Here is a 57,671-nt window from a genome sequence, read left to right as displayed (position 1 = left end):
GCTGACCAGCGAGGCGGCCGACCTGGTCTTTCACCTGCTCGTGCTGCTCGCGGAGGCGGGATTGAGCCTCGACGACATCCGGGCCGAACTCGCGCGGCGGGAGGGGGTTTCCGGGCTGGTCGAAAAGGCGGGTCGCGGCGCTTGACCTCCCTTGCCGGTTGCGGGAGGGATCGAACGAGGGCTCGTGTCATCCCGACGGGAGGAAGGGTTTCGCCCTCGCCTGTTCCTCCCGCGAGCGGGAGGGGAATATGCCGATCGATGCCACCCGGCCCTATGACGACGACAATATCTTCGCGAAGATCCTTCGCGGCGAGATCCCGTCAAAGGCTGTGTACGAGGACGAATACGCCTTCGCCTTTCACGACATCAATCCGCAGGCACCAACCCATATTCTTGTGATTCCGAAGGGCCGTTACGTTTCGTGGGACGACTTTTCGGCCAATGCCGATGATGCCGAGATCGGCGGCTTTGTCCGGGCGGTCGGCACCGTGGCGCGCGACGCCGGGCTGGTGGAGCCGGGCTATCGTCTGCTCGCCAATACCGGCCCCGATTCGCATCAGGAAGTCGCGCATCTGCACGTCCACATCTTTGCCGGCCGGCAACTGGGGCCGATGCTGGCACAATAGGGATTGCGTGGTCCCGATTTGCCACTAGGCTCCGCCCTTTCGTAACCGAAGCGGCTCGTTGTCTGCCGCAAGAGGGGGATTTTCCTGTATGGATTGGCGCATCAAGCCACTCGATGCCATTCTCGCGACCGCCGAAAAGAAAGCACTGACACGTACGCTGGGGCCGATCCAGCTAACGATGTTGGGCGTTGGCGCGATCATCGGCACCGGTATTTTCGTTTTGACGTCCGAAGCCGCGCAAAAGGCCGGTCCGGGCATGATGTGGGCGTTCGTCATCGCCGCCTTCGTCTGCGCGGTGGCCGCCCTTTGCTATTCCGAAATCGCATCGATGGTGCCGGTTTCCGGGTCCGCCTATACCTATACCTATGCCGTGATGGGCGAACTGCTCGCCTGGATGGTCGGCTGGGCGCTGATCCTCGAATATGCCGTCGCCGCCTCCGCCGTCTCGGTCGGCTGGTCCGGCTATTTCATCGGCCTGCTCAACAGTTGGGGGATCGGGTTCCCGCATGTCCTGTCGGTCGGCCCCTATGCCGACGGTATCGTCAACCTGCCGGCCCTCATCATCGCCCTGCTCGTCACCCTCCTGCTGATGATCGGCACAACCGAAAGCGCACGGGTGAACGCGGTCCTTGTGGCCATCAAGGTGACCGCGCTGACCGTCTTCATCGTGCTGACCCTGCCGGTGATGAAGGGCGCGGAGTTCGAGCCCTTCCTGCCCAATGGCTGGATCGGGACCGGCTTCGGCTCTGGCCTCGGCGCGATCGGTGCGGCGGCGTCGATCTTCTTCGCCTATGTCGGCTTCGACGCCGTTTCGACCGCTGCCGAGGAAACCAAGAATCCACAGGTGAACGTGCCGATTGGCCTGATCGGCAGTCTGGTGATCTGTACCGTCTTCTATCTGCTGGTCGCCGCCGGCGCGATCGGGTCGATCGGTGCCCAGCCGGTCACCGCGATCGGTGGCGGCGTGCTCGCCCCGGGCACGCCTGGCCTGGCCGATCGCTGCCAGGCGCTGGCAGCCGCGGGAACCGAGCCTCTGGTCTGCTCGCGCGAGGCGCTGGCGCATGTGCTCCGCCAGATCGGCTACGAACGGCTGGGCGACCTTATCGGCGTGGCCGCGTTCCTCGCCTTGCCTTCGGTCATCCTCATCATGCTGTTCGGCCAGACGCGCATCTTCTTCGTGATGGCGCGTGACGGCCTGCTGCCGGAATTCTTGTCGGCCATCCATCCGAAGTGGAAGACGCCGCACGTGGTGACGATCATCACCGGCGTGGCGGTCGCCTTCTTCGCGGCGTTCCTGCCGGTGGGTCAGCTCGCCGACATCTCCAATTCCGGCACGCTGTTCGCCTTCTTCATGGTCGCACTCGCGGTATTGATCCTGCGCCGGACCCAGCCGAACCGCCGCCGTCCGTTCCGGACACCGCTATTGTGGCTGGTCGGCCCGCTCGCGATCCTCGGCACGCTGGGCCTGTATGTCAGCCTGCCCGTAGAGGCGATGCTGGTGCTGCCGGTCTGGGGCGGCATCGGTCTGGTGGTCTATTTCGCCTATGGCTTCCGCAAGAGCCATGTCGGCCGTGGCATCGTCGAAACACACGAAGCGGACGACGACGCGCCGCCCCAGGCAGTGCCGCCGATCGGCGAAGCGCATACGCCGGGCTATCGCGACGCCTGAACGAAGCAACTGCCGAAAAGGAAGAGGCCGGGGCGCGATCCCCGGCCTTTTTCTTGTCGAACGTCGAAGGTGAACCGGGCACGAAAAAGGGGCCGGACGGATGTCCGACCCCTCGTCCGGTCCGCCACGAACCGGATTTTCGCGGCGGCGATCAGCCGACCTTTTCGGCCATCAGCTTCTTCAGGTCGACCTCGGGCCGCGCGCCGTAATGCGAGATCACCTCGGCCGCGCAGATCGCGCCCATGCGCAGCGAATCCTTCACCGAACGGCCCTGCGCCTGGCCGTGGAGAAAGCCGGCCGCGAACAAATCGCCGGCGCCGGTGGTATCGACCACCTTGTCGACCGGTTCGGCGGCGACGGTCACCCGCTCGCCGTCCTTCACCGCCAATGCGCCCTTCTCGCTGCGAGTCACGACGAGGAGCGGCACCTCCTTCGCCGCCCGGTCGATCGCGGCGTCGAGGTCATCGGTCTGGCACAGCGCGAGAATCTCGTTCTCGTTGGCGAACAGGATGTCGATCAGTCCGTCGGAGAGCAGCTTGCGGAAATCGTCGCCGTGCCGTTCGATGCAGAATACGTCCGACAGGGTGAAGGCGACGCGGCGGCCCGCCTTGCGCGAAACCTCGATCGCGGTGCGCATGGCACGACGCGGTTCCTCCGGATCCCACAGATACCCTTCGAGATAGAGGATCGCGCCGCCGGCGATCAGATCACGGTCGAGCGCCGTTTCCGGCAGATATTGGGAGGCACCCAGAAAGGTGTTCATGGTGCGCTGCCCGTCGGGCGTCACGAAGATCATGCACCGCGCCGTCGTCGGATCGCCGGGCCGCGCCTCAGTCGTATAGTCGATCCCCACGGCGCGGATGTCATGAGCGAAGATCTGGCCCAGTTCGTCGTCCGCGACCTGGCCGATGAACCCGCATTTGCCGCCGAGCGCGGCGATGCCGGCGACGGTATTGGCCGCCGATCCGCCGCTGATTTCATGGCCCGGGCCCATTTTCGCATAAAGGGCATCGGCGTCCTCTGCCGAGAAGATGAGCTGCATCGAGCCCTTGTTCATGCCTTCATCGGCGATGAACGTGTCTTCTGCCTGGGCGAGCACGTCGACGATCGCGTTGCCGATCGCCACGACGTCATGGCTTGCGTCGGTCACATAAATCTCCTGCTTTTTCGGTGGCCCGGACCTAGGGCCTGCACCCGCAAACAGCAACCGCTGGACAGCGGCCGATCCGGCGGTAGAGCGGGTCCGACCATGGTTCGCGCCTTTCTTCTTTCCGTCGGCCAGCTTGCAGACCGTGCGATACTGGCCGTGCTCGCCAAGTCGCTCGCGCTGACGATCGTCCTGTTCGCGGCGATCGCGGCAGCTTTGTGGTTCCTCGCCCACTGGCTGACGACGGGATGGCTTGAGACCGGCGAAGCCGTGGCCGGCGCGCTCGCCTTCACCGCGGCGATGTCGGCCCTGCTCGGCGCATGGCTGCTGTTTCGCGCAGTCGCGATCGCCGTCATCGGCCTTTTCGCCGACGATGTGGTACGCGCGGTCGAGGCACGTCACTATCCCGCCCGGCTGGCGGACGCGCACGACCTGTCGCTTGCACGGTCGGCGCGGATGGGGCTGGGTTCGGCCCTGCGCGCGCTCGCGATCAATCTCGGCCTGTTGCCGCTCTATCTGGTGCTGATCGTCACCGGCGTGGGCACGGCCTTCGTCTTCCTGGTGGTGAACGCCTGGCTGCTCGGTCGCGACCTTGGCGACATGGTGGCCGTGCGCCATGTCGAACCAGCGACGATAGGTGACTGGCGCAGGGCGACCCGCATCAGCCGCTTCGTACTCGGCCTTGCCATTGCCGGGCTGTTCATGATTCCCTTCGCCAATCTGATCGCGCCGATCCTGGGCGCGGCAATGGCGACCCACCTGTTTCACGACGAGGATCAGATATGAAGGCGCTATGGGCGATCGCAGCGGCCGGGACGGCGGTGTCGGCATGCACGGCCATCCCCTCGGCGGAGACCGCGCGGATCGAACCGCCGAGCGTCAATTACAGCACGGTCGGCCTGGAACGGGTGGTCGGCCAGCATGCCGAGGCATTGGAGCGGCTGTTCGGACGCCCCGATGCCGATACGACCGAGGGCGTCGCCCGCAAGCTCCAGTTCATGAGCGACATCTGCGTGCTCGACGCCTATCTCTATCCACCGAAGGGCGGCGGCCGGCCCGTCGTCACCTATGTCGACGCGCGCGAGCGCGACGGCAGTCCGATCGACCGCGCAAGCTGCGTCGCGGCACTGACCCGGCGAGACGGCGGAAAATAGGCCGGAAGCGAGGCGACTTCGGTCGTGCCGGTGCGCGCCTAGATCGCCTCCCCGGCCGCTCGGCCGCTGGCCCACGCCCACTGGAAATTATAACCGCCCAGCCAGCCGGTGACGTCCACCGCCTCGCCCACGGCATACAGGCCCGGCACCGTCCGCGCCGCCATCGTTCTCGACGACAGGCCCGCCGTGGCGATGCCGCCCACGGTGACCTCCGCCTTGGCGAAGCCTTCGGTGCCGTTCGGATGAAACGGCCAGTCGGACAATCGCTGCTCCGCGGCCGCGAGCGCGCGATCCCGCTGGTCGGCGACCTTGCCGGGCAGGTTCAGTCGTTCGGCCAGCGCCGCCGCGAGCCGGTCGGGCATCGTGGCGGCAAGTATCTGTTGCACGTTCGCCCGCGGCCGATCGCGCTTGGCGGCGAGCAGCCAGCCCGGCTCCCGCTCGGGCAGAAAGTCGATGCCGATCGCCTTGCCCGGATACCAGTAAGACGAAATCTGCAGGATCGCGGGACCGGAAAGTCCGCGGTGCGTGAAGAGTGCAGCCTCCCGGAACGCCGCCTTGCCGCAGCGTGTGACCACGGCCGCCGACACCCCGGACAATGACCGGAACAGCGCCTCTTCGCCAGACAAGGTCAGCGGGACCAGCGCCGGGCGCGGCTCGATCACTCGCAATCCGAACCGGCGCGCCAGATCATAGGCGATACCGGTGGCGCCGAGCTTCGGAATGGACGGCCCGCCGGTCGCGATGACGAGGGCCGGCGCCTGTACGGTCCGGCCGCCATGCGCGACCCGGAACATGCCGTCGGCATGTCCGACATCCGTTACCGGCGCCCCCAGCGCCATTTCCACCGCGCCGGCCTCGCATTCGGTGCGCAGCATGTCGACGATCTGCTTCGCCGATCCATCGCAGAAAAGCTGGCCCAGCGTCTTTTCGTGCCAGGCGATGCCGTATCGATCTACGAGCGCGATGAAATCCTGCGCCGAATAGCGGCTGAGCGCCGATTTGGCGAAATGCGGGTTGGCCGAGAGAAAGCGCTCGGGCGCGACGCCGAGATTGGTGAAATTGCACCTCCCACCTCCGGATATCAGGATCTTTCTGCCCGGCGCGGCGGCATGATCGAGCAGCAGCACCCGGCGCCCCCGCTGCCCGGCGGTGGCTGCGCACATCAGCCCCGCTCCGCCGGCGCCGAGCACGATCGCGTCGTAGATGTGCTTCGCCATCGTCATTGCCGGTGCCAGTGGCACAGCACGGCCCCTCGGCAAAGGCCCTGCTCGTTCCGACGCGAAGATGACCCGGTTCGGCGTTTTGATCGCGCTGGAACAGGTCGGATGCGCCATGTCGCCATCCCGCAATCACTAAAAGGGCGATGCAGGGCCTGACGAAGCCGCCGACACTTTCAGCAAAAATTCGCCGAGATGCAGAGAAACATGATTTATCAAATCCTTATCAGCATCCTCCTGGCGCTTACGGGTTGCTCCGGGACCGGCAACGCCGGCGAATCACCCGGTGCGGGCGACGTAATCGTGCCGAACCCGCCCGTTCCCACGCCGACACCGGCACCCCCCAAGGACCGCCCCACTGCCGCCTTTCACATGCCGGCGATCGCCGCCCCGCAGATATCCGACAATGTCGCGTTCGAATCCCTGGGTCCCTGGACGCTGGACGCCGGGGATCATGAGCAGGGCGAGCGCCGGCTCGAGAACAACTATTTGTTCCTGAAGGGCGGCGACGCCGCCGATTTCCACCTCCACGACATCGAGGCGCGCAACCACGGTCCGTTGCTGCGCGGCTCCCACATGCCGGGCGTGGTCGTGGAACGGATCGCGGTAACCGACGGTCGGCGATCGCCGACCTACGGCATCGGCATCGCCACGCTTTCCAACGGCATCGGCCACGCCGTCTTTCGCGATCTGAGCTATATCGGCGACCTGTCCAGCCCCGCCGACAACTCCAACGACGCCTGGGCCGCCATCGCCTTGAAGGGCAAGAACGCCAACGACACCGGCACCTTCGTCATCGACCGGTTCGATTTCCGCAATCTGTTCATGGCGGAGGGCGACAATTACCGGAACGCCGACGGTATCTCGGTCGAACGCGGCTATTCGGGGACGATCACCAACGGCCGCGTCATGAACGCCAGCGATGCCTGCCTCGACATCAAGGGCGATGTCCGGATCGACAATGTGCAGATCGCCGGTTGCCGCGAAGGGTTGAAGGCGTGGTCCGACCAGCACCACGGGGTGATGGAGATCGGAACCAACGAGATAGCGGCCATCATCGGCAAAGGCACCTCCGCCGGCCCCCGGACCATGACGATCGATGTCCTGATCGTCGACGGCAATCCGAAGGTGCCGCTTTTCCGCGCCGAGGACGGAGTCTTCAATCTGCGCATCGGGACGCTGATCGCCGCCCCCAATCAGGTGATCCGGGACAAGGACAGCTATCCCCATTCACGCGTCGACATCGGCAAACGCATCCGGGTGCGATAAACGGCGGTGCCGCTTCGGCCCGGTCTAAGCGGGCATTCCGACCTCGAAATCGGCAAGGCGATGTCCAGACGGGTTCAACGCAGGCGGATCATATTGACGCGCTGCACAATCGCGCCTTCACCCTGAGCCCCGACCCAGTATCAGTTGCCGAGACATTTTCATGCCCACACCATCGACGCAGCCGGTCGAAAGCAAAGCGCAGGAGCCGGGTCTGATCGATCTCGGCCGCATCGCGCGGATCATCCGCCGGCGCTGGCTGGTCATCTGCGTCGCCTTCATCGTGGTCGGGGCGGTAACGGCCATCGCTTATCGGACGGCGGAGCCGAAATATACGGCGTCCGCCCAGGTCGCGCTCGATCGACGCAACCCCGAACTCGCCGCGCAGAACGAAGGTACGCGACAACTCACGACTGATTCGGCGTCTGTCGATACCGAGGTGCAGGCGATCAAGTCGCCCGAACTCGCGCGTCAGGTCGTGGAACAGCTCGACCTGGGCCGCGATCCCGAATTCGCCGGCAGTTGGGCCGGTACCGCGAACGGCGCGGACACCGCCATGCGTACCCTGATGTCGTCGCTCGACATCAGCCGGGCCGGCGAATCCTACGCCATCACCATCGCGATCGAATCGCCGTCGCGCGCAAAGTCCGCAAAGATCGTGAACGCCGTGGCCGAAACCTATGTAAACGGCAGCGTCCAGGCCAAGGAGGGCGAACGCAGCCGCGAGATCAAGATGCTCGGTCAACGTCTCGTCAAGCTGCGCAACGACGTCGTCAGCGCGGAAGCGGCGGTCGCAAACTATCGCGCCAGCCATGACCTGCTGATCGTGAACACGGATCAGACGGCATCGGCGCAGGAGCTTTCGGCACTGAATGCGCAACTGGCCGACGCCAAGGCGCAACAGGCCGCCGCCGAGGCCAGGCTCTCCGCGGCCCGGACGCAGGTCGGCCGTGGCGACAACGGCGAAACGCTGGGCGAAGCGCTCAATTCTAGCGTGATCCAGTCGCTGCGAAGCCAGCAGGCGGAGCTGAGTTCGCAAAAGGCGGCACTCGCCGAACGCTACGGCTACAAGCATCCGGCGATGGCGGGGGTCGACGAGAAGCTGGCCGACATCAGCGCCGCGATCGACGCCGAAGTGAAGCGGATCGTCGCCAATCTGCGTACCGAGGCGGCGGTGGCGCGCGACCGGACGCAGTCGATTCAGCAATCAATCAACAGTTCGGAAGGCGAATTGCGCAGCGAGAATGCGGCGTCCGTCCGCCTGGCCGAGCTTCAGCGCCGGGCGGAATCGGCGCGCGGGCTCTATCAGGCGTTTCTCGATCGCTATCGCGGCGCGGTGGCGCGACAGGGAACCGACCGGAGTTCGGCCTATATCATCGCCCGCGCATTGCCGCCGACGCATCCCACCACGCCCAATCCGATCGTATACGGCATCCTCGGCCTCATGGCGGCTTTCGCCACGGCGATCGGTGCGGTCGCGCTGCTGCAGTTCATCGAGCACGGGCTGCAGTCAAGCGGCGAGGTCGAACGCAAGCTCGCCCTGCCCACGCTGGCCACCGTGCCGGACATTGCCACGATGCCGGGCCACCGGCGGCAGCGCGGCGATGGAACGGTGCCGGCGGACTATCTGGTCCGCTATCCGACCTCGCTTTATGCCGAGTGCTTCCGCAACATCCGGACGGCCCTGAAACGCGGCGCACGGGGCACGGACTGCCGCGTCACCAGCGTCACCTCGGCCCTGCCGGGCGAGGGCAAGACATCCATCGCGATCTCGCTGGCCCGCTCCGCCGCGATGGCCGGCCAACGCGTCCTGCTGATCGACTGCGACCTGCGCGAGCACGCGACGTCCCGCCACCTGGCGCCGCAAAGCGCGCTGGGGTTGTCCGACGTGATCGAAGGCGCGGCGTCGCTCGACCAGGCGATGGTTCAAGATGGCCTCAGCCCCGCCTTTGTCCTGCCCCAACCGCATGACGGCGACGGGCAGCTCGACCTGCTGGAGAGCGACGCGATGGCGGCGCTGATCCGCGATGTGCGCGAGCGATTCGATCTGGTGGTGCTCGACTGCTCACCGGTGCTGGCGGTGGCCGAGGCGAAACAGGCGGCGACCCTGGCTGACAAAGTGCTGCTGGTGGTGCGGTGGAACGCCACGCCCACCCGCGCGGTGCGCTTCGCCCATGAGCAGTTGCTGCGCGTCGATGCCCAGGTCGCCGGCGTCGTGCTGTCGCGCGCCGACATGCGGGCGGTTGCGCGCACGGGCGATGACAGCCAGGCCTTCTACCACTCCTACGAGCGCTATTACCGCGGCTAGGCAGAGCCGTCAGAACGCATAGCCCGTTCCCAGGGTAATGCGGAACTCGGACAGGCTATCCCGTGCCAGCGCGTTGCTCGACCGCCGCCCCACGCCGATGCGGATGTTGTTGCGCAGGTGATGGTCGACCGACCAGTCCGCGCCCAGGGTGACGCGGTAAATGTCGTCGATCCGCGACGTCGCGCGATAATCGTCATGTTCATATTCGAGCTGCCCCAGCAGCAGCAGATTGCGCAGCAATTCGTGATCGACCTGAGCACGGAAGCGGGTCGCGATATAGCCGCCGTCCGACTGCCGGACCGATCCCTCCTGCTCGCGCACGCCGAGCAGCGTCACCGTCGTCAGTTCGGTGGGAAGCCATGTAATCTTGCTGTTCAGGCCCAGAACGGTCGTCGTGGGAAGCGCGGGATCGTCATAGTCGGAACGCAGGACGCCGATACCGATCTGGCCCCGGATGAGCGGCGTGATCTCGCCGCGAATACCGCCGATCAGTTCCTGGGTGGTGACGTCGGGACTGACGCTGGCGATGCTGTTGGTATAGCGCCGGCGGTCGCGGGTGTAGGAAAGGAATACGGCATTCGCACCGGTCAACAGATAGGCGGCCGACGCTTCCAGCCGCATACGGTCGTAATCGCGGTAGGACTGGTCCAGCCTGTCCCCGGCAACGGTGATCGCGTCGACATAGCGGCGCCTGCCCAGCATCGCCGAACCGCCCAGCTCCACCCGGCCGCCGCGAAAGGTGCCGCCCCCTTCCACCTCGTCTTCGTCGAAGCGGACCTGGGTTAGCAGGCCGGTGATGCCGCCGCTGCGAAAGGGTTCGACGATCTCGCGGGAATGGCGGGCGTCCAGCGTCAGATCGCTGCGCTGCGCGACATCCAGCCGCCCGCTGGCGTCGACGCTGTATTCGCTGCCATCCTTTGAGGCATAGGTGCCGTAGAACCGATGCGAAAAGTTCGCCGACAGGCCCAGCGAATGCCGCCCCCAGTCGGACGCGATCCCGGCGACGGCGAAGGCACGCGAATAGAAGTCGCCCTTGCTGTCGAGATCGGCGTCGCGCAACACATTGCTGTCATAGCTCACAGACGCGCCGGCCTGCGCGCTCAGCTTCCAGCTCCCGAGTTGCAGGCCGGGGGCCGCATATTCTGGATGGCGGCGGTCGCGCACCGGTGTGCCGCGCATTCCAGGCGCGCTGCCATGATCCGAGACGACCGGCAGGCCGGCTGCATAGCGGTCGAGCGCCTGATCGACGACTTCGCTGTTATAGTCGTAGCGGCTCTGCGTCTCCAGCGAGGACGGCAATGCGGGCGGGGCCGCCCTATCGTCGCTGTTCGCTCCGTCGCGCTGGCCCACGGGCTGCGTCGCTTCGGCGCCGATCCGGTCTCCGGCTTCTGTTCCGGCCGTCTGTGCCCGCAACTCGACGGGGATCGCGGCCAGGAGCATGCCGAGCGCCAGCCCAGGCGGGATAAGGCTGCGCGATCGGCGATGCTCGGCTCGCACGGTACGACCCTCAGAAATAGCGCTCGCCGATGCGCAGCACGTCGCCGGGAGCGACGGCGACATCCGCATCGGCGGAAACCTCCCGCTCGACACTGTCGCCGCGTCGCCGGATGAAGACCTTGCCCTTGTTGGCGCGATAGGTGTAGCCGCCGGCCAGCGCGATCGCCCGCTGTACGGTCATTCCTTCGGTGGTCGGATAGCGACCGGGCCGTTCGACTTCGCCCATGATGAAGAACGGGCGAAAGGACGTGACTTCCACGGCGACGTGCGGGTCCTTCAGATATCCCTCGGCCAGGCGCCGCGTCAGCAGGTCCTGCAGCTCCGCGGCGGTCTTGCCCTCGGCGGGCACCTCTCCCAACAGCGGAAAGCTGATCGTGCCGGTGCCGCCGACCTGGAACTCGCCGGTCAGGTCGGGTTCGTCATAGGTGGTGATCCGCACCCGGTCGGTAAGCCCCAGTCGGTAGGGCGCAGTCGCCGCCTCGGCCGCAGGGCCGTCCGGGTTGAGCGGCGGCTTGCCGGCGCCGGCACAGGCCGCGACGGCAAACGCCATCAGCACGACCATCAGCCATCCGCCCGAACGCGCGATCACCAATTTTATCAAGCGTCGCGGCAGCATCGCAGTCCTTTCATCGGTGGCAGACCATGAACCGTCGCAAACGTCTTGCTCGCCCCTGACCGCCACAACAAGCCTGCTGCACTGCACACAACGCGCTGTGGCGACCATTCGTCGCCTTTTCGTCAAATGGCCCGGCCGCGACCGATACGACGATGGAGTAGAGGTGGATAGAATCGTCTTTGCCATCAATTCGCTGGCGGGAGGGGGTGCCGAGCGGGTCTTTGCCTGTATCGCCGGCCATTCTCGCGAACGGTTGAGCGATCGCGAACTGATCGTGGCCCTGCTCGACGACGAACCGGCCGCCTATGCGCTGCCGGAATGGATCCGGGTGGTGCAGTTCGATGCCCGGCATCGGCTGTTGCCGAGCGTCACCGCCCTGCGGCGGCTGATCCTTGCGGAACGACCGACGGCACTGTTGAGCTTCCTGACACGCGCCAATCTCGCGGCCGCCTGGGCCGTCCGGGGCACCGATACCCGCTGGGTCGCGAGCGAGCGGGTGGATACGTACGCGCATCTCGGCCGCGGGAAGCACGGCGCGATAAGCCGCGGGCTCGTGCGCATCGCCTATCCGCGCGCCGATTCGGTGGTCGCCGTGTCGGGCGGCGTGGCCGATGGACTCGTCGCCCGCTTCGGTGTCGAGCGCGACCGGGTTTCGGTCATCCCCAATCCGGTGGACGTCGAACACATCCGTCGGCAGGCGGCGGACGAATCCCCGATCGCGCTACCGTCGCGCTTCATCGCCGCGATGGGGCGGCTGGTGCCGAACAAGAATTTCGAGCTGCTGTTGCGTGCTTATGCCGATTCGGCCGTCGCACAGGATCTCGTGTTGATGGGCGAAGGCCCCGAAGGCGAGCGCCTGCAGTCCCTCGCCGCCGCACTCGGCTGCGCCGATCGCGTGCATTTCGTCGGTTTCGCCGCCAACCCCTTCGCCATTCTCGCCCGCGCGGAATTTTTCGTGCTCCCGTCCAATGCGGAAGGCTTTCCCAATTCGCTGGTCGAGGCAATGGCGTGCGGGATCCCGGTGGTCTCGACCAACTGCGCCTCCGGCCCTTCGGAAATCCTGGCATCGGCCCCGCGCGAGCAAATTACCGGCACACGCGAAACGCCGGCCGGGATCATCGTCCCGCCCGACGATGTAGCGGCGATGCGCGACGCCCTGCGCCGCATGGACAACACGGCGTTACGGTATTCGATGGCCGGCGCCGCGACGAACCTCGTACAGGAATATACGGTTTCCCGCGCGGTCCATTCCTTCTGGGACATAATCGATGCAAAGGCGTGAGTCATGTCCGCGGCGCCCGTCGCACGGCCGGCAGCATCCGCCGCATATTGCGGCGCGCCGGCCGGATTCTGCGGTAACCGCATTTGACCGTCCGAACGGGGCCGACCTATGGATTGTGCAGCGCAGCATGATGGCCGAGGGATGCCGGTGACAGAATTCGACCCCCAGCAGGCCGCCCGCGCCCACCGCCGCGGCTGCCCGAAGAATTTCACCGCCCTGCGCAATCTGATCAGGGCGGACTTGTACCGGTATGCCGGCTCGACGGGGGTGAAGGCGTTCGCCCGGCACTTCCTGTTCACGCCGGGGTTCAAATACAGCGCGACCATGCGGACCTGCGGCTATCTGAAGACGCTGCCCGCCAGGGGGTTCGGCCTCTATCTCGTCGGCAAGGCCTATCTGCTGCACCTGCGCTACAAATACGGCATCGCCATTCCCGAATATACGCGGATCGGCCCGGGATTGATGATCAACCGGTTCAGCGGCGTCTTCATCAACGGTGGTGTCGAGATCGGATCCAACGTCAACATCACGCACGGCACCGTGCTCGGCCAGCTCAACCGCGGGCCGCGTGCGGGAAATCCGGTGATCGGCGACCGCGTGTTCTTCGGATCGGGTGCGAAGGTGATCGGCCGCATCTTCGTGGGTGACGACGCCTCCATCGGCGCCAACGCCGTGGTCACGCGCGACGTGCCGGCACAGGGCGTAGCCGGCGGTGTGCCGGCCAAGATCCTCTCCGACGCCGGTTCGCAAGGCTATATCAATCGCCAGGTTCCCGAGTGGCTCATGCGCAAATGTGCCGACTGCTTCGTCGATGACTAGGAAGCCGGAGACGCCGTTATGATGAAAGAGATCCGCGTTGCGGTCGCGATCCCGGTCCACAACAAGGAGCGGCACATCGCCCGGACATTGGACAGCGTACTCGCCCAGTCGCGTACTCCCGATGAAATCCTGGTCGTCGACGACTGCTCGTCCGACGGATCGATGGTGGTGGTCGGCAGCTATGCCGATCCGCGCATCCGCACCTTTCGGCGCGAAGAGCCGGGCCCCGGCGGCTATGCCGCCCGCAATCTCGCCATCGAAGCGAGCGACTGCGACTGGATCGCCTTTCTGGACGCCGACGACAGTTGGCGGCCGGATCATCTGGAGGGCCTGACCCAAGCGCTTGCACGGGCTGCGCAGGACGGCCACGCGCCGGTCTCCGCCTTTTCGGGCTATCGCTTCGTCTCCGGCGACCGCGCGGTGCCCGACTGGTACAGCGCGGCCCATACCGGCCCGAGAACGCTTTCGACCGAGGACCTGCTGTCGGCCTGGCTGTCGGGCGGTTGTCCCTTCTGGACCGGCGCGGTGATGATCCGGCGCGATTCCCTTTTGCGGACCGGCATGTTCCCGGCGGGCCTGTGTCGGCGAGGCGGCGACCGTGACCTGTGGCTGCGCACCATGCTCGACGGGCCCTCGGCCTTCAGCGGGCGGGCGAGCGCCGATTACCACCAGGATGCGGACAATATGCTGACCAGGGTGGAGACGTTTTCCACCCGGCAGCGCGTGCTGACGACGCTAGAGAATCGCATCCCGCGCGCGACGGGCCGGCGGCGCACGCTGCTGGAGGCGATCTTCAACAGGGAAGTCTTCAAATACGCCCAGCGCGCCTGGGCGGCCGGTCAGCCGGTAACGCCGGCGATGCTCGGCGGCTTCCGACCTGCGCGGTCTCCGCTCAAGTTCGTGAAGATCCAGGCGATGCGCCTGCTCCCGCTACCGCGCGATGCAGCCCGCCGCGGCAAGCTCAAGGGAACGCTGCGACGCATCCGGCCCGGCGCGCGGGCACGCCGGCGGGCCGCGGTGGACCGGATGCACGGCCGGCCCGGAGCCTGATGGAGATGCGGAGGCCGGCATTCGCGTAACTGGAAAACTCGCCCGGGGCAGCCTGTGGATCACCGCGTCGCGAGGCCTCGTCAACCTGATGGGCCTGTTGTCGACGCTGGTGCTCGCACGGCTGCTGGTGCCTGCCGATTTCGGCCTGGTCGCGATCGCGACGACGATGCTGGCTGTGCTGCAAACCATTACCAACATGTCGCTTGGCCAGGCGCTCATCCATCACCCCGATCCCACCACCGACCATTTCCATGCGGCCTGGACCCTGAATGCGCTGCGCGGCCTGGTCGTCGGCGGTCTTTTCGCGGCCGCCGGACAGCCCATTGCCGTCTTTTACGGCGACGCCCGGCTGGCGCCCGTCGTGGCGGTGCTGGGCGCGAGCGTTTTCCTCAACGGCCTGATGAACCCGAAACGGATCATGCTGCAGAAGAAGCTCGTCTTCTGGCAGGATTTCGTCCTCACCGTGTCGGCGAAGCTGGTCGGCCTGATCGTGTCGGTTTGGCTCGCCTTCGCGACGAAGAGCTATTGGGCGCTGGTATGGGGACAGGTCGCGGCACAGGGGACCAGCGTCCTCGTCTCCTACATGGTGCTGCCGATGCTGCCGCGTCCGCGCTGGCGGGCGTCGCGCGAATTATTCGGCTTCTCCGCCTGGCTGACGCTCAGCCAGATCGTCAACACGATCAACTGGCGCTTCGACCAGCTCCTGATCGGCAAGTTTCTCGGGCGTAGCGATCTCGGCCTTTACACGGTGGGCGACAATCTGGCGCTGATGCCGACGCGTGAGGCGACGCTGCCCCTTACCCAGACGCTGTTCCCGGCCTATGCCAATGTCCGCGACGATCGAAAGCGGTTGCTGCGCGCCTATCAACGGTCGCAGGCGCTGGTGACGGCCATCGCCCTGCCGCTGGGCGTGGGCATGGCGCTGCTCGCGAAACCGCTGGTGCTGATCGCCATGGGCCCGAAATGGCTTGGCGCCGTCGTGGTGATCCAGGCCCTCGCCGCCATTTTCGCGCTTCAGACGCTGGGCACGCTCGTTCAGCCGCTGGGAATGTCGCTGGGGGCGACGCGCCGGCTGTTCAAACGCGACGTGATGCTGCTTGTCGTGCGCGTGCCCATCATCGTCGCGGGCATGTTCCTGCACGGGTTGATCGGCGTGGTTATCGCACGCGTCATCACCGGCATCATCGCCATCGGCTTCAACCTAACGCTGGTCCGATCGCTTCTGGGACTGCCCATCGTCGAGCAGATCCGCGCCAATGCGCGGACCCTGTTCGCGGTAGCCGTCATGGCGGCTATGCTGACCGCCTGGCACCTGCTGCTTTCCGAGCCCGAAGACCAGACGGCCCTGATCGCCGCGACTGCAGTTCAGATCGCGCTGGGCGGCGCCGCCTATCTCGGCACGCTGGCGACGACCTGGTGGCTGCAATCCCGCCCGGCGGGCCCGGAAACAGAGGTCGCGGCGATGCTGGGCAAATTGCACATGCGCTGGCAGGGAGCGAGGGGTTGATGGGCGGCGGCACCGACATCGTCGTGCTGAGCATGGCGAACGCCGCGGACCGCCGGGACCAATTCGCCGGGCGTGCGTCGGCCGCGACGGTGCCCTGGCGCTTCTTCGATGCGCATACCGCGCTCGATCCGGACCTGATCCACGATCCCGATCGGCTGGCCGTCACCCACGGCCGCACGCTGCGCCCCGGCGAACTGGGATGCTATTCGAGCCATTATGCCATCTGGCGCGACCTGCTCGCCTCGGATGCCCGCCAGTATATCGTGCTCGAGGACGACATCATCGCCGATTGGCAGAAACTTGCGCGCATCGCCGAGCACGACTTCGCGGCCGATGGCTATCACTATGTCCGCCTTTATCAGAAACAGCCGTCGCGCCAGGCGATCGAGCGCAAGGCATATCCGTCGCGCGGATTTACCCTGGTGCGCGCGCTCGGAAAGGTCTGGGGGACGCAGGGCTATGTCGTCACGCGCACCGGTGCCGCCGCGCTGATGCGGGCCTGCCGCCACGTCGAACGCCCGATCGACGATCAGATGGACCGGTTCTGGGAGCACGGTATCCCCACCCTGTCGCTCCACCCCTTTCCGATCATCGAAACCGATGCCGCCTCCAGCATCGGCGACGAGCGGTTCGAGCCGCGTCCCGCCGCCACCCCCGCCCGCAAAGCCTTCATGAAGGCGGACTATGCCCGCCGTCGCAGGGTCCTGGCCCGCTTCTATCTGCGGCGCGCGGCAAAGCGCCTTTTTCCCTGAAAACCGGAGTATCCATGCCCGCCGCCAACAGCGCCGTCATCGCCAGGCAATGCGATGCCCTGCACACCATGGCTCGTCGCCATGTCGGGCCGGGCTCTGCCTATGCCCTGCTCGACTATCCCAACCATTCGAATGTCGGCGACTGCGCAATCTGGCTGGGCGAGATCGCCCTTTTGCAGGGGATTACCGGCAATGCCCCCGCTTATGTCTGCGAACATCATGATTTCGACGCCGAAGCCCTGCGCCGCGCATTCCCGGAAGGCCCGGTATTCCTGCACGGCGGCGGCAACCTCGGCGATATCTGGCCGAAGCACCAACGGTTTCGCGAGATGATCCTGGAACGCCTTCCCGATCGCGAGATCGTGCAACTGCCGCAGTCGATCGCGTTTCGCGAAGAGCGCGGTATTGCCGGCTTTGCGAACCTGCTGTCCGCGCATCGCGATGCCCATCTCTATGTCCGCGACAGGCGCAGTCTCGACTTCGCCGAAGCGCGGCTGGGCGTCGCGGCGACGCTCGTTCCCGATTGCGCCTTCGCGATGGGCGCCCTGGCGCGGCGCGGCGTACCGGCGGTCGACATCCTCATGCTGATGCGCACGGACAGCGAGCGCGCCGGCCACGACCAGCACGCCGCCCCGGCGACCGGGAAGATCGAGGTCGTCGACTGGCTGGAGGAGCCGCGCCAGGCGGGCGACCGTTGGATGCGCCGCGCCCGGCGCCTCGCGGACCGGCTCGGGACGTCCGACGCCATGACGCGCAGGCGCCGGCAATATGACCGCAAGGCCGCCGAACGGCTGGAACGCGGCCTCGCTTTGCTGTCGCGCGGCCGGCAGGTGGTGACCGATCGCCTGCACGGCCATATCCTGTCCACCCTGCTCGACATTCCGCACGTCGCGCTCGACAACTCCTATGGCAAGGTATCGGGCTATATCGCCGCATGGACGCGGGAATTCCCGCATCTGCGAACCGCGGCCACGCCGGACGAGGCGTTGGCGCGCCTCGCCGAACTGCCCTAGATTTTCTCGACGGCGGAGCGGTCGCGCCCGATGGCGTGCCCTCGCACGGCCGGTTTCGCGCCCTTGCGCCGCGACCACCGCTGGATCGGGCGTTCGAAGAAGTCGTAGGACAGGATCGCCGCCAGCATGGTTACGGGAAGGGTCAGCGCCAATCCGGCAATGAAGATCCAGCGGTTGCCGGCATAGCCGTTGGCGATCAGCCACCCGCCCCAGAACAGCAGCGCCGGCATGTGGAAGATGTAGAAGCCGTAGGACCGCTCGCCGAAGAAGATCAGCCAGGGATGGGCGAGCATCCTGCCGAGCCATCGACACGGCGCGAGATCGGGGGTCAGCACGGCGACCATCACGACGCTCCAGATGGCGGTTGCGAAGAAGAATTCCTGGCTCCCTGCCGCGGTCGCCAGCAGGACGAGCAATGCCGCCGCGCCGAAGCGCAGTTCCGCATCGGATCGCAGGCGGTCGAGATGCAGCGCCGTCAGGATGCCGACAGCGAAATATCCCAGCACCAGCGGCAGGAAAGAGGGCACGATCGAAAATCCGCCCGAAAACTTTTCGGCCGCGACCGCGGTGACCGCGACCATCGCCCCCAACAATATCCAGCGCTGGCGCGGCGTCTGCAACACCGTGACGATCAAGGGCGCCAGCAGATAGAATTGCCACTCCAGGCTCAGGCTCCACAGCGGCCCGTTGATCGAAAGCGACGACCCATAAAGCCAGGTATCCGGGATGACGCCGTGCAACAGCAGGAGATGGCTGACGATATGGGGCACCGGACTGGTCCGAAAGCTTTCGATCCGCTCGCGAAGCGGTGCGACGTCGCCCGCGTGCATCCAGTTCAGCGCTTCCGCATTCTGCGCGTAGAGCGCGAAGGTGGCGAGACCGAGGCCCAGACCGACCAGATAGACCGGATAGATGCGCCAGAACCGCCGGCGCATGTAATCGCGATAGGTTTGCGGGCGATTCATCAGCGAACAGGTGATGGCGAAGCCCGACAGGATGATGAACACCTTCACCGCCGCGCCGCCCAGGCCGATATAATAGAATATGCCGCTGCTCAGGCCGCCGAAGAACAGGACGTGGCTCACCCAGACCCAGACCGCCATCAGCCCGCGCAGCGCGTCCAGTTCGGATACCTTGTGCATTGTCCCCGCTCCAACTCCGGTCGCCTGTGCCGCCACCGGATGTCCGGGTCGGGCGGCGCGGCTATCGGCTTCGCCTGATAGCCCGCATGGCAGGCGCCAGGACCTTGAATGCGGCTATCCGTGCCGCGACCGGGACGCCTTCCGGATAGTGCAGCCGGCGTAGAAAATCGCCGCCGACGACCTGCCCTTTTCCTGCGGCATGCCGTGCATAAAGCAGGAGTTCGAGATTCCCCAGCCGCCGCAGCAGGGCGCGCTCATCGGCATTCGCATCCGCCATCAGGCCGCCGATCGTCTCCAGGATGACGGGCAGCGCGACATGGGCCGTGGAGGTGGTGACCCGGTTGACGGTGTTTTGATGGAACTCCGCCGTCGTCCGGCCGGTATAGGCGGACCGGGTACGCCAGACCGCGCGCAGCCATAGATCCTTGTCACCACCGCGCCGCGCCCTGCCCGCCGGAAACAACCCCGCCTCGATCGCCAGATCCCGCCGCATTGCGGTGGCGCCGGTCCATAGCGGGCAACGCTCGGTCCGGATCCATGCGCGCACGATGTCGGAGCGGGTCAGCGGCGTCCGGGCCGGAATCAGCGTCTCGTCCATCCGATAAGGGCGCCGGCCCTGCGCTTCGACGATTTCGGTGCGCGCGAAGACGCAGCCGATCCGGCCGTCGAACGCGCCGATCGTCGCCTGGATGCTTTTCAGATGGTCCGGCGCCCAGAGGTCGTCGGCGTCGCAAAAGGCGATCCAGTCCGATGTCGCCGCCTCGATGGCGAGGTTGCGGGCTGCATAGCCACCCGGTCCGGGCGGGCTGCGACGCAGCAGGCGGACGGCCGGATGGTCGATCGCCGCCACCCGTTCGTCGCCGCCGTCGGTCGACCCGTCGTCGACGACGATCACTTCGGCCGGCGGACAGGATTGGGCAAGGATGCTGGTCAGCGTCGCAAGGACATGCGGCCCCTTGTTGTAGAGCGGGACGACGACGGAGAATGCGGGCTCCTTCATGCCGACACCGCCCCGCCCAGACGCCGCTGCGCGGGCGCCACGCCGTCGCCGCTGCGCCGATAGGCGAAATGCAGCGTCAGGCCGCAGATCATCCCGTACATCATCAGCCCCTCGACCAACCAGAAGGGCTGGGTGCTGAGATTGAGGATCAGGAACCCGAAATGCAGCAGGAGAAGCGGCACCGCTGCACGAACGCCGACGCGGAACAGGGGCAGCATCATTACGCCCCAGAGCAGCAGGACGCAGCCGGCCCCGATCCATCCGAATTCGTACATGTAGGACAGGATCGTGTTCTGTGCATAGACGGGATAGACATCCTCCCAGGAATCGGGGCCGTGGCCGACTAGCTGCTGAAGCGGGGAGGAACGCTGAAAGCCGTCCACATACATGCTCCAGACATAGGAACGGGCCGATGCCTGGCGCTGTTCCTCCAGCGTGAAGGTGTCGAGCGGCTGGATCAATTCGTCGGGCTTTGAAACGAAATCCACGACGGACTGAAAGCGCGGCCCCAGGTCGAGGTTCACCGTCGACATGGCGAGTACAACCAGCAGCGCGCCCGTGCTCGCCACCAGAATCCGCGCGTCGCGGCGGACGGCGAAGACAGGAATCGAGGCCACCAGATACAGCAACAACGGCACCAGTGCGATGATGGTGGTGCGGTAGTTGGCGAGCAGCAGGGAGGCCAGCGTCGCCACAAGGAAGGCCAGCCGCCACGGTTTGTCGATCCGGCCGAGCAGCGCCAGCGGGACCAATCCGGCCGCCACGCTGATGGAAAAACCGGATTCGTGCAGAAAGCCGCCGACATAGGATGCCGACCCGTCGCTGTCGGATACCTTCGCGATCCCCAGCCCGATCGACAGCGCCTGCATGGCGAGCGGCACTAGAAAGGCGATGAGCAGCGTGGCCGCGAAACGATCCACCCCTTCCTCGTTCGCGGCCTCGTACGTGCATATGACGAAGCACAGCAGCAAGCCGAATTTCGCCCCCTGTTCGACCATCGCGAACGGTTCGCCGTTCATGAAGCTGCTGAGAGCGATCGCGCCCAGCAGGAGGTAGAGCGGCACCAGCACGGCGAGCAGCATGTGCCGGTGCCGGATGACCAACAGCCCGACCGCCGTCATCGCCACCGATGCGACCGCATTCCAGGTCAGCACTCCGCCGAGGCTGCGAAGCGTGTAGGTGGGAAAGGCATCGAGCGCGAACCGCAGCCACAGTGCCGCCAGGACATATCGGCCCGCCCAGGAGTGCAGGCGCGACAATCCGAAGGCCAGCATTCCGGCCAGCACCAACATCACAGGCAATGCTGCGGCCAGGGGCAGAGCCCAGCCCGACGCAATACTGGCCGCGTTCATCCTTCAGCCTCGTGACGATCCGATCCGCGCGAAGCCGAGCGATGGACGCTGGCCGGTCGGACATTAACCGAGCGCGCAGACTGCCCGCGCGCGGCTGCGAGGTAAAGGCGTCCACGGGATCGCATTCGGGAACGGATACGGCGAATCCGCACCCTCGGCCACCGCCGCGGCGATGCTTGCGCCACCCTCCGGCGACGGTGGCTACGGACGGGTGAACCGGTGATCCGGCCATCGAACATCGCCCGCGCAACCCCGCGCGATGCGCGGCATCGGGGCCGCCGGCGATCCAGTGCGCGATCCGCCGAACCGGTTGAAGGGGCCCGGCGGCTGGTGCCGGTCATTGTCCCTTTGCGCGGGTCCACTGCCGCGCCGTGTCGTTTGGTATCTGCGGCACGCCGCTCATCCGGTAATCGCCACACCCGGCCGCAAGCACGCCGTGGCGCGCCCGCAGCGCCTTCTCCGAACCTGTCGGAATCCGCATAGACCGCTTCGCGCGGAGGCGAATCACCGCCGCCGAATCTGTTGCTGTTTCGGGACGTCGTCGACATCGAATGATACGCATTTTCGTCACCGGCCTGCGCGGGATCCCCGATGTCATGGGCGGTGTGGAGAGCCACTGCGAAGCGCTCTACCCCCGGCTGCAACGCCTCTCCTCCGCCGTGGAGATCACGGTCGTCGGGCGGGTACCCTATGTCGATGCGGCGAAAACGCGCGTCGCAGGGCTGACCGTGAAGGGCGTACCGGCCGTCCGGTCGACGAGTCTGGAAGCAATCAGCAGCACCCTGCTGGCGGTTCTCTATGCACGGCTGAGGCGCGCCGACATCGTGCACATCCATGCGATCGGCCCGGCGCTGACGACCGGCATCGCCCGGATGCTGGGCCTCAAGGTCGTGGTGACGCACCACGGCAAGGATTATGCCCGCGGCAAATGGGGCCGCCTCGCCAAGGCGATGCTGAAGCGCGGCGAGCGCGCCGCCATGCGGCACGCCCACCGCGTCATCTGCGTTTCCCCCTCGCTTCGCGAAGAACTGGTCTCCGCATTCCCGGAAGCGGCCGGCCGAACGGTATATATTCCGAACGGCGTGCCGGGAGCCGCCGTCGCCGGGGATACGGCCCGCGCCGAGGCGGACCGCGTTCTCGCGGCCCATGGCGCCAGGGACGGTGAATTCGTGCTGGCGGTCGGTCGTCTCGTCCCGGAAAAAGGATTCGATACCCTGATCGACGCTGCGAATCGCATGGCTTCGCCGCCGAAATTGTTGATCGTCGGCGGGTCCGAACATCGGTCCAGCTATGCCGAACGGCTGACGCGCAAGGCAGGACCCCAGGTGCGCTTCGCCGGGATGCTGCCGCGCGAGGTGGTGTTCGAACTGCAGCGCAGGACGGCATTGTTCGTCATGCCGTCCTTTCACGAAGGGCTTCCGATCGCGGCGCTGGAAGCAGCCGATGCCGGCGCCCCCTTGTTGCTCAGCGACATCGCGGCGAACCGGGACCTGGGACTGGCGCCGGTCAATTACTTCCCGGTCGGCGATGTCGATGCGCTCGTCGCCGCGCTAGCGCAACCGCCGCGATGTTATGCCGTCGACGCCGACGCCGTACGCGATCGCTTCGACTGGAACCGCATCGCCGCCGAAACCCTGCGCGTCTATGAGGCTTTTGTCCCCTAGTCCGCACCCTTCGTCGCGTTTCGATTTCCCCCGGCTTCCAACGATGCGATTTGCACTGCAGCAAAGATCGTTGAACTCGGGCGTCCGACATCGACGGGCCGGTGCTGCGATACAGCGCCCCCTCCCGATCCGTGCGCCCGCTCTTGGGGTTGAAACCAACGGACACGGGCTTGCCCGTCTCGGGCGGTCGGCGGAGCACCAGCATTCCAATGAGGGATATAGCCCGGTGAAGGATATGGCGATGTCGCACGAGGGCCTGTCCTGGAAGGACGCGACCGACCTGGGCGTCGCGAGGCCGGCGAGCCTGCCTGGCTCACGCACGCGGTGGCGCATCAAGTTCGGCATTGCCGCATTCGACTTCGTGAGTCTGCTCGCCGGCTATCTGATCGCGAACGTAGCGCGGTTCGACGATCCGCTGGCGGCGGAGGGGGCGACGCTGTTCGCGCTCAATTACGGCCTCTACATGGCCTATGCGCTCAACGGCGGCGCCTACGATCCGCAGATCGTGCTCGATCGCCAGCGCACCCTGGCCCGATCGAGCATCGCGCTCACGCAGGCGGTGGCGACGATCCTGTTCGTCGCCTTCTTCCTCCGGCATTCGGAAAGCATGTCCCGCCTCGCCTTCGCGGTCGGCGCCGGTTCCGGCTGGGCGCTGCTGCTGTGGTCGCGGACGATGTTCGCCCACTTCTTTGCGCCCGGCTTCCGCGCGAAGCTTCAGGCCACGATCGTGATCCTCGACGACATGGTCTGTCAGACCCAGGAGGGGGTGCAGATCATCGATGCGCGGGCGGCCGGGCTCGATCCCGATTCCCAGGACCCGTTCAAGCTCGACCGGATCGGCCGCTTCCTCGATGGCGCGGACCGCGTGATCATCGCGTGCCCGGAGGAACGGCGGCGCCGTTGGTCCAACGTACTGAAGGGACTCAACCTGGTTGGAGAGATCATGACGCCCGAGATCAGTCCGCTCGGTCCGCTCGGTATCTCGCGCTATGGCCACCAGTCGACCATGGTCGTGTCCACCGGTCCGCTGAGCCTTCGCGGGCGCATTCTGAAGCGGGCGCTCGACCTGTCGGTCGCAGCCGCCGTGCTGCTGTTCATCGCACCGTTGCTGGTGCTGGTGGCGATTGCGATCAAACTGGACAGCCGCGGACCCGTCCTGTTCGTCCAGCAGCGAGTCGGCCGCGGTAACCGGCTGTTCAACATGTACAAGTTTCGCAGCATGCGGACCGAGGAGTGCGATGCCGACGGCTCTCGGTCGACCGCGCACGCCGACCGGCGCATTACCCGGATAGGCGGCTTTATCCGCGCCACGAGCATCGACGAGTTGCCGCAGATCCTGAACGTACTGGTCGGTCATATGAGCCTGGTCGGCCCCCGCCCCCATGCCCTCGGCTCCCGCGCCGAGGACAAGCTTTTCTGGGAAGTGGACGAACGCTATTGGCACCGCCATGCCTGCAAGCCCGGCCTGACCGGCCTGGCGCAGGTTCGCGGCTTTCGCGGCGCGACCCTGCGCCGTTCCGACCTGACCGACCGGCTGCAGGCCGATCTCGAATATCTCTCCGGCTGGACGATCTGGCGCGACATATCCATTCTTTTCGCGACCATACGCGTGGTGATTCACCCGCGCGCCTTCTGACCCGGCCAACGGCCCGACACGGTCGTCGCGACGAACCGTGCAGCAGCCACGATTGACTGCACCACCGTCCTTTCGGTATTGTGCCCGCCACAAGAAGCGCGAGGCAATCCCGCGCGGTGAGAGGTGCATGAAATGGTAGCGGGAGAGATCCTTGCAAATTCCCCGGCCTATGGGGAAATTCCGGTCCGTGGCGAACCGCCGGTAATGCGGCGCAGGCGTTCGGCGAAAGAAAGCCCCGAGGCGCGAGAGGGTCGAAATGTCGCGAAGGGATTCGTGATCGGCGTCGGGCTCAGCGCGATGATCTGGATCGCCGTCGGCGCCTACCTGCTGTCTTAGCGGTTCGGCGTCATACGGCCTCGCCGCGCCATTCGCGGCATACCATTTCGTCCTTCTCGGCCGCGAAACGGATGTCCCGTTCCGTTTCGAATCGCCCGCGGTCGATCCGCTCCAGCGCCCAGACGGCTGCGCCGCGAATTACGGGATCGGAATCATCCAACAGGCGGACGACGGGCGACAGCAATGCAGCCCCGCCATCATTCCCGGCTGCGATCAGGCAATTGCGGATCATGCGGTCGCGCCCGATCCGCTTGATCGGCGATCCGGAAAATACCTGTCGAAACCCGGCCTCGTCGAGCGCAAGAAGATCGGCCAGGTGCGGCGCCGTCAATTCCGGCCGCGGTGCGAACGCGCGGTTGGCGGCCGCGGCCGCGGCGAACTTGTTCCACGGACAGACGGCCAGGCAGTCGTCGCAGCCATAGATGCGATTGCCCATATTCGCGCGGAATTCGCGCGGAATCGGTCCTTGCCGCTCGATCGTCAGATAGGAGATGCACCGCCGCGCATCGAGCTGATAGGGTGCGGGAAAGGCATCCGTCGGGCAGGCGCGCTGACAGGCGTCGCACGATCCGCACAGATCACGGCCCGGCCGGTCCGGGACCAGATCGAGCGTCGTGTAGATGGCGCCGAGGAACAGCCAGCTACCATGCCGACGGCTGACGAGATTGGTATGCTTGCCCTGCCAGCCGAGCCCGGCGGCTTCGGCCAACGGCTTTTCCATCACGGGGGCGGTGTCGACGAAGACCTTCAGTTCGCCCCCGGCCTCCGCCACCATCCACCGCGCCAGCGCCTTCAGCGCCTTCTTCACCGTGTCGTGATAGTCGCGCCCCTGGGCATAGACGGAGATCCGGCCGATATCGCCCGCCTCCTCCAGCGACAACGGATCGTGGGCGGGGGCATAGCTCATGCCCAGCGCGATTACCGAGCGGACATCGGGCCACAATCCCGCGGGCGATTCGCGGTGATGGGCGCGCGCCTCCATCCAGATCATGTCGCCGTGCCGCCCGTCGGCCAGCCATTGCCGCAGCCGCTCGGCGGTGCGCGGCGCGGCATCGGCGCGTGCGATGCCACAGGCCACGAAGCCCAGTTCGGCCGCTTTCTCCGCGATCCTGTCCGACAACGGCTTGTGTTCGGCCATGGCTGCCCGCTACCACGAGTCGCCAGCAGGGGGGAATGTCTTTGGTTCAGGATTTCGCGCTTACGGCCACCGGCCTCGTCAAGCGGTTCAGCGGCAAGCGGGTCGTCGACGGCATCGACATCGCCGTGCCGCGCGGATCAATCTACGGCGTGCTCGGCCCCAACGGCGCCGGCAAGACCACCACACTCAGGATGCTTTTGGGAATCATCGAGCCGGATGAGGGCGAGCGCACGCTGCTGGGCTCCGACAATCCGCGCGAGATCAGCGACGATATCGGCTATCTACCGGAAGAGCGCGGCCTCTATCCGGGCATGAAGTGCAAGGACGCGATCGCGTTCATGGGCGCGCTGCGCGGGCTCGACTGGGCGACGGGGCGCAGGCGGGCGGCGGAACTGATGGAAGCAGCCGGCCTGGGCCACGCCCCCGACATGAAGATCCGCAAGCTGTCCAAGGGCATGGCGCAGCTCGTCCAACTGCTGGGCTCGGTCGTTCACCGTCCGCGCTTCCTGGTGCTCGACGAACCGTTTTCCGGGCTTGATCCGGTCAATCAGGAGCGGCTGGAAACACTGATCCTGGGCGAGCGCGATCGCGGCGCGACGATCCTGTTCTCCACCCATGTAATGGCCCATGCCGAACGGCTGTGCGACCGCCTGTGCGTCATCGCCGGCGGCAAGCGCCGGTTCGAAGGCACCGTCGCCGATGCGCGGGCGCTGCTGCCGATGAAGGTTCATTACGAACCCCATCATGAAGGCGGCGGAATCCGGGCGATCCTGCCCGCCGACGCGGAACGCGAAACCGATGGCTGGCGGTTCACCCTGCCCGAGGACGGGATTGAAAAACTGCTGGTACGGCTGATCGAGGCGGGCCACGGAATCTCCGGCCTGTCGATCGAACGCCCCGGCCTGCACGACGCATTCGTCCAGATCGTCGGCCGCGAGGCCGCGGAGGAGATGGCATGAGGGGATTTTTCCGCATGGTCCGCGACACCCTGACCGTCGCCCGGCGCGACTTCATGGCGATGGTTGGTACGCCGACCTTCCTGCTCTTTCTGCTCGCCCCGGTGCTGATGGTGGGCTTCGGCGCGATCGGCGGCGCCGGCGGTGCAATGGTCGGCAAGAATGCCGAGGCAAAGCAGCGCATCTATGCCGTGATCGACAGTGCCGACGCCGCCCGCTTCGCGGCGGTCGACAAGCGCCTGCGGGCGGTGTTCACCGACGAATCGGAGCCGATCGAGGTCGGGATCGTGGCGCCCGCCGGCGATCCCGCACAGCAGGCCCGCGCCCTGCTGAACCAGGATCAACACGACGTTCCGGCGGTCCTGTACGGCTCGTTGACGCATCCGAACATCCTGCACCGCAACGAGGAATCGAGCAGCGCCCGCTATCTCGCCGAAGTCGCGGAACAGGCCGTGCGGGACGAAGCGGCCGGCATCACCGCGCCGATCAGTTCACCACGGTTCGTCCATATCGCGCGCCAGGGGAGTTCCATCGGCGGCAAGTCCGCCACGGGCTTCTTCGCCGTGACGATCCTGTTCGTGCTGTCGCTGATGCTTTCGGGCCAGACGGTGGGCACGATGGCCGAGGAACGCTCGAACAAGGTGATCGAGATCCTGGCAGCGTCGGTTCGCCTGGAAAGCGTCTTCCTCGGCAAGCTGATCGGCATGTTCGGCGTGGCGATGGTGTTCATCGCCTTCTGGGGCGCCCTCGTGCTGCTCGGCACGCTGTTCGTTCCGAACGAGACCCTTCAGGGCCTCACCGAAATGCGCCCTGCCATCGGCATCGTACCGTTCGCCTTTCTGTTCTTCGGTTATTTCACCATGGCCTATCTGCTGCTCGGTTCGGTGTTCCTCGGCATCGGCGCGCAAGCCTCCACGCCGCGCGAGATCCAGATGCTTTCGCTGCCCATCACCGTCTTCCAGATGGCGATGCTCGGCCTGGCTTCGGCCTCGGTGGCGCTGCCCGACCAACCGGTGTCGCTGGTCGCACGCATCTTCCCGTTCAGTTCGCCCTTCGCGATGCTGGCCTATGCCGCCCGCTCGCCGGCGATCTGGCCGCACCTGCTCGCCTTTGCCTGGCAATTGCTGTGGGTCGGGCTGTCGATCTCGCTCGGCGCCCGCTTCTTCCGGTTCGGCGTGCTGAAATCGGCCGGCCCGCGCCGCAAGAAGCGCTGGGGCCGCAAGCAAAGCGGGCAGGTGGCGGCGACAAGCTCCTGAAGCCTTTCTTGGCTATTGTCGCTTGCCGCCTTCCGGTCGGAAGGAGGGCGATCATGGCGACTGCCGCACCCGAGGCGGTACGCACCGCCGGATCAGAGTCCCCGGCGCATCTGCCTGCGGATCGAGCCGGGCAACCAGCGCGCGGCGAATTTCATGCGGCGCGCGGTCTTGCCGACGGGCGTGTGGACGACATCGCCGTGAACAGCTCGCCAGGCCTTTTCCGCCGCCTCTTCCACCAGACTGGATTCGAGGCCCACGGCGCGCACGCGCATATTTTCGTTCGAATCGAGCAGCGGCGCGTCGACGAAGCCCGGCATCAGCGACCGTACCTTGATGCCGGCGTCGGACCACTCCCCGTCCAGCGCTTCGGTCAGGCCGCGGACCGCGAACTTGGTCGCCGAATAGAGCGCCGCGCCGCTGGTGCCGTAAAGGCCGGCGGCGGACGACGTGTTCAGCAGGCATGAACCGGGTGTCCTCGCCAGATACTGGTATGCGATACGGGCGCCGAACACCACGCCGGTGAAGTTGATCGCGACGATGCGCTCGATTTCGTCGATGCCCGTTTCGGCGAGCGGTCCGCCGAGCGCGATATCGGCATTGTTGAACAACACGTCCAGACGCCCGGCGCTCTCCTGCGTGAAGACCTCCAGTTCCTCCTCCCAGGCAGCGACGTCGCGTACGTCCATGATGTGGGTGGTGGCGCAACCCTCGGGCAGCAGCGCCCCGGTCTCCTCCAGTCCGCCGGGATGAATGCCGGCGAGGCCGATGCGCCAGCCGGACGCGGCAAAGCGCTGCGCCACGGCCCGGCCGATGCCCGACCCACCGCCGGTGATGAAGATCGCTTTCCGCTGGCCCTCGCCCACCATGTCCCGCTCCTTTGCTTTGACGCCCGTTCCTTCTTCCCGCACAACAAGCGGCGATGCCAGCGCAATCAGAGACGCAGGGCCCTCGGGTCGTCCTCGAGCAGCTTTCCAAACGGTATCCCGGCGGCACGCTTGCGGTCGACGAGGTCTCACTGGACATTGCCGGAGGGCAGTTCGTGGCGCTGGTGGGGGCATCGGGCTCGGGCAAGTCGACGCTTCTCAAGATGATCAACCGCCTGATCGAGCCGACGGGCGGGTCGATCGCCATCGGCGACGAGGTCATGGATGCGCTTCCGGCGCACGAACTGCGGCGGCGGATCGGGTATGTCTTCCAGAATGTCGGCCTTTTCCCGCACATGACGGTGGGCGAGAATGTCTCCATCGGCATGCGGCTGCGCAGGCAGAAGCAGAGCCGGGAACGGGTGGCGGAACTGCTCGAACTGGTCGAGTTGCCGCGCGCTGCTGCGGACCGCATGCCCGCTGCGTTGTCGGGCGGGCAGCGGCAGCGGGTGGGCTTTGCCCGTGCGCTCGCCACCGAACCGAAACTGATGCTGATGGACGAACCGTTCGGAGCGCTCGATCCGGTCACCCGCGATGCGCTGGTCAAGGAATATCGTGCGCTGCACGAACGGCTGGGGCTGACCACGATCATGGTCACGCACGACATGGCCGAGGCGCTGCTGCTCGCCGAGCGGGTGCTGGTGATGAAAGGCGGGCATATCGTCGCGGACTCGACGCCGCACGGCATGCTGACCGGCGAAGGCGGCGAAGCGGCCGACGAGCTGGTCGCGGTGCCGCGCGAGCAGGCGCATGCGCTGTCGCGGATCGAGGCGGAGGAATGAACGAGGCGTTCGCCCGCGTGCCCGATCTGCTGGCGCAGCACGTATTGCTGTCGGCGGCAGCGCTGATGCTGGGCCTCGCGATCAGCCTGCCGCTCGCAATATGGTCGGCGCGCAGCGAGAATGTCGCGCGCGTCACGCTGGGCTTCGCCAGCCTGGTGCAGACCATCCCCGCGCTGGCGCTGCTCGCATTGTTCTATCCGATCCTGTTGTTCCTGTCGCGCGGGCTGGGGGGCGGAATTCCGGCACTGGGTTTTCTGCCTTCGCTGCTGGCGCTGGGGCTCTATGCCCTGCTGCCGATCCTCAGAAACGGGGTTACGGGGCTGGTCAATCTCGACCCCGCCGTACTGCAGGCCGCCGACGGCGTCGGCATGACCGGACGGCAGAAGCTGTGGCTGGTCGAGGCGCCGCTGGTCGCGCCCGTGCTGATGGCGGGCATCCGGACGGCGGCGGTTTGGACGATCGGCGCGGCAACGCTGTCGACCACCGTCGGGCAACCGAGCCTGGGCGACCTGATCTTCGCCGGCCTGCAGACGCAGAACTGGACGCTGGTGGTGGTCGGCTGCATTGCCTCGGCCGGGCTGGCGCTGGTGGTCGATGCGCTGCTGGGGCTGGCCGAGCGCGGCATTCGCGACCGGCGCAAGCGCCAGGTCTATGCCAGCCTGATCGCGCTCGCGCTGGGCGTGGTAGTGGCGCTCTGGCCGGTGCTGCCTTCGGGCGGCAAGCGGGTGGTGATCGGCGCCAAGGGCTTTTCCGAGCAATATATCCTCGCCCGGGTCATCGGCGATCGGCTGGAAGCGGCCGGATATGACGTGGTCTATCGCCAGGGGCTGGGATCGGCGGTCGTGTTCAGCGCGCTCGCCACCGGGGATATCGACGTCTATGTCGACTATTCCGGCACGCTGTGGACCAACCGGATGCACCGCGAGGACGTACCCCCGCGCAAGGCGATCGTGGCCGGCGTTGCCGACTGGGCGAAGCGGAAACACGGCGTCGGCGTGCTGGGCGCGCTGGGGTTCGAGAACGCCTATGGCTTCGCGATGCGCGAGGAGCACGCCAAGCGGCTGGGCATCGAGAGCCTCAGCGACCTCGCGCCGGTGGCGAACCGGTTGGCGTTCGGCACCGACCTGGAATTTCTGGAACGGCCCGAATGGGCGGCGGTGCAGCGCGCCTATTCGCTCGAATTCGCGAGTGCGCAGCCCTATAATCCCACCTTCATGTACCGCGCGGTGGCGAGCGGCAAGGCGGACGTGATCGCCGCCTTCACCTCCGATGGGCGGATCGCGGCACAACATCTGCGCGTGCTGAGCGATCCCAGACACGCCATTCCCGGCTATGATGCGATTCTTCTGGTGGCGCCGGAGCGCGTGGACGACGCGAAATTCGTGAACGCGCTGACGCCGATGGTCGGCGCGATCCCCGTCGACGTGATGCGGCGGGCGAACTATATGGTCGACCGGCCGGAGGGCGGGGCGAGCCCGGCCGAGGCGGCGCGCTGGCTGGAACGGCAGACCGGCCTGACACCGGACGAGTAAGGCGCCCGGCGGGGAATCCCGGACGCGCCGTTCCACCGGCAGGCGGGATCGGCCGGTCACGCCGCCGAGTTGCCCGCCGACACCGCCGCACTCTGTCCGGTTGCCTGCACCAGCCGGAGCGCAGCGGCTGACAGCGACCGAATGATGTGCCAGTAAGAAATTTAGTTACATCGGAAACGAATCGGCGGCTCGAGCATCTGTCCGGGTGAGAGGAGAATTTCATGCGCACCATCGATCATGTCATTTCCGGCTATTCGGGTGGCGGCGGCGCGCGGAGCCACGACGTCTTCGATCCCAATAGCGGTCAGGTCCAGGCCACCGTCGCATTGGGCGGACAGGCCGAACTCGACGCCGCGGTGGCCGCCGCACGGAAGGTCCAGCCCGAATGGGCCGCGACCAATCCGCAGCGGCGCGCCCGCGTGATGTTCCGGTTCAAGGAGCTGGTCGAGGCCAACAAGGACGAGCTGGCGCGGCTCTTGTCCTCCGAGCACGGCAAGGTGATCGACGACGCGCATGGCGATGTGCAGCGCGGGCTGGAGGTCATCGAATATGCCTGCGGCATCCCGCAGGTGCTGAAGGGCGAATATACGCAAGGTGCCGGCACCGGAATCGATGTCTATTCGATGCGTCAGCCGCTTGGGCTGGGCGCGGGTATCACGCCGTTCAATTTTCCCGCGATGATCCCGATGTGGATGTTCGGCATGGCGATCGCGTGCGGCAACGCCTTCATCCTGAAGCCGTCCGAGCGCGACCCCAGCGTGCCGGTGCGGCTCGCCGAACTGTTCGTCGAGGCGGGCGCGCCCGAGGGGCTGCTCCAGGTCGTGCACGGCGACAAGGAAATGGTCGACGCGATCCTCGACCACCCGGCGATTTCGGCGGTCAGCTTCGTCGGCTCGTCCGACATCGCGCATTATGTATACAAGCGCGGCGTCGCCGCCGGAAAGCGCGTCCAGGCGATGGGCGGCGCGAAGAATCACGGCATCGTCATGCCCGACGCCGATCTCGACCAGGTGGTGAACGATCTGGTCGGCGCCGCCTATGGCTCGGCGGGCGAGCGCTGCATGGCGCTGCCGGTCGTCGTGCCGGTGGGCGAGGATACCGCCGAGCGGCTGCGCGACAAGCTGATCCCCGCGATCGACAGCCTGCGCGTCGGCGTGTCGACCGACAAGGACGCGCAATATGGCCCGATGGTCACCGCCGAGCAGAAGGGGCGCGTCGAGAAGTGGATTCAGACCGGCGTCGATGAGGGCGCCGAACTGGTCGTCGACGGGCGCGGCTTCAAGCTGCAGGGGCATGAGGACGGCTTCTTCGTCGGCCCCAGCCTGTTCGACCATGTCACGACGACCATGGAATCGTACAAGGAAGAGATCTTCGGCCCCGTCCTCCAGATCGTCCGCGCGCACGATTTCGAGGCGGCGGTGCGCCTGCCGAGCGAGCACCAGTACGGCAACGGCGTCGCGATCTTCACGCGCAACGGCCACGCCGCGCGCGAATTCGCGCATCGCGTGCAGGTCGGCATGGTCGGCATCAACGTGCCGATCCCGGTGCCGGTGAGCTATCACAGCTTTGGCGGGTGGAAGCGCTCGGGCTTTGGCGACACCAACCAGTACGGCACCGAGGGGCTGAAATTCTGGACCAAGGTCAAGACGGTGACCCAACGCTGGCCCGACGGCAGCGCCACCGGCGAGAACGCGTTCGTCATCCCGACCATGGGGTGAGCGGATTGGTCTCCTCCTTGTCCGCCATGCTGACGAACGTCAGCATCCACAGCGGCAGACGGTTTCGTTTGCCGCTCTGTATGCCGGATCAAGTCCGGCATGACGATATAGGACTGACATGACCGATCAATTCGACCTTACCGAGGACCAGCGCGCGATTCAGGAGATGGCGCGCCGGTTCACCGCCGACCGCATTACGCCCAACGCGGGCGAGTGGGACGAAAAGCACATCTTCCCGCGCGATGTGATCAAGGAAGCGGCCGAACTCGGTTTCGCCGCAATCTACATCTCGGAAGAGTCGGGCGGGATCAATCTCGGGCGGCTGGAGGCGGCGCTGATCATGGAGGCGATGGCCTATGGCTGTCCGTCGACCTCCGCCTTCATCTCGATCCACAACATGGCGTCGTGGATGATTGACCGGTTCGGTTCGGACGCGGTGAAGCGGAAATATCTGCCAAGCCTCGTCACCATGGACCGGATGGCGAGCTATTGCCTGACCGAGCCGTCATCCGGCTCCGACGCCGCCGCGCTCAAGGCCAGGGCGGTCCGCGACGGCGACCATTATGTCCTCAACGGCACCAAGCAGTTCATCTCCGGCGGCGGGGAGAACGAAGTCTATGTCGTGATGGTGCGCACGGGCGAGGACGGGCCGAAGGGCATCACCTGCATGGTGGTCGAAAAGGACATGGCCGGCGTCAGCTTCGGCGCGCAGGAAAAGAAGCTCGGCTGGCATTCGCAACCCACCGCGCAGGTGATCTTCGAGGATGTCCGCGTGCCGGCCGAGAATATCGTCGGGGCCGAGGGCGAAGGCTTCCGCATCGCGATGATGGGGCTCGACGGCGGCCGGCTGAATATCGGCGCCTGCTCGCTGGGCGGGGCGCAGCGCTGCCTCGACGAGGCGGTGGCCTATACCAAGGACCGGCAGCAGTTCGGTCGGCCCATCGCCGAATTTCAGAACACGCAGTTCATGCTCGCCGACATGGCGACCGACCTGGAGGCGGCGCGCGCACTGCTTTATGTCGCGGCGGCCAAGGTGACGGCGAACGCACCCGACAAGACGCGTTTCGCCGCGATGGCCAAGCGGCTCGCCACCGATAGCGGGTCGAAGATCGTCAACGATGCACTGCAACTGCATGGCGGCTACGGCTATCTGCAGGATTATCCGATCGAGCGGTTCTGGCGCGACCTGCGCGTACACTCGATCCTCGAGGGCACCAATCAGGTCATGCGGATGATCGTCGGACGGGATATGCTGCGGCAGTGAGTTCAGATCCTCTCCCGCCGGGAGGGGATAGCGGAGATTGCCGCGCAAGCGGCCAGCGAAGCTTGGTGAGGGCGCGAAACCGGGATCACCCTCGCCAACTCCGACTAGCGAGCATGGCTCGCAAGTCTTCGTATCCTCTCCCGCAGGGAGAGGAAGGGAAGGAGGATTATGACGCAAGACGTGCTGATTTCGACCGATGGCAAAGCCGGGCGTATCCGGCTCAACCGGCCGGGGGCGATCCATGCGCTGAACACCGATATGTGCGTGGCGATGGCCGAGGCGCTCGATCGTTGGCGGGGCGATACCGGAATCGAGGCGGTGATGATCGACCATGCAGAGGGCCGCGGCTTCTGCGCCGGCGGCGACATCCGCATGGTGCAGGAATCGGGCAAGACCGACGGCAAGGCCGCGCGCGACTTCTTCCGCCAGGAATACCGCATGAACCACCGGCTGTTCACCTATGCCAAGCCGGTCGTCGCGTTCATGGACGGCATTACCATGGGCGGCGGCGTCGGCATTTCGCTGCCGGCAAAATATCGCGTCGCGACCGAGAACACCAAATTCGCCATGCCGGAGACGGGTATCGGACTGTTCCCCGATGTCGGCGGCGGCTGGTATCTGTCGCGCCTGCCCGGCCGCATGGGCCAGTATCTGGCGCTTACCGGCGCGCGGATCGACGGGGCGGAATGCCTCGCGCTCGGGCTGGCGACGCATTATCTGCCGGCGAATGCGCTCGACGATGCGAAGCGGCGGATCACCGCCGAACCGCAGGCGATCGAGGCGATTCTCGATGCGCTGTCGGTCGAACCGCCCGAAGCCAAGATCACAGCGCACCAGGAAGCGATCGACCGCCTATTCGCCTCCGATCGACTGGAGGATATTTTTGCAGCACTGGAAGAAGAAGGCGGCGAGTGGGGAGACAAGCAGCTTTCGGTGATGCGCACCAAATCGCCGCAGACGATGAAGGTGTCGCTCAAACTGCTCGCCGACGGGAGGACGATGCCGACCTTTGAGGACGAGATGCGGCAGGAGTTCGCGGTTGCCAGCCATGTCTGCCAGCGCCACGACTTTATCGAGGGCGTGCGCGCGGTGATCATCGACAAGGACAATAACCCGAAATGGAACCCGGCGACGCCCGAAGGCGTGAGCCAGCATCTGATCGATCAGATCTTCGCGCCCCTGCCCGACGACGAGGCGTGGACGCCGGCGTGACATGAACTGTCGTCACCCCAGCGCAGGCTGGGGTCTCGCACGGCAGGCGAGTCGCATGATGAAAGCGATCCCAGCCTACGCTGGGATGACGGAGGAGGAAACTGTGGCCGAATACGAAACCATCCTCGTGGAACAGCGCGGGCCCGTGACGCTGGTCACGCTCAACCGGCCGGGGGCGCTCAATGCGCTCAACGGGCAGGTGCTCGCCGACCTGCTCGATGCGATGCGCGCCTTCGATGCCGATGACAGCCAGGGCTGCGCCGTCATCACCGGTAGCGAAAAGGCGTTCGCCGCCGGCGCCGACATCAAGGAGATGCAAGGCCAGGGCTTCGCCCAGATGTATGGCAGCAATTTCTTCGCCGGCTGGGAGGAATTCACCCGGACGCGCAAGCCCATCATCGCCGCGGTGGCCGGCTACGCGCTGGGCGGCGGGTGCGAAGTGGCGATGATGTGCGACTTCATCCTCGCCGCCGACACCGCCAAGTTCGGCCAGCCCGAGATCAAGCTGGGCGTGTCGCCGGGAATGGGCGGTTCGCAGCGCCTGACCCGCGCGGTCGGCAAGGCCAAGGCGATGGAAATGTGCCTGACGGGCCGGATGATGGACGCCGAAGAGGCCGAACGCGCCGGGCTGGTCAGCCGCATCCTGCCCGCCGCGGAACTGGTCGACGAAGCGGTCAAGGTCGCCACCGCGATCGCCGAGATGCCGCCGCTCGCGGTCAAGGCGAACAAGGAAATGGTGAATGCTGCGTTTGAAACCACGCTGGCGCAGGGCGTGCAATTCGAACGCCGCCTGTTCCACGGGCTGTTCGGCACCGAGGACCAGAGCGAGGGCATGGCGGCGTTCGTCGAGAAACGCGCCGGAAAGTGGACGGGGCGGTAGAAGCAAGAGGCAACATGCACGACATCATCCTGACGAACGTCACGATCCAGAGCTTCGAGCGGGGCGGATGAGGCTCTGGATCCCGGATCAAGTCCGGGATGACGGATTAGAGAGCGATCGGAGAGAATGAATGGCACGCGTTGGATTTATCGGGCTCGGCAATATGGGCGGCGGCATGGCGGCGAACCTCGCGAAGAGCGGGCATGATGTCCACGCCTTCGATCTGTCGGAAGAAGCGCTCGCCAACGCGAAGTCCGCCGGCTGCCTGACGGTCGAAAGCGCGGCGGAGGCGGCCAGGGGCGCCGAAGCCGTCATCACCATGCTGCCCGCCGGCAGGCATGTCGCCGAGGTATATCGTGAAAGCGTGTTCGGCATCGCCGATACCGGCGCCGTGCTGATCGATTGTTCGACCATCGATGTCGCAACCGCGCGCGAGGTGGCGGAACAGGCCTCCGCCAAGGGGCTGATGGCGGTGGACGCGCCGGTTTCGGGCGGCATCACGGGCGCGCAGGCGGGCACGCTGACCTTCATGGTCGGCGGCACCGACGAAGCGTTCGAGCGCGCCAGGCCGTTCCTGTCCGACATGGGCAAGGCGGTGATCCACGCTGGCGGCAACGGCACGGGCCAGACTGCCAAGATGTGCAACAACATGGTCCTGGGCGCGACCATGATCGCCACCTGCGAAGCATTCGTGATGGCGAGAAAGCTGGGGCTCGACCCGCAAAAATTCTATGATATCGCGTCCGTATCCACGGCGCAGAGCTGGTCGATGACGAGCTATTGCCCGGTGCCGGGCGTCGGCCCCGAAGCGCCTTCCGACCGCGACTATGCCGGCGGCTTCGCGACGGGCCTGATGCTGAAGGACCTGCGGCTGGCGATGGACGCGGCGGCGACCGCACAGGCCGACACGCCGATGGGCGCGCGGGCGACGGAGCTTTATGCAAAGTTTGCCGAGGCCGGGAATGCCGGCCTCGACTTTTCGGCCATTATCAAGATGCTCGCGCGCGAGGACGATCAGCCGGCATAATCGCTCATGGCGTAGGGGCGATCGGCGGGATCAGTCGCCCACGTCTTGTTCGGCTGCGCCTGCATGGTGAAGCGCAACTCGCCGCCCGCCATGATTTCACCGTGCCGAATATAGCTGCGGGTGAGCGGCTTGCCGTTCAGCGTCACCTTGCCGACATAGGGATGCCCGTCATCCAGCCCGTCCGCGACAATGGTGAACTGCTTGCCATTGGGCAGGTTGAGGACGGCGCGATCGACGAAGGGCCGGCCGATGACATATTCCAGGCTGCCCGGCGTGACCGGATAAAAGCCCAGCGCCGTAAAGGTCAGCCAGGCCGACATCTGGCCGAGATCGTCATTGCCCGACAGCCCGTCCGGCGTCGGCTTGTACTGGCTGTCGACGATCTGTTTCAGCCGCCCCTGCGTCCGCCACGGCGCGCCGGCATAGTCGTAGAGATAGGCGACGTGATGGCTGGGTTCGTTGCCGTGGATATATTGGCCGATCAGGCCGGCAATATCTTCGGCATGGCTGTAGTCGAGCTTGGAATTGTCGAACTCGAACATGCGGTCGAGCTTGTCGACCACCGCCTCGTCGTCGCCCATGGCGCGGAACAGCCCGGCCTGATCCTGCGGCACAAACCAGCTATATTGCCAGGCATTGCCCTCGGTATAGTCGGAGCCATAGTTGATCGCGGTCGGATCGAAGGGCGTGCGGAAATCGCCGTCCGCCTTGCGCGCGCGGACGAAGCCGGTTTTCGGATCGAAACTGTTGCGCCAATAGCCCGCGCGCTTGAAGAAACGTTTCGCCACGTCGTCGCGCCCCATCGCCTGCGCCATGCGGGCGATGGCCCAGTCGTCATAGGCATATTCGACCGTCTTGGACGCCGCCTCGGGCTCCCGGTCGATAGCGACGTAGCCGAGCTTCATGTAATCGCCCAGCCCGCCATAAGGCGCATAGGTGGCGCTCGCGACCATCGCGTCGAGCGCTTCGTTCGCATCGAACCCGCTGATGCCCTTCAGATAGGCGTCGGCGATGACGGGAACGGCGTGATAGCCGATCATCGTCCAGGTCTCGCGCCCCTGGAACTGCCAGACCGGCAGGATGCCCCAGGGACTGACCTTGCGGCTGTCGATCAGCGAGCGGACGATGGCGCTGTTGACCTTTTCAGGCTGGACGAGGGTCAGAAGCGGATGTTCGGCGCGGAAGGTATCCCACAGCGAGAAGGTCGAGCGAAAGGTATAGCCGTCGGCCTGGTGCACCGCATTGTCGGGTCCGCGATAGCGCCCATCGGCATCGCCGGCCACCGCCGGCGCCAGCAGCGAGTGATAGAGCGCGGTATAGACGCTCTTGCGCATCGGCGCGGGTGCGTCGATCTCGACGGCGCCGAGTGCTTTTTCCCACGCCGCCCTGCTCTGCGCGCGGATGGCGTCGAAACCGCCCGGTTCGGCCTTCAGATTGGCGATCGCGCCCGCCTCGTCGACCGAAGAGATCGCGACCTTTACCTCCAGCGGCCGATCGAGCTTGGCAAAGTCGAAGCGGGCGACCAGCGCCCGGCCGGACTCCTTCGCCAGGTCGTCGCGGCCGCGGCCCGGCCCCTGAAAGCCGCTATAGGTGATGTCCTTTTCCGTGTTGACGAACGCATGGTCCCGAAGCGGCGCGGAAAAGCGCATTGCGAAATAGAGCTTGCGATCGGGCGCCCAGCCGCGTGTCTGGCGCGACCCCGTAATGGTGCCGTCCTCGCGCAGCCGGATCGAGGACCACAGCGTCTTTCCCGGATAATTGTAGAGCGAGGTGCGCAGGTCCATCACGAGATGCGCGGCCCGATCCGCCGGAAAGGTATAGCGATGCACGCCGACGCGCGCCCCCGCCGTCATCTCCGCGCGCACGCCGGGGTCGCTGAGCGTCACGGCGTAATAGCCGGGATGCGCCACTTCGCTGTCATGGCTGAAGCGCGAGCGATAGCCGCTGCCGGGCCTGGCCGGATCGCCGGGTTCCAGCGGCACCGCATCGCCGCTGACCGGCATGATCAGGAAGTCGCCGAGGTCGGAATGGCCTGCGCCGGAAAAATGCGTGTGCGAGAATCCCTGAATGGTGGGATCGTCGTAGCGATAGCCGGCGGCGTGGCCGTAGCAATCGCGGATCTCGCAACCCGTATCGGTGTCGGGACTGAGCTGCACCATGCCGAAGGGCGACACGGCACCGGGAAAGGTGTGCCCCTCCCCGCCCGTGCCGATGAACGGATCGACCGCGTCGTAGCCGGAAGCGGCGATGAGCGACGGTGCGGCGACGAGCAGGCCGAAGGCCGCGCGGAGATGGGTCAGGCGTGTCATGGCCGGGTGTTAAAGCAGGCCCGGCCGCGCGGGGAAAGCCCGATCAGGGTCGATTGTCGCTGACCGGCATCATCTCCGCATCGCCCGTCGCCATATCACCGGTCCATCCGCCGGCGGTCGCGACATAGAGGCGCGCGACATTCAGATATTGCCGCGCACGCGCCTCGACTAGCGCCGATTGTGCGCGCTGATACAGCCGCTCCGAATCGAGCACCTGCAGGACGCCGCTATTGCCCACCTCGAAGCTGCGCCGCGACAGATGCAGCGAGCGCTGCGCGACATCGACTGATTCCTGCTGCTGCGATACCGAACGCTGGTCGTTCTGCAACGCCGAAAGCAGGTCCGCGACCTGACGGAAACCGTCCAGCACGGTCTGGCGATAGGTCGCGGCTGCCGCCTCGGCCCGCTTCACCGCCGCGCGCTTTTCCGCTTTCAGCGTGCCGCCGTGGAAAATCGGCGCCGTCAGTCCGGCGAAGATGTTGAAACCGCGCGAGCCCGGATCGAGCGCGTCGAACAGGTCCGGCGAGGCCTGGGTCAGCGTCGCGCCCAGCGTGATGTCCGGATACAGATTCGCGGTCGCCACGCCGATCTCCGCGGTTGCCGCGTGCAGATCGGCCTCCGCCTGCAGGATGTCGGGACGCTTGTGAACGAGCCTGGACGGCAATGCGACGGGAACCTGCTGCGGCAGGGTGAGTTCGGCGAGATCGAAATCCGTCGCGCCCAGTTCGGCCGGCGAAACGCCGACCAGCGTCGCCAACAGGTGACGCGCCTCGGCGAGTTGCTGGCCCAATTGGGGAATTTCGCCGCGATCGGCTTCGAACTGGCTACGCGCGTTGAGAACCTCGACCAGCGTCCCCTCGCCCGCCCGGCGGCGCTTTTCGGTGAGATCAATGTTGCGCCGGTCCTCGTCGAGCAACGTTTCGGCCGTCGCGATGCGTTCGCGGATCGTGGCGATCAGCAGCACCTGGTTCACCACCTGGCCGGCGATCGCAAGATGCGCGGCCTGGGTCTGATGATATTGCGCCTCGGCCTGCGCGGCCGCGCGCTCGACCCGGCGGCGCTGCTTGCCGAACAGGTCGAGGTCGTACGACACACCGCCGCCTACCGAATACAGGTCGAAGGTCGGCGTCGCGTCGATGCCCGGCAACGCGCCGGTGTCGAAACCCTCGGCGGCCAGATTGGCCTGGCGGTGCGCGGCTTCGGCGTTGGCGTCGACCTGCGGCAATTCCCGGCCGCGGGCGGCGGCTACCTGCTCGCGCGCGGCGGCAAGCGTGGCGTTGCTCGCTTCCAGGCTTGCATTGTTCTCGATCGCGCGAGCGACCATTGCGTCGAGTTCCGATGAACCGAAGGCTTTCCACCAGTCCAGCACGGGGCCTTCGCCCTTCACGGCGTCCGGCCCGCGATCCGACGGGTGCGGCGCTCCGGCCGTGGACAGATAGCGCTGCGCCGTCGGGGTCGCCGGCGGCGTGAAGTCCGGGCCGACGGTCGTGCAGCCGGCAAGCGCAAGGGAAAGGGCCGCAAGGCCGGTCAGGCTGAGGGATTTTCCTGCAACGAACATGATGTCAGTCCATGTGTACGGGTTCGGACGGGCCGCCGGCATCCTTGCGCGGCGGCCGCATCAGCAACAAAAGGGGCGCGACCAGCAGGATGATGATGAACAGCGCATAGAAGGCGTCGATATAAGCGACCATCATCGCCTGGCCGGTAATCTGCTCGTTCGCCCGCGTCAGGCTTTCCAGCGAGGAGAAATCCAGGCTGGGCATATATTGCCGGACGAGCGGATTGTCGGGACGCACATCCTCCACCAGCCGCGAATGAACGACGGCGCCGTTGCGGATGGTCATGGCCTGCAGGGTGGAGATGCCGATGGCCGACCCGACATTGCGGATCAGCGTGAACATCGCCGTGCCCTCGTTGCGCAGCTTCGGATCGAGCGTGGTGAACGAGATGGCCGACAGCGGCACGAACACGAGGCCGGTTCCCAGCCCCTGTATGAAGCCCGTCCAGATCACCGGCCATTCGTCCATCTGCAGCGAAAATCCGCTCATCGCGTACGTCGAAAAGGCGACCAGGCCCAGCCCCGTCAGGATCAGCAGGCGGGTGTCGAACCGGGTGATCAGCTTGCCGACCAGCACCATGGCGACCATCGTCCCGATCCCGCGCGGCGCGGTGACGAGGCCGGTCAGCACCACCGGATAGCCCATCAGCCCTTCCAGCAGCGGCGGCAGCAGCGCCAACACCGAAAAGATCATCACGCCGATGAAGAATCCAAGCACCGACCCGGCGACGAAATTGCGGTCCTTGAACAATGCCGGATTGATGAACGGCCTTTCGGCGGTGATCGTGTGAACGACGAACAGATAGAAGAACAGCACCGACGCCGCCGCCTCGATCATGATCTCGCGCGACGAGAACCAGTCGAGCTGCTGACCGCGATCGAGCATGATCTGCAGGCAGCCGATGCCGAGCGCCAGCATGCCGAAGCCGAAGAAATCGAAGCGCGAGCGCTGTTCGTCCCGGCTTTCGTTCAGGAACAGGAACAGTCCCGCCCAGGCCAGGATTCCCACCGGCAGATTGATGTAGAACACCCAGCGCCAGCTCAGATTCTCGGTCAGATAGCCGCCCAGCGCCGGGCCGATGATCGGCCCCAGGATCACGCCCATGCCCCATACCGACATCGCCGGCCCGTGATTTTCGGGCGGATTGATGTCGAGCAGGATCGCCTGGCTCATCGGGATCAGCGCGGCGCCGAAAATACCCTGCATCAGACGGAAGCCGACGAGTTCGCCCAGGCTGGTGGCGATGCCGCACAGGCCCGAGGCGATGGTGAAGCCGATGATCGATATCAGCATCAGCCGCTTGCGCCCGAACTGGCCGGCCAGCCAGCCGGTCAGCGGCGTCATGATCGCCGCCGCGACGATATACGAGGTCAGCACCCAGGTGATCTGGTCGGTCGACGCCGAGACGCTGCCCTGCATGTGCGGCAGCGCGACGTTCGCGATCGTCATGTCGAGCGAGTTCATCAGCGCCGCCGCCATCACCGATCCGGTGATGAGGCGCCTGAGCCCCGTGCTGGGATAGTTGTCGGTCATCGGCCTGGCCGTTCCGGGATTACTTGGCGGCGGCCGCCGCAGGTTCGTCGGGTCCGAACAGGTGGCGCTCATGTCCGGTGTCGACCGTCACCTCGCTCGACAGCCCGGCATGCAGCGGTCGCCCCTCCGGCACGCGGTCGAGCGTGATCTCGACGGGCAGGCGCTGCACCACCTTCACCCAGTTGCCCGTGGCGTTTTGCGCCGGCAGCACCGAAAAGGCGTTGCCGGTCCCCGGACTGAAGCTCGACACATGGCCGTGCAGGTCCAGGTCGGGAAACGCATCGACGCTCACCGATGCCGGCTGGCCGAGCCGCATATATTGGAGCTGGTTCTCCTTGAAATTGGCTTCGACCCAGATGCGGTTGCCAACGAGCGTGAAGACCGGCTGCGATGCGCTGACATAGTCGCCGACCTGCAACTGATCGACCTTCGTCACGATACCGTCCTGCGCCGCGCGAATGACGGTGTAGCCCAGGTCGAGCTTCGCCTGGCGCAGCGCCGCCTCCGCCTGCTTCACCGCCGGTTGCTGGTCGACAGGCGCGCCGACATTGCCCGAAAGCGACGCCTCGATGCTTTCGTTGCGCTGCTGCGACGTCTGGATGCCCTGGCGCGCCGTCTGCACGGCCAGCACCGCCTGGTCATATTGCGATTGCGACGAAATGCCTTCGTCCAGCAATTCCTTCTGGCGCGCCGCCTCGCGTTCGGCATAGCGCAGCTTGTCGCGCGCGGCCTGGATCTCCGCCTGCCCCTGACGATAATTCGCCCGGGTCGCGCGGACCTGGGTCCGGGCATTGGCCAGCCTGGCCTCCGCCTCGTCGACGCGCGCCTGATAGGGCGCGGGGTCGAGACGGAACAGCACCTGCCCCTTCTTCACATGCTGGTTGTTCTCGACTTCGACGTCGACGACCCGACCAGCGACATTGGCGCTGACCTGCACCTGTCCGGAATTCAGATAGGCATTGTCGGTCGAGACGTAGCGCCCGCCGTTCAGGTAGAACAGCACCCCGCCGACCAGAAGCACCAGCGGCCCGAGGATCAAAAGCGGCCTGCGCAGCCGCTTTGCCAGCGACCGCTTCTTTCCCGCCTCAGCATCCGGTCCGACGGTATCGGCGACCCGATCCTCGCCCTGCGGCACCGCGACCGTTTCGTGGTCATCTGCTTCCGATTCCGAATCGAATGACTGCGACATGTCGGTCACGACAATGAACCCTCTGTTTCGAACGATGATGAGAAAAGCACGCGCAGATACGCCGGCGCGCCGTCCAGAGGCGATATAGTGCGTTGCACAATTGAACCTAATGATTTCTCCTCAAATGATGTATGATCGGGCTTCATGATTGAAACCGACCTGAATCTGTTGCGGGTATTCGACACGCTGTACGAGGAACGCAGCGTCACACGGGCGAGCGAGCGGCTGGGCCTGACGCAGTCGGCGGTCAGCCACGCCCTGCGGCGGCTGCGCGACATGCTGGACGATCCGCTGTTCGTTCGCGCGGCGCGCGGGTTGCAACCGACGCCGCGGGCGATCGAGATCGCGCCGGGCGTACGCACCGGCCTCGATCAGCTCCGCAGCGCCCTGGCGCCGTCCCAGTTCGACCCCGCGATCGCGGAGCGTGGGTTCACGCTCGCCGCAGGCTCCTATTTCTGTGCGTTGCTGGTGCCGAAACTCGTCGCTCGCACGCGGGTGACGGCACCGGGCATCTCGTTCCGCATCGTGCCGCAAGGGGCGCAGCTCCTCTCGGAACTGGACGAAAGCGTGGTCGATCTGGCCCTGGGCGCGTTCAGCCGGGTGCCGCCGCGGCTGACGGCGCAGCCGCTCTATCGCGAAGAACTCGTCTGGATTGCCGCGGCGGGTCACCCCCTGAGCGCCGGACCGGTATCGACCGAAGCCCTGGAGGCGCAACCGCGCCTGCGGATCGCACCGGCGCGGCCGTTCGAGGCGTTGCGATCGGCCGGGCCGCAGGGCGATCTGGAACGCCATGCAATCGCCGAATCGGACGCCGCCGGGAGGACGCCCGCCGCAACCGTGTACGATGCGCTGACGGCGATCGCGACCGTTGCGCGGACGGACCAGATCGCGCTCGTTCCGGAACGGTTCGTGCGCGACCGCGGCCATGAAGCGATCGCCGTTCTCGATGCCCCCGGCCAGGCTCACGGTATCGAATTGTCGATGCTGTGGCATTCGAAATTCGATGCGGATGCCGGCCTCACATGGCTTCGCGAGACGATCGTCGATATCTTGCGGTAGCAGGTTTCGCGCGCCATCCGCCGCCATCCTGCAAAGCGAATCAGGCGCCGGCCTTTCGCCGGCGGGGCGACACGAGAGCGGCGATCCAGCGCGTGCTCTGGAAATGTTCGCAGATGATCAGCATCGTCGTCGTCAGCGGCAGGGCGATCAACGCGCCGGCCAGTCCCCACATCCAGCTCCAGAACGTCATGGCCAGCACCACGAATACCGGAGCGATCGACAGTTCCCGCCCCTGTAGCAAGGGATAGATCACATTGCTGATGAAGAGCTGCATCGCAGCGAAACCGAAAAGCGTGATCAGGGGTATGGTGATGCCGTCGAACTGAACGATGGCATACAGGACCGGTGGAATGATGCCGATGATGTTGCCGACCACCGGGATGAAGTTGAGCAGGAAGTTCAGGACGCCCCAGACCAGTGCCAGATCGAGGCCGACCATCAGGGAGAGCAGGATCGAGGCGAGGCCGGTAATCAGGCTGGTAATCAGGGTGACCGACAGATAGTTGCGCACCCGATAGGCGCTCTGGTCCATGATCTCGTAGAGTTCGCCGCGCGATCGGCTGTCGAATTCGTGGCGCATCCGCTTCCACAGGCCCGATACTTCGGGAAGGCCCAGCGCCACCAGGATCGCGATCAGCCCGACATAGCTTCCGAACGAGTAGATCGCCTTCGCCGCCATGCTCGCGATCGCGCTGGCGCGTTCCTGCTCCAATGTCGGCTCCAGCGACAGCCCCCATTGCCGCGTCCACTGTGTGACGCGCGCGTAAAAGGCCGCGATCCGGTCCCAGCGCTGATCCAGCACCGACATGACCTGACTGATGGAATAATATGCAGCGGCCAGAAAGCTGCCGACGATCGCGAGCAGCAACAGGAACGCAAGCGCATAGCTGGCCGCGGGCGGCAGGTACCGGTCCAACAGGCGTTTGAGCGGCCAGATCGCCGCGGTGGTCATCACCGTGACCAGCAGCGGCATCGCCACCGGATAGCTGGCCCGCAAGGCGGCAAAGCCGAGAATGACGGCAATGACGGTGAGTACACGGTTGCGATAGACGTCGGACGGCGTCGATCCCATTTCAGCGTCCGCCTTCCGGGCACGCACGGCCCGCCACCACCCTGTCCGAAACAGCCCCCATGATCATCGCCCGAAACGCCCTTCCCCTATTCCGCGCTCCGACGGTAACGGGACGCCGTCCCTCCGGTTCCGCCCGAAAGCACCTCGTTGCGGTAGAGCACCGAAGCGCGCCTGGCCGCGATATATGGCCCGCTTCCGGCATTTATGCCCGACGGTTCGGCACAAACTGCGGCCCAATTTGTTGGTGCGACACTACGCGCAACATGGGAGGATTACCAATGCGTCATACACGAACCCTATTGGCGACCGCTGCCGCCGTCAGCCTCGCGGCCTGTTCGGGTCAGGGGCCGGAGGCCGAGAATGGCGCATCGGCCGGCAACGAGACGATCGGCATGAACACCTCGCAGGCGGCGACCGACGACGATGCGCAGGACGCACGGACCCTGGTCGACGAGGCCGCGCGCCAGGTCGAGACGATGAAGGCGGACCCCGACCTCGCCGGCTTGATGCAGAAGGCGAAGGGCATCTATATCGTACCGGAATTCGGCCGCGGCGCGCTGATCGTCGGCGGGCGCGGCGGCGCCGGCGTCGTCGTGGCCAACCAGGACACCGGCTGGTCGCCACCCGCTTTCTATGATTTCGGCAGCCTCAGCGTCGGTGCCCAGGCCGGCGGATCGGGCGGTCAACTCGCCTTTCTGCTGATGACGGACGATGCGGTGAACGCATTCATGAGCGGCAACCAGGTCAGCCTGAACGCCGAATCCGGCCTTTCCATCATCAATTATTCCGAAAACGCCCAGGCTTCGTTGGGCAAGGGCGACATCATCATGTGGTCGGACACCGAAGGCGCCTATGCCGGCGCCACCGTCAGCGTAACGGACATCAACTGGGACGACGAGAACAACCGCGCATATTATGGCCGGGATGTCGAGCCGCGGCAGGTCCTGACCGGAAAGGTGAGCGCTCCGCAGTCCAGCAATCTCGAAAGCGCACTGCCCAGCTAGGTTGCCGGATCGCCGCGCCCGCGGCAGGCATCTCCGGTACGGCGCGTCCGGCCCGGCCGGGCGCGCCTTTTATTGCGCTATGGCATTCGAACATGATCGACAAAGCGACACGAATCCAGCATGAGAGGATCAATCGCCCTGGCGAGTCCGGCGGAACTGACCGCGGATGACGAGGCGGGATTGCCTTTCGTCCGAAGACGCCGTCCTCGCCCGCGCTCGGGGCCGAAGCTGGAGACACGCCATGACCGACCTTCACGACACCGCGATATCCCGGCGCGAAGTGCTCGCCGGTGGTGCCGCTTCCGCCACCATGGGCGCCCTGCCCCGTGCGCAGGCGGCACAAGCCACTGGCGCGCCGCAGCCCGAACCGGTCCGCGAAACCGTCGCGCTGAAGGTGAATGGCGAGACGCGCAAGCTGACCCTCGATACCCGCACGACGCTGCTCGATGCACTGCGCGAACATCTTCATCTGACGGGCACCAAGAAGGGCTGCGATCACGGCCAATGCGGGGCCTGCACCGTCATCGCGGACGGCCGCCGCATCAATTCCTGCCTCAGCCTGGCGGTGATGCACGACGGGTCCGAGGTGACGACGGTCGAAGGGTTGGGCACCCCCGACGCGCTGCATCCGATGCAGGCGGCCTTCGTCCGGCATGACGGCTATCAATGCGGCTATTGCACGCCGGGCCAGATCTGCTCCGCCGTCGCGACGCTCGCTGAAATCCGCGACGGTGTGCCGAGCCATGTCACCGCCGACCTGACCGCGCCCGTGCGCCTGAGCAACACCGAACTGCGCGAGCGGATGAGCGGCAATATCTGTCGCTGCGGAGCCTATTCCAACATCATCGACGCCATCAACGATGCCGCGGGCCGGGCGGGAGAACCGGCATGAGGCCCTTCAGCTTCGAACGCGCCACGACGCCTGCCGGAGCCGCCGCTGCCGCGGCGGAGCGGCCGGACGCGAAATTCATCGCCGGCGGGACGAACCTGCTCGATCTCATGAAGCTGGAAATCGAGGCGCCGGCGCACCTGATCGATGTCGGCGGACTCGAACTCGACAGGATCGAGGATACCGATGATGGCGGCCTGCGTATCGGCGCGCTCGTCAGCAATACCGATCTCGCCGCCGACAAGCGTGTCCGCCGCGATTACGGCGTCCTGTCGCGGGCGATCCTTGCCGGCGCCTCGGGCCAGTTGCGCAACCGGGCGACGACGGGCGGAAATCTGCTTCAGCGCACGCGCTGCCCCTATTTCTACGACCCCAACCAGCCCTGCAACAAGCGCAAGCCGGGATCGGGATGCGCCGCGATCGCGGGCTATAGCCGGCAACTTGCCGCGATCGGCGGCAGCAAGGCCTGCATCGCCACCTATCCCGGCGACATGGCGGTGGCGCTGCGCGTGCTGGATGCGCGTGTCGAGACCGTGCGGCCGGACGGACAGGCGCGTTCGATCCCGCTCGCCGACTTTCATCGCCTGCCCGGCGACACGCCGCAGGTCGAGACGGCTTTGCAGCCGGGCGAGCTGATCACGGCGGTGACATTGCCGAAACCGGCCGGCGGCCGCCATTTCTATCACAAGGTGCGCGACCGGGCGTCCTACGCCTTCGCCCTGGTATCGGTGGCGGCGATCGTGAACGCCGACGGCACCGGCCGTGTCGCCCTGGGCGGGATCGCGCCGAAGCCCTGGCACAGCGAAGCGGCCGATCGGGAACTGCCGCGCGGCGCACGGGCCGTTACGACGGCCCTGCTCGCCGATGCCAATCCCACCCGCGATAACGCTTTCAAGGTCACGCTGGCCGAGCGAACGCTCGGCGCGGTACTGGCCCAGGCAAGGGGCTGAGCCATGAAGTTCGATACCCCCGCAACCACCAACCCGATCGACCGGCAGCGGGTCGTGGGCAAGCCCCATGACCGTATCGACGGGCCGCTGAAGACAACCGGCACTGCGCCCTATGCCTATGAACGCCATGACGTGTTCGACGACCCGGCATATGGCTTCGTGCTCGGCGCCGGGATCGCGAAAGGGCGCATCAAGTCGATCGACCTCGCCGATGCGAAGGCGTCCCCCGGCGTACTGGCGATCGTCACGGCGGCCAATGCCGGCCCGCTGCAAAAGGGCGATTTCAATACCGCGAAGCTGCTCGCCGGGCCTGAGGTCGAGCATTATCACCAGGCCGTTGCGCTCGTTGTGGCCGAAACCTTCGAACAGGCGCGCGCGGCGGCACACCGCATCCATGTCGAATATGCCAGAAGCGACGGCCAGTACGACCTCGCGAGCGTTCGCGATTCGGCCACGCCGGCCAAGGGCGCACCGAACGATCGCCACGGCGATTTCGACGCCGCCTTCGCCGCTGCACCGGTGAAACTCGACGCGCAATATACGACGCCCGATCAGTCGCATGCGATGATGGAGCCGCACGCATCGATCGCCGCGTGGCAGGGCGATGCGCTGACGCTCTACACGTCCAACCAGATGATCAACTGGGGCAAGGGCGACGTCGCCAAGACACTGGGTATCCCAAAGGACAAGGTGCGACTGGTTTCGCCCTATATCGGCGGCGGATTCGGCGGCAAACTGTTCGTCCGCGCCGACGCGGTGCTCGCTGCGCTGGGCGCGCGCATGGCGAAGCGACCGGTGAAGGTGATGCTGCAGCGGCCGCTGATCTTCAACAACACGACGCATCGCCCTGCGACGATCCAGCGCATCCGGCTGGGCGCCGACCGCGACGGAAAATTGACGGCAATCGGCCACGAAAGCTGGTCGGGCGACCTGCCCGGCGGCGGACCGGAGACCGCAACGGGGCAAACCGCGTTGCTCTATGCAGGGGCCAATCGCAAGCTCGCGACGCTGCTGGCGGTGCTCGACCTGCCCGAAGGCAATGCCATGCGCGCACCGGGCGAGGCACCGGGGCTGATGGCGCTGGAAATCGCGATGGACGAGATGGCGGAGAAGCTGGCGCTCGATCCGGTCGAATTCCGCGTACGCAACGACACCCGCGTCGATCCGATGAAACCGGACCGTCCGTTCTCACAGCGCCACCTGGTCGAATGCCTGCGTACCGGTGCCGACAAGTTCGGCTGGCGCAAGCGCAAGGCGCAGCCTGCTTCCGTGCGCGAGGACGGCTGGCTGATCGGCATGGGGGTGGCCTCGGCGTTTCGCAACAACCTGGTGCAGAAGTCCGGCGCACGCGTCCGGCTGGAGCGGGACGGCACCGTCACGGTCGAAACCGACATGACCGACATCGGCACCGGCAGCTATACGATCATCGCCCAGACGGCGGCTGAGATGCTGGGGGTCCCGCTCGACCGCGTCTCCGTGCGGCTGGGTGATTCGAGTTTCCCTGTGTCGTCCGGATCGGGCGGTCAATGGGGCGCGAACAGCTCCACCGCCGGCGTATATGCCGCCTGCGTGAAGCTGCGCGAGGCGATCGCGGCGAAGGCCGGGTTCGATGCACAGGCGTGCGATTTCGCAGGCGGCAGGGTCCGCGCCGGCGGCGAGAGTCGCGATCTGGCGGACCTGGCCGGCGACGGTATCACCGTGGAAGACTTCATCGAGTTCGGCGACCTGGACAAGCAGTATCAGCAATCGACCTTCGGCGCGCATTTCGTCGAGGCGGCCGTCCACGGCCATACCGGCGAGATCCGGGTCCGTCGCATGCTGGCAGTCTGTTCGGCAGGGCGCATCCTCAACCCGAAATCGGCACGAAGCCAGGTGATCGGGGCGATGACGATGGGAACCGGCGCCGCGCTGATGGAGCATCTCGCAGTCGACAAGCGCTTCGGCTATTTCGTCAATCACGATCTGGCGCAATATGAGGTCGCCGTGCACGCCGACATCCCGCACCAGGATGTGATCTTTCTGGACGAAACGGACCCCGTCTCCTCACCCATGAAGGCCAAGGGCGTGGGCGAACTCGGCATCTGCGGCATCGCTGCTGCGGTCGCCAACGCGGTCTATAACGCCAGCGGCGTTCGCGTGCGCGACTATCCGATCACGTTGGACAAGGTTCTGGACAAGCTGCCGAACATGACTTGAGCCGATCGAACAGCTCGACCGCTCGAAGCAGTATGCGACAGGCGGTCGCTCTCGTCAGCGTTTCAGGATGAATTTGGGGCGATCACCCTCGCGACCGGGTTGCTGGTCGAACGTGGCGCGCACGAAGACTTTCGCCCGTGCCGCGTCGATATCGATCGGCGTCGCGAAATGCAGGCCGGCGCGCGCTTCCTCCGTCCAGCGTACCGTGGAGGCGACGCATTCCAGCGCGCCCACGGTAATCAATACCGTCTGACCGCGCTGCATGCGATCGACCCTGTCGATACATGCGCCGTGTCGCGACAGGTTTCGGATGCGGTGCTGCGTCGGCTCACGCGCGCCGAACTGCTCGACGCGCGCGGACAGCATCATGCTGTACCGTGTTTCGGTCCGCCGTTCATCCACGTCCGCCATGACGATGTCTTGGCGAACACAGCCTTACCGTACCGTTAGCAAACATGCTTAACAGCGCCGATTCGCTCGTCATCGGGCAGCGCCACCGCAACCGATCGCCGGAGCAGACCGGCCCGTCTCCCGACGGTAGGAAAGGGTCGAAAGCCCATCTAGATATAGCGCGGTATCGCAATCGATGGCCGGTATCTCCCCCCAATTGGATATCGGCATCGGTACGGGCGCACCGCAATGCCGGTGCGCCCGTTTCGTCGGAAAATTCCCGATCGCAACCTTTCCCGGCCGGGCCTGTCGCCCGTTATCGTCCCGACAGCGCGATCACCCCGGCAGCGCGATCAATAGCCGGCGGCGAGCCCCGCCGGGCGGCGCTTGTCATTCGCCCCCTGCAGCATGCCGCCGTCCTCGACCAGGATCGCCTCGTCCGCGCCCCAGGCCGACACCTCGCGAAAGCGATAGCCCATCGCCTGCAATGCCGACTTTGCCGCTGGCGTGAGATATCCCGGCTCCACCATGACTTCGTCCGGCATCCATTGATGGTGGATGCGCGGTGCGTCGACCGACTGCTGCATGTTCATGCCGAAATCGATGACGTTGATGATGCTTTCCATCGTCGTCGAAATGATGGTCGACCCGCCAGGGCTGCCGGTCACCATGAACAGCTTTCCGTCGTCGAGCACGATGGTCGGCGACATCGAACTGAGCGGCCGCTTTCCGGGCGCGACCGCGTTCGCCTTGCCCTGCACCAGGCCGAAGCTGTTGGGAACGCCCGGCTTGGAAGTGAAATCGTCCATCTCGTTGTTGAGGAAGAAGCCGGTATCGCCGGCCATCCGGGCAATGCCGAACAGATAGTTCAGCGTATAGGTGACGCTGACCGCGTTCCCCTTCGCATCCACGACCGAATAATGGGTGGTGTCCGTCCCCTCCCGCGGGCCGATGCCGCCTTCGATCTCGCTCGACGGCGTGGCGCGATCCGGCCTGATCTGCGCGCGGATGGCGGCGGCGTGTGCGTTGGATATGAGCGTTGAGACCGGATTGTCGACAAAGGCCGGATCGCCCAGGTTCGTGTTGCGATCGGCAAAGGCATGGCGCTCCGCCTCGATCAGGTGATGGGTCGCCTGCACCGATCCGTATCCCCACCGTGCCATCGGATAGGCCTCGACCACCTGCAATATCTCGCAGATCGTGGTGCCGCCGGAACTGGGCGGCGGCGCGGAAAGGATGGTGTAGCCGCGATAGTCGCAGCGTACCGGTTCGTCCCACTGGACAGTATATTCGGCGAAGTCGCGCATGGTGAAGAGGCCGCCATTGGCCTTGCTCGCGGCGACCACGCGCCGGGCGATGGAGCCCTTGTAAAAGGCGTCGGCACCGCCCCGCGCGATCCGCTTCAGCGTATCGGCCAGTTGCGGCTGCACCAGCCGTTCGCCGACGCGGTAGGGCCGGCCGTCCTTGAGGAAGATGGCGGCGACATTCGGCGACCCCGCGAAATCCTCCGCCCGCCGGTCGAGAATGTTGATGTCGCCCTGTCGCAGCTCGAAGCCCTGCTCGGCCAGCCGGATCGCGGGGGCCATGATCGTGTCGAGCGGCATCGTGCCGAAGTGTTTCAGCGCGGTGTTCAACCCCATCACCGTGCCCGGCGTGCCCACGCCCAGATAGCTGTCGGTGCTGCGCCCTTCGACGACGTTGCCGTCTTCGTCCTGGAAGATCGTCGCCGTCGCTTTCAGTGGCGCGCGTTCGCGAAAATCGAGGAACAGGTCGCGGCCATCGGCAAGGTGGACGGTCATGAACCCGCCGCCGCCGATATTGCCGCAGCACGGATGCACGACGGCGAGGGCATAGCCGACCGCGACGGCCGCATCCACGGCATTGCCGCCCTGCTTCAGGATGTCCACGCCGATCCGCGTCGCGATATGCTGGGCGGAAACGACCATGGCGTGACGCGCGCGAACCGGCTGGGCCTTGCGCCAGTCGGCGGCTTCGCGCCCGGGTGCCGTGGTATCGAGCGCACGGCCGGAGATCGAGGAACCGCTGCGTTGCGGTGTCGGTCCGGCCGCCTGCATCGTCGGGGCACATGCCGAAAGGAAAAGGGCGAGTGCGGTCAGGCCGGTGGCGAACGGGCGCATGCGGGCTCCTGATGATTTGGCTTCGACACGGCCATGCCTCCTTCGGCCGGTCGAAACAAGGATGCGGAACGAAACCACACGGCCCATGGTGCATTGACCGTATAGAGGCGGAAATGACCGAACACGACTCCGATGACCAAGCCCAGCATATCTCGGCGCGCGATGCGCGTGGCGGGCGCATCGTCCTGAACACCCCCGCACGCCGCGCCGTTTTCATCGGCGGGCTGGTCGCCCTGCTGGTGGTGGCGTTGCTGGTTCGGTTCTACGGCGGCTGATGCTGGACAGCGGAGCGACCGCCAAAGGAGGTCCCGACGCCGCAAGCAGGCTCACACCATGAAGCTTTCGCCGCAGCCGCAGGCGCCCTTTGCATTGGGATTGTTGAACTGGAAACCGGCGGCGAAATCGTCCTCGACCCAGTCCATCGTCGATCCGATCAGATAGAGTACCGACCCGGCATCGACGAAGAAGGTGCCGCCCGGCGTTTCGATGCGTTCGTCCATCGGGTCGGCCTCGGTAACATAGTCGACCGAGTAAGCGAGGCCCGAACAGCCGCGCCGCGGCGTCGACAGTTTCACCCCGATCGCGTCTTCGGGCGCCTTGTCCATCAACGCCGCGATCCGCGCTTCGGCGGCGGGCGTCAGAATAATCGCAGCGGGGCGATTACGGGTTCTGGTGGTCGTCATCGTCTTCTCCATGCCCCCAAGCGGTGCTGGGCGGCCGGGCAAGAGACCCGACCGGCCGTCCAGCACTCCGGCTTGGTCGTCACAGCATTCCCAGTTCGAGCTTCGCGTCGTCCGACATCTTCTGCGGGTCCCAGGGCGGGTCCCAGACGAGATTGACTTCGGACGTGCCCACGCCCGGCACGGCGCCGACGCGCATTTCCACCTCCGCCGGCATCGATTCCGCGACCGGGCAGTGCGGCGTCGTCAGCGTCATCGCCACGGCAACATGACCGTCCTTGGTCACATCGACGCCGTAGATCAGGCCGAGATCGTAGATGTTCACCGGAATTTCGGGGTCGTAGATCTCCTTGAGCGCGTCGACGACCGCATCGTAGAGTTCGCCGCCCGGCTCGCTTTCGGACGGGGCCTCCGGGGTCTTGGCAAGAAAGCCCTCGAGATAATCGCGCTTGCGCTCGAAGGTCTCGCGCGGGGACGCATCCTCGACGCGCGCCCTGGCCGGCGCCTCCACCGAATCGACTTCTTCCACAGCGATCTTGCGTTCTTCGTTCATCCGAAGATCCTCGTTACTCTCTCAATTCCGGTTACCAGCGCGTCGACATCGGCGGCGCTGTTATAGACGCCGAAGCTCGCGCGCGCAGTCGCCTCGATGCCCAATGCCGCCATCAATGGCTGGGCGCAGTGATGGCCGGCGCGGATCGCGACCCGGCTCTCATCCAATATGGTGCCGATGTCATGCGGATGTACCCCTTGCACCGAAAAACTGACAATCCCGGCCGAATCCTCGGGTCCGTGGACATGCAGGGAATTGATCCGCGACAGCGCCTCGCGCGCGCGCGCGACCAGCGCGGTTTCGTGTGCGTGGATGCGGTCGAGACCGATGACGCTGACATAATCTATTGCCGCGTGCAGGCCGAGCGCGCCGACGATGTGCGGCGTCCCCGCCTCGAACCGGCCCGGCGGCGGGGCATAGGTGGTGCGCGCGAACGAGACCTTGTCGATCATCGATCCGCCGCCCTGCCAGGGCGGCATCGCGTCGAGCAGCTCACCGCGCGCCCACAGCACGCCGATACCGGTGGGGCCATAGAGCTTGTGGCCCGAGAACACGTAGAAATCGCAGTCGAGCGCCGCCACGTCGACGGCCATGCGCGGCACCGCCTGGCAGCCGTCGAGCAGGATCTTCGCGCCGACACCGTGCGCGAGGTCGGCGGCGCGGCGCGCGTCGAGCACCGATCCCAGCACGTTCGATACGTGCGCGAGCGCCACCAGCCTGTGCTTCGGCGTCAGCATCGCCGCCATCGCGTCTAGGTCGATGCGACCATCCTCGGTCAGCGGCACGACATCGATTTCGGCGCCGGCGCGCTCGGCGACCATCTGCCACGGCACGATGTTGGAATGATGTTCGAGCGTCGACAGCAGAATGCGGTCGCCGGCCTTGAGATGGCTCGCCGCCCAGCTTTGCGCGACCAGGTTGATTCCCTCGGTCGCGCCGCGCACGAAGACGATCTCGTCCGCCGATCCCGCGCCGATGAAGTCGGCGACCCGCTTGCGCGCCGCCTCATAAGCGAGCGTCATGTCCGCCGAGCGCTGATACACGCCGCGATGAACGGTCGCATAGGTCTCGCCATAGGCGCGCGCGATCGCATCGAGCACCGGCTTCGGCTTCTGCGCCGTCGCGGCAGTGTCGAGATAGGCCCAGCCCTCGGGGATCGCCGGGAAATCGGCAAGCACGTCGAGCGGGCGGGTGTCGATGGTGACGGTCATGCGCGCCTCCTCCGAGCCTCGATCACCCGTTCGCTTCGAGCGAAGTCGAGAAGCGTATCGCGCGGCATGCGTGTCTCAACTTCGCTCGACACGAACGGAATGCTGGATGTCGGACCAATCATCAAAGCGCGCTCTCCAGCCACCGGTTCGCATCCGCCGCGAACGCCTCCCGCACGGCCTCCTCGCCGATACGGGCGAGCGCGTCGGCGACGAAGGCGCGGGTGAGCATCGCCTGCGCGCGGGCGGGCGGGACGCCGCGACTTTCGAGGTAGAACAGCGCGCGCTTGTCGAGTTCGCCCACCGTCGCGCCGTGCGCGCATTTCACATCGTCGGCGAAGATCTCCAGCTCGGGCTTGAGGTTCACCGTCGCGGTGCGCTTGAGCAGCAGGCCGCGCAAGCTCTGCTCGCCATCGGTGCGCTGCGCATCGCGCGCAACCTCCACGCGGGCGGCCAGGCTGGCGGTCGAGGTGTCGGCGGCGACCGCGCGCCAGATCTGTCGGCTCGATCCCTCGGGCTGCGCATGGTGGACGGCGACCGCGGCCTCCTGCGACTGGCTGTCGCGGGTGAGCAGCGCGCCGCCCATTTCGGCGAAGGCGCCTTCCCCGGTCAGGCGAAGATCGCCGTCGATACGGCTGCCCATATCACCCGCACCGAGCACGATCGACACCAAGCTCGCCGCTTCGCCGATCGTCGCTTCGTCGCGCAGCGAGACGAACCCGCCCGACTGCAGCAGCCGTACGGAGCGCATCAGCCGCGCACCGCGGCCGAGATCGATCCGCGTCAGGCGGTTGGCCCAGCCGGTTCCGACATAGGTCTCGACCAGACTCGCGGTCGCATCCGCCGCCAGTTCGATCCGCGCGGGCACATGGTTGGCACCGCCCGAGCCGAGATGGACGATCTGGATGCAGGTTTCGGCGCCGCCCTCGCCTACGCGCAGCATCCAGCCGGTGCCGCCGGCGCGGCGTCCGAGCGGGTGTTCGGTATCGGCCGGGAGCGCCTCGACGCGGATCGGGCCAGGGTCGCTCCGCTTCGCCTGATATTCGCCGTCGACGAAGACGAGGCGCGGGCCGTCGAGGCCATGGATGAACCACGCGTCCGCATCGGGCATGTCGCCCATCGGAGATTGCGCCGCCGCTTCGAGCGCGGCCATGTCGGACCAGCGCCATTCCTCCTGGCGTTTCGTGGGAAGGTCGAGAGC

Annotated in this window: 50 protein-coding genes (2 of these 50 running past the window's edge); 30 read left to right on the top strand and 20 right to left on the bottom strand. The window is 66.1% G+C overall.

Translation table 11 applies throughout. The features are described from left to right. The 3 genes from RPR59_RS04560 to RPR59_RS04550 all read left to right on the top strand — a co-directional run. A protein-coding gene (locus tag RPR59_RS04560; RefSeq protein WP_313917130.1) for a phosphoribosyl-ATP diphosphatase crosses the window boundary here: on the top strand, positions 1-145 show its end. Its footprint begins 179 nt before the window's first position; only the last 145 of its 324 coding nucleotides appear in the window; its start codon lies off the left edge, out of view; its stop codon occupies positions 143-145. A 103-nt stretch (positions 146-248) separates the two neighbouring features. Beyond that, positions 249-626: a histidine triad nucleotide-binding protein gene (locus tag RPR59_RS04555; RefSeq protein ID WP_313917128.1), complete on the top strand. Its 378-nt coding sequence runs from the start codon at positions 249-251 to the stop codon at positions 624-626. An 88-nt stretch (positions 627-714) separates the two neighbouring features. After that, positions 715-2,295, top strand: coding sequence for an amino acid permease (locus RPR59_RS04550; RefSeq protein WP_313917126.1), 1,581 nt, complete (start codon positions 715-717; stop codon positions 2,293-2,295). Between the two features lie 151 nt (positions 2,296-2,446). Here the strand turns inward: RPR59_RS04550 and RPR59_RS04545 are convergent, their stop codons facing one another. Then, positions 2,447-3,445, bottom strand: a complete 999-nt coding sequence (locus RPR59_RS04545) for an adenosine kinase (protein WP_313917123.1) — start codon at positions 3,443-3,445, stop codon at positions 2,447-2,449. Positions 3,446-3,544: 99 nt separating this feature from the next. Here RPR59_RS04545 and RPR59_RS04540 point away from each other — a divergent pair, with 99 nt between their 5' ends. Together RPR59_RS04540 and RPR59_RS04535 are read left to right on the top strand one after the other, a co-directional pair. Continuing rightward, positions 3,545-4,228, top strand: coding sequence for an EI24 domain-containing protein (locus RPR59_RS04540; protein ID WP_313917120.1), 684 nt, complete (start codon positions 3,545-3,547; stop codon positions 4,226-4,228). Then, a complete protein-coding gene (locus tag RPR59_RS04535) occupies positions 4,225-4,596 on the top strand; it encodes a hypothetical protein (RefSeq protein WP_313917118.1) in 372 nt (123 codons plus the stop codon). The genes RPR59_RS04540 and RPR59_RS04535 overlap by 4 nt, the downstream gene beginning before the upstream one ends. Before the next feature lie 38 nt (positions 4,597-4,634). Here RPR59_RS04535 and RPR59_RS04530 read toward each other — a convergent pair whose 3' ends face one another. Continuing rightward, positions 4,635-5,813 carry a BaiN/RdsA family NAD(P)/FAD-dependent oxidoreductase gene (locus RPR59_RS04530; RefSeq protein ID WP_313917117.1) on the bottom strand — a complete coding sequence of 393 codons (1,179 nt, stop codon included), beginning with the start codon at positions 5,811-5,813 and terminating at the stop codon, positions 4,635-4,637. Positions 5,814-6,020: 207 nt separating this feature from the next. Here RPR59_RS04530 and RPR59_RS04525 point away from each other — a divergent pair, with 207 nt between their 5' ends. Continuing rightward, positions 6,021-7,082, top strand: a complete 1,062-nt coding sequence (locus RPR59_RS04525; RefSeq protein ID WP_313917115.1) for a hypothetical protein — start codon at positions 6,021-6,023, stop codon at positions 7,080-7,082. Positions 7,083-7,242: 160 nt separating this feature from the next. Continuing rightward, positions 7,243-9,387: a GumC family protein gene (locus RPR59_RS04520; RefSeq protein ID WP_313917112.1), complete on the top strand. Its 2,145-nt coding sequence runs from the start codon at positions 7,243-7,245 to the stop codon at positions 9,385-9,387. 9 nt (positions 9,388-9,396) lie between these two features. Here RPR59_RS04520 and RPR59_RS04515 read toward each other — a convergent pair whose 3' ends face one another. Both RPR59_RS04515 and RPR59_RS04510 read right to left on the bottom strand, forming a co-directional pair. Further along, the gene (locus tag RPR59_RS04515) at positions 9,397-10,827 is read right to left on the bottom strand and encodes an outer membrane beta-barrel protein (RefSeq protein ID WP_313917110.1); all 1,431 of its coding nucleotides are present in this window, start codon (positions 10,825-10,827) and stop codon (positions 9,397-9,399) included. Positions 10,828-10,894: 67 nt separating this feature from the next. Further along, positions 10,895-11,473: a polysaccharide biosynthesis/export family protein gene (locus RPR59_RS04510; RefSeq protein WP_313917108.1), complete on the bottom strand. Its 579-nt coding sequence runs from the start codon at positions 11,471-11,473 to the stop codon at positions 10,895-10,897. 190 nt (positions 11,474-11,663) lie between these two features. On the opposite strand from RPR59_RS04510, the gene RPR59_RS04505 reads away from it, so the two are divergent. From RPR59_RS04505 to RPR59_RS04480, 6 genes are all read left to right on the top strand, one after another. Further along, positions 11,664-12,782: a glycosyltransferase gene (locus RPR59_RS04505; RefSeq protein ID WP_313917106.1), complete on the top strand. Its 1,119-nt coding sequence runs from the start codon at positions 11,664-11,666 to the stop codon at positions 12,780-12,782. Positions 12,783-12,929: 147 nt separating this feature from the next. After that, positions 12,930-13,601: a serine O-acetyltransferase gene (locus RPR59_RS04500; protein ID WP_313917104.1), complete on the top strand. Its 672-nt coding sequence runs from the start codon at positions 12,930-12,932 to the stop codon at positions 13,599-13,601. A gap of 18 nt (positions 13,602-13,619) precedes the next feature. Continuing rightward, the gene (locus RPR59_RS04495; protein WP_313917102.1) at positions 13,620-14,651 is read left to right on the top strand and encodes a glycosyltransferase family 2 protein; all 1,032 of its coding nucleotides are present in this window, start codon (positions 13,620-13,622) and stop codon (positions 14,649-14,651) included. Positions 14,652-14,739: 88 nt separating this feature from the next. Then, the gene (locus RPR59_RS04490) at positions 14,740-16,158 is read left to right on the top strand and encodes a lipopolysaccharide biosynthesis protein (protein WP_313917100.1); all 1,419 of its coding nucleotides are present in this window, start codon (positions 14,740-14,742) and stop codon (positions 16,156-16,158) included. Then, entirely contained in the window at positions 16,158-16,910 is a 753-nt protein-coding gene (locus tag RPR59_RS04485) for a glycosyltransferase family 25 protein (protein ID WP_313917098.1), read from the top strand. Before RPR59_RS04490 ends, RPR59_RS04485 begins: the two co-directional genes overlap by 1 nt. Positions 16,911-16,924: 14 nt before the next feature. Further along, positions 16,925-17,923 (top strand): polysaccharide pyruvyl transferase family protein, encoded by a 999-nt coding sequence (locus tag RPR59_RS04480; RefSeq protein WP_313917096.1) that lies wholly within the window; start codon positions 16,925-16,927, stop codon positions 17,921-17,923. On the opposite strand, the gene RPR59_RS04475 is transcribed toward RPR59_RS04480, so the two are convergent. From RPR59_RS04475 to RPR59_RS04465, 3 genes are all read right to left on the bottom strand, one after another. Continuing rightward, a complete protein-coding gene (locus RPR59_RS04475) occupies positions 17,920-19,065 on the bottom strand; it encodes an acyltransferase family protein (protein ID WP_313917094.1) in 1,146 nt (381 codons plus the stop codon). The genes RPR59_RS04480 and RPR59_RS04475 overlap by 4 nt on opposite strands. Before the next feature lie 61 nt (positions 19,066-19,126). Then, positions 19,127-20,065, bottom strand: a complete 939-nt coding sequence (locus RPR59_RS04470; protein WP_313917092.1) for a glycosyltransferase family 2 protein — start codon at positions 20,063-20,065, stop codon at positions 19,127-19,129. Further along, positions 20,062-21,417 carry an O-antigen ligase family protein gene (locus RPR59_RS04465; protein WP_313917090.1) on the bottom strand — a complete coding sequence of 452 codons (1,356 nt, stop codon included), beginning with the start codon at positions 21,415-21,417 and terminating at the stop codon, positions 20,062-20,064. The genes RPR59_RS04470 and RPR59_RS04465 overlap by 4 nt, the downstream gene beginning before the upstream one ends. Positions 21,418-21,968: 551 nt before the next feature. Between RPR59_RS04465 and RPR59_RS04460 the strand changes: the two genes are divergently transcribed. Together RPR59_RS04460 and RPR59_RS04455 are read left to right on the top strand one after the other, a co-directional pair. Then, the gene (locus tag RPR59_RS04460) at positions 21,969-23,081 is read left to right on the top strand and encodes a glycosyltransferase family 4 protein (protein WP_313917089.1); all 1,113 of its coding nucleotides are present in this window, start codon (positions 21,969-21,971) and stop codon (positions 23,079-23,081) included. 235 nt (positions 23,082-23,316) lie between these two features. Next, positions 23,317-24,717, top strand: a complete 1,401-nt coding sequence (locus RPR59_RS04455) for an exopolysaccharide biosynthesis polyprenyl glycosylphosphotransferase (RefSeq protein ID WP_313918321.1) — start codon at positions 23,317-23,319, stop codon at positions 24,715-24,717. Between the two features lie 346 nt (positions 24,718-25,063). Here the strand turns inward: RPR59_RS04455 and queG are convergent, their stop codons facing one another. Then, a complete protein-coding gene (gene queG / locus RPR59_RS04450; RefSeq protein ID WP_313917086.1) occupies positions 25,064-26,191 on the bottom strand; it encodes a tRNA epoxyqueuosine(34) reductase QueG in 1,128 nt (375 codons plus the stop codon). 35 nt (positions 26,192-26,226) lie between these two features. Between queG and RPR59_RS04445 the strand changes: the two genes are divergently transcribed. Both RPR59_RS04445 and RPR59_RS04440 read left to right on the top strand, forming a co-directional pair. Continuing rightward, on the top strand, positions 26,227-27,150 hold the full coding sequence (locus RPR59_RS04445; protein WP_313917084.1) for an ABC transporter ATP-binding protein: 924 nt from the start codon (positions 26,227-26,229) through the stop codon (positions 27,148-27,150). Continuing rightward, positions 27,147-28,403, top strand: coding sequence for an ABC transporter permease (locus tag RPR59_RS04440; RefSeq protein ID WP_313917080.1), 1,257 nt, complete (start codon positions 27,147-27,149; stop codon positions 28,401-28,403). Before RPR59_RS04445 ends, RPR59_RS04440 begins: the two co-directional genes overlap by 4 nt. Positions 28,404-28,495: 92 nt before the next feature. Here the strand turns inward: RPR59_RS04440 and RPR59_RS04435 are convergent, their stop codons facing one another. Next, positions 28,496-29,269, bottom strand: coding sequence for an SDR family oxidoreductase (locus tag RPR59_RS04435; protein WP_313917078.1), 774 nt, complete (start codon positions 29,267-29,269; stop codon positions 28,496-28,498). A gap of 53 nt (positions 29,270-29,322) precedes the next feature. Here RPR59_RS04435 and RPR59_RS04430 point away from each other — a divergent pair, with 53 nt between their 5' ends. The 7 genes from RPR59_RS04430 to mmsB all read left to right on the top strand — a co-directional run bounded on the left by RPR59_RS04430 (position 29,323) and on the right by mmsB (position 37,741). After that, positions 29,323-30,108, top strand: coding sequence for an ATP-binding cassette domain-containing protein (locus RPR59_RS04430; protein ID WP_313917076.1), 786 nt, complete (start codon positions 29,323-29,325; stop codon positions 30,106-30,108). Then, on the top strand, positions 30,105-31,640 hold the full coding sequence (locus tag RPR59_RS04425) for an ABC transporter permease/substrate-binding protein (RefSeq protein ID WP_313917074.1): 1,536 nt from the start codon (positions 30,105-30,107) through the stop codon (positions 31,638-31,640). Before RPR59_RS04430 ends, RPR59_RS04425 begins: the two co-directional genes overlap by 4 nt. Positions 31,641-31,861: 221 nt before the next feature. After that, positions 31,862-33,358, top strand: coding sequence for a CoA-acylating methylmalonate-semialdehyde dehydrogenase (locus tag RPR59_RS04420; protein ID WP_313917072.1), 1,497 nt, complete (start codon positions 31,862-31,864; stop codon positions 33,356-33,358). A 118-nt stretch (positions 33,359-33,476) separates the two neighbouring features. Then, on the top strand, positions 33,477-34,622 hold the full coding sequence (locus tag RPR59_RS04415) for an acyl-CoA dehydrogenase family protein (RefSeq protein ID WP_313917070.1): 1,146 nt from the start codon (positions 33,477-33,479) through the stop codon (positions 34,620-34,622). Positions 34,623-34,790: 168 nt separating this feature from the next. Beyond that, positions 34,791-35,834: an enoyl-CoA hydratase/isomerase family protein gene (locus RPR59_RS04410; RefSeq protein WP_313917068.1), complete on the top strand. Its 1,044-nt coding sequence runs from the start codon at positions 34,791-34,793 to the stop codon at positions 35,832-35,834. 103 nt (positions 35,835-35,937) lie between these two features. Then, positions 35,938-36,714 (top strand): enoyl-CoA hydratase, encoded by a 777-nt coding sequence (locus RPR59_RS04405; RefSeq protein WP_313917066.1) that lies wholly within the window; start codon positions 35,938-35,940, stop codon positions 36,712-36,714. Between the two features lie 130 nt (positions 36,715-36,844). Beyond that, positions 36,845-37,741 (top strand): 3-hydroxyisobutyrate dehydrogenase, encoded by an 897-nt coding sequence (gene mmsB, locus RPR59_RS04400; RefSeq protein WP_313917063.1) that lies wholly within the window; start codon positions 36,845-36,847, stop codon positions 37,739-37,741. Here mmsB and RPR59_RS04395 read toward each other — a convergent pair. The 4 genes from RPR59_RS04395 to RPR59_RS04380 are packed head-to-tail and all read right to left on the bottom strand — an operon-like array spanning position 37,729 to position 44,340. Then, positions 37,729-40,050, bottom strand: a complete 2,322-nt coding sequence (locus tag RPR59_RS04395) for a GH92 family glycosyl hydrolase (protein ID WP_313917061.1) — start codon at positions 40,048-40,050, stop codon at positions 37,729-37,731. The genes mmsB and RPR59_RS04395 overlap by 13 nt on opposite strands. 43 nt (positions 40,051-40,093) lie before the next feature. Next, positions 40,094-41,608 (bottom strand): efflux transporter outer membrane subunit, encoded by a 1,515-nt coding sequence (locus RPR59_RS04390; protein WP_313917059.1) that lies wholly within the window; start codon positions 41,606-41,608, stop codon positions 40,094-40,096. A 4-nt stretch (positions 41,609-41,612) separates the two neighbouring features. Then, entirely contained in the window at positions 41,613-43,142 is a 1,530-nt protein-coding gene (locus RPR59_RS04385; protein ID WP_313917057.1) for a DHA2 family efflux MFS transporter permease subunit, read from the bottom strand. Positions 43,143-43,161: 19 nt separating this feature from the next. Continuing rightward, positions 43,162-44,340, bottom strand: coding sequence for an HlyD family secretion protein (locus RPR59_RS04380; RefSeq protein ID WP_313917054.1), 1,179 nt, complete (start codon positions 44,338-44,340; stop codon positions 43,162-43,164). 135 nt (positions 44,341-44,475) lie between these two features. Here RPR59_RS04380 and RPR59_RS04375 point away from each other — a divergent pair, with 135 nt between their 5' ends. Then, a complete protein-coding gene (locus RPR59_RS04375) occupies positions 44,476-45,390 on the top strand; it encodes a LysR family transcriptional regulator (protein ID WP_313917052.1) in 915 nt (304 codons plus the stop codon). A gap of 40 nt (positions 45,391-45,430) precedes the next feature. Here RPR59_RS04375 and RPR59_RS04370 read toward each other — a convergent pair whose 3' ends face one another. After that, entirely contained in the window at positions 45,431-46,462 is a 1,032-nt protein-coding gene (locus RPR59_RS04370) for an AI-2E family transporter (RefSeq protein ID WP_313917051.1), read from the bottom strand. 278 nt (positions 46,463-46,740) lie between these two features. Here RPR59_RS04370 and RPR59_RS04365 point away from each other — a divergent pair, with 278 nt between their 5' ends. From RPR59_RS04365 to paoC, 4 genes are all read left to right on the top strand, one after another. Further along, a complete protein-coding gene (locus RPR59_RS04365) occupies positions 46,741-47,466 on the top strand; it encodes a lipid-binding SYLF domain-containing protein (RefSeq protein ID WP_313917048.1) in 726 nt (241 codons plus the stop codon). A gap of 241 nt (positions 47,467-47,707) precedes the next feature. Next, positions 47,708-48,358, top strand: coding sequence for an aldehyde dehydrogenase iron-sulfur subunit PaoA (gene paoA / locus RPR59_RS04360; RefSeq protein WP_313917045.1), 651 nt, complete (start codon positions 47,708-47,710; stop codon positions 48,356-48,358). Then, positions 48,355-49,305, top strand: a complete 951-nt coding sequence (locus RPR59_RS04355) for an FAD binding domain-containing protein (RefSeq protein WP_313917042.1) — start codon at positions 48,355-48,357, stop codon at positions 49,303-49,305. The genes paoA and RPR59_RS04355 overlap by 4 nt, the downstream gene beginning before the upstream one ends. Before the next feature lie 3 nt (positions 49,306-49,308). Next, positions 49,309-51,501 carry an aldehyde oxidoreductase molybdenum-binding subunit PaoC gene (paoC, locus tag RPR59_RS04350; protein ID WP_313917040.1) on the top strand — a complete coding sequence of 731 codons (2,193 nt, stop codon included), beginning with the start codon at positions 49,309-49,311 and terminating at the stop codon, positions 51,499-51,501. 54 nt (positions 51,502-51,555) lie between these two features. Here the strand turns inward: paoC and RPR59_RS04345 are convergent, their stop codons facing one another. Together RPR59_RS04345 and ggt are read right to left on the bottom strand one after the other, a co-directional pair. Beyond that, positions 51,556-51,912, bottom strand: coding sequence for a PilZ domain-containing protein (locus RPR59_RS04345; protein WP_313917038.1), 357 nt, complete (start codon positions 51,910-51,912; stop codon positions 51,556-51,558). Between the two features lie 332 nt (positions 51,913-52,244). Beyond that, positions 52,245-54,029 (bottom strand): gamma-glutamyltransferase, encoded by a 1,785-nt coding sequence (ggt, locus tag RPR59_RS04340; RefSeq protein WP_313917036.1) that lies wholly within the window; start codon positions 54,027-54,029, stop codon positions 52,245-52,247. Positions 54,030-54,142: 113 nt separating this feature from the next. Between ggt and RPR59_RS04335 the strand changes: the two genes are divergently transcribed. Further along, a complete protein-coding gene (locus RPR59_RS04335; protein ID WP_313917034.1) occupies positions 54,143-54,304 on the top strand; it encodes a peptide ABC transporter permease in 162 nt (53 codons plus the stop codon). A gap of 51 nt (positions 54,305-54,355) precedes the next feature. Here the strand turns inward: RPR59_RS04335 and RPR59_RS04330 are convergent, their stop codons facing one another. The 4 genes from RPR59_RS04330 to RPR59_RS04315 all read right to left on the bottom strand — a co-directional run. Next, on the bottom strand, positions 54,356-54,712 hold the full coding sequence (locus tag RPR59_RS04330; RefSeq protein ID WP_313917033.1) for a HesB/IscA family protein: 357 nt from the start codon (positions 54,710-54,712) through the stop codon (positions 54,356-54,358). A gap of 79 nt (positions 54,713-54,791) precedes the next feature. Continuing rightward, positions 54,792-55,262, bottom strand: coding sequence for an SUF system Fe-S cluster assembly protein (locus RPR59_RS04325; RefSeq protein ID WP_313917030.1), 471 nt, complete (start codon positions 55,260-55,262; stop codon positions 54,792-54,794). Next, the gene (locus tag RPR59_RS04320; protein WP_313917028.1) at positions 55,259-56,473 is read right to left on the bottom strand and encodes a cysteine desulfurase; all 1,215 of its coding nucleotides are present in this window, start codon (positions 56,471-56,473) and stop codon (positions 55,259-55,261) included. The genes RPR59_RS04325 and RPR59_RS04320 overlap by 4 nt, the downstream gene beginning before the upstream one ends. Positions 56,474-56,594: 121 nt before the next feature. Beyond that, positions 56,595-57,671, bottom strand: partial view of a SufB/SufD family protein gene (locus RPR59_RS04315; RefSeq protein ID WP_313917026.1) — the 3' portion only. Its footprint extends 9 nt past the window's final position; only the last 1,077 of its 1,086 coding nucleotides appear in the window; its start codon lies off the right edge, out of view; its stop codon occupies positions 56,595-56,597.

Origin of the sequence: Stakelama saccharophila, from assembly GCF_032229225.1 — a bacterium.
Taxonomy (GTDB): domain Bacteria; phylum Pseudomonadota; class Alphaproteobacteria; order Sphingomonadales; family Sphingomonadaceae; genus Sphingomonas; species Sphingomonas saccharophila.
This window is presented reverse-complemented; position numbering and strand designations above follow the sequence as displayed.

Coding starts and splice junctions, on each gene's coding strand:
- RPR59_RS04555 (WP_313917128.1), top strand. CDS start 249: ATGCCGATCGATGCCACCCGGCCCTATGACGACGACAATATCTTCGCG.
- RPR59_RS04550 (WP_313917126.1), top strand. CDS start 715: ATGGATTGGCGCATCAAGCCACTCGATGCCATTCTCGCGACCGCCGAA.
- RPR59_RS04540 (WP_313917120.1), top strand. CDS start 3,545: ATGGTTCGCGCCTTTCTTCTTTCCGTCGGCCAGCTTGCAGACCGTGCG.
- RPR59_RS04535 (WP_313917118.1), top strand. CDS start 4,225: ATGAAGGCGCTATGGGCGATCGCAGCGGCCGGGACGGCGGTGTCGGCA.
- RPR59_RS04530 (WP_313917117.1), bottom strand. CDS start 5,813: ATGGCGAAGCACATCTACGACGCGATCGTGCTCGGCGCCGGCGGAGCG.
- RPR59_RS04525 (WP_313917115.1), top strand. CDS start 6,021: ATGATTTATCAAATCCTTATCAGCATCCTCCTGGCGCTTACGGGTTGC.
- RPR59_RS04520 (WP_313917112.1), top strand. CDS start 7,243: ATGCCCACACCATCGACGCAGCCGGTCGAAAGCAAAGCGCAGGAGCCG.
- RPR59_RS04515 (WP_313917110.1), bottom strand. CDS start 10,827: ATGCTCCTGGCCGCGATCCCCGTCGAGTTGCGGGCACAGACGGCCGGA.
- RPR59_RS04495 (WP_313917102.1), top strand. CDS start 13,620: ATGATGAAAGAGATCCGCGTTGCGGTCGCGATCCCGGTCCACAACAAG.
- RPR59_RS04490 (WP_313917100.1), top strand. CDS start 14,740: ATGGGCCTGTTGTCGACGCTGGTGCTCGCACGGCTGCTGGTGCCTGCC.
- RPR59_RS04485 (WP_313917098.1), top strand. CDS start 16,158: ATGGGCGGCGGCACCGACATCGTCGTGCTGAGCATGGCGAACGCCGCG.
- RPR59_RS04480 (WP_313917096.1), top strand. CDS start 16,925: ATGCCCGCCGCCAACAGCGCCGTCATCGCCAGGCAATGCGATGCCCTG.
- RPR59_RS04475 (WP_313917094.1), bottom strand. CDS start 19,065: ATGCACAAGGTATCCGAACTGGACGCGCTGCGCGGGCTGATGGCGGTC.
- RPR59_RS04470 (WP_313917092.1), bottom strand. CDS start 20,065: ATGAAGGAGCCCGCATTCTCCGTCGTCGTCCCGCTCTACAACAAGGGG.
- RPR59_RS04465 (WP_313917090.1), bottom strand. CDS start 21,417: ATGAACGCGGCCAGTATTGCGTCGGGCTGGGCTCTGCCCCTGGCCGCA.
- RPR59_RS04460 (WP_313917089.1), top strand. CDS start 21,969: ATGATACGCATTTTCGTCACCGGCCTGCGCGGGATCCCCGATGTCATG.
- RPR59_RS04455 (WP_313918321.1), top strand. CDS start 23,317: ATGGCGATGTCGCACGAGGGCCTGTCCTGGAAGGACGCGACCGACCTG.
- queG (WP_313917086.1), bottom strand. CDS start 26,191: ATGGCCGAACACAAGCCGTTGTCGGACAGGATCGCGGAGAAAGCGGCC.
- RPR59_RS04445 (WP_313917084.1), top strand. CDS start 26,227: ATGTCTTTGGTTCAGGATTTCGCGCTTACGGCCACCGGCCTCGTCAAG.
- RPR59_RS04440 (WP_313917080.1), top strand. CDS start 27,147: ATGAGGGGATTTTTCCGCATGGTCCGCGACACCCTGACCGTCGCCCGG.
- RPR59_RS04435 (WP_313917078.1), bottom strand. CDS start 29,269: ATGGTGGGCGAGGGCCAGCGGAAAGCGATCTTCATCACCGGCGGTGGG.
- RPR59_RS04430 (WP_313917076.1), top strand. CDS start 29,323: ATGCCAGCGCAATCAGAGACGCAGGGCCCTCGGGTCGTCCTCGAGCAG.
- RPR59_RS04425 (WP_313917074.1), top strand. CDS start 30,105: ATGAACGAGGCGTTCGCCCGCGTGCCCGATCTGCTGGCGCAGCACGTA.
- RPR59_RS04420 (WP_313917072.1), top strand. CDS start 31,862: ATGCGCACCATCGATCATGTCATTTCCGGCTATTCGGGTGGCGGCGGC.
- RPR59_RS04415 (WP_313917070.1), top strand. CDS start 33,477: ATGACCGATCAATTCGACCTTACCGAGGACCAGCGCGCGATTCAGGAG.
- RPR59_RS04410 (WP_313917068.1), top strand. CDS start 34,791: ATGACGCAAGACGTGCTGATTTCGACCGATGGCAAAGCCGGGCGTATC.
- mmsB (WP_313917063.1), top strand. CDS start 36,845: ATGGCACGCGTTGGATTTATCGGGCTCGGCAATATGGGCGGCGGCATG.
- RPR59_RS04395 (WP_313917061.1), bottom strand. CDS start 40,050: ATGACACGCCTGACCCATCTCCGCGCGGCCTTCGGCCTGCTCGTCGCC.
- RPR59_RS04390 (WP_313917059.1), bottom strand. CDS start 41,608: ATGTTCGTTGCAGGAAAATCCCTCAGCCTGACCGGCCTTGCGGCCCTT.
- RPR59_RS04385 (WP_313917057.1), bottom strand. CDS start 43,142: ATGACCGACAACTATCCCAGCACGGGGCTCAGGCGCCTCATCACCGGA.
- RPR59_RS04375 (WP_313917052.1), top strand. CDS start 44,476: ATGATTGAAACCGACCTGAATCTGTTGCGGGTATTCGACACGCTGTAC.
- RPR59_RS04370 (WP_313917051.1), bottom strand. CDS start 46,462: ATGGGATCGACGCCGTCCGACGTCTATCGCAACCGTGTACTCACCGTC.
- RPR59_RS04365 (WP_313917048.1), top strand. CDS start 46,741: ATGCGTCATACACGAACCCTATTGGCGACCGCTGCCGCCGTCAGCCTC.
- paoA (WP_313917045.1), top strand. CDS start 47,708: ATGACCGACCTTCACGACACCGCGATATCCCGGCGCGAAGTGCTCGCC.
- RPR59_RS04355 (WP_313917042.1), top strand. CDS start 48,355: ATGAGGCCCTTCAGCTTCGAACGCGCCACGACGCCTGCCGGAGCCGCC.
- paoC (WP_313917040.1), top strand. CDS start 49,309: ATGAAGTTCGATACCCCCGCAACCACCAACCCGATCGACCGGCAGCGG.
- RPR59_RS04345 (WP_313917038.1), bottom strand. CDS start 51,912: ATGGCGGACGTGGATGAACGGCGGACCGAAACACGGTACAGCATGATG.
- ggt (WP_313917036.1), bottom strand. CDS start 54,029: ATGCGCCCGTTCGCCACCGGCCTGACCGCACTCGCCCTTTTCCTTTCG.
- RPR59_RS04335 (WP_313917034.1), top strand. CDS start 54,143: ATGACCGAACACGACTCCGATGACCAAGCCCAGCATATCTCGGCGCGC.
- RPR59_RS04330 (WP_313917033.1), bottom strand. CDS start 54,712: ATGACGACCACCAGAACCCGTAATCGCCCCGCTGCGATTATTCTGACG.
- RPR59_RS04325 (WP_313917030.1), bottom strand. CDS start 55,262: ATGAACGAAGAACGCAAGATCGCTGTGGAAGAAGTCGATTCGGTGGAG.
- RPR59_RS04320 (WP_313917028.1), bottom strand. CDS start 56,473: ATGACCGTCACCATCGACACCCGCCCGCTCGACGTGCTTGCCGATTTC.